A 56,983-nucleotide genomic window follows, 5' to 3' on the forward strand; every position below is an offset into this window, starting at 1 on the left:
GCGATGGCGTATTTGATACTGCGCCCCTGCCGGGCAGACTTTACGACACCGACCTTTTCCATCGCTCGTAGCGAGGCGGACACTGTGGCCATCTGCAAGTTGGTAGCCTCAGCTAGCTCGGTGACTGTATAAACGTATTGACCGGCAAAGTGAATAGAAGTTAGTAGTTTCAGTCTGGTGGGGTCCCCTAAAATTTTAAATGTCGGCGACCATTCTTGGGCCAACGTAAGATTTTCTGACAGCTGAGCCATAGATTTTCTCCTAGCCTGGTTGCCCAATTCAGTTCGAGCTATTTACTGCTTTAGGGTAAAAAGCCTTAGTTAAAACCCTGGCGGCCTTGCAATAATAGATTGCCTAAGCCGCCAGGGATTAACTATTAGTTAATGATTAAGGTATCGAGTTGGTAGCACGCTGAGCCAGCGTTAACCACTTACTCGGTGGCGGTTAGCGCTGGTTAGAGTCGTTAGCAACCAGAACCGTCAGCACCGTGCAGAGCACAGTCTGAATAATGGTGAAAGCGGTGTTCCAACCAACCTGTCCGGTCTGGAAGTTATGGGACGCCGCAAAGATTCCCATTAATATAGCGACGAGAGCAAAGCTCAGAATTACCTGCCGCGAACGTGACATTTGATTTCCTCCATGAAGGTAATATACGAAATACTATTATCTCGGGTTAAAGGACAAAAAGTTTATTGCTCCGAGAGTACGGTTCCCTTCTTCCCAATTTCAGCCTAATAGGCATATAGGTAATTATAGGTGATGAAAAGCAAGTTTTCCCAATATCGACGATTTTGTGGTAGTAAGAGTTGTCAACCTATGGGGATAGCGAAAATCTTTCGCTGATAATTCGAGATAAGTATTCCTATTTTATCCGATGGGCATCACCCGATCAGCGATTTTGTCGACTAGCAATTGTTCGTGGCTCACCGAAAGTATTCCAATATTTCTCCGCTTGGCTTCCTCGAGCAGAAAGTTCCATATCTGAGCTTGGGAAATAGGGTCAAGCATGGTGGTGATCTCGTCAGCGATAAGATACTTAAGGTCAACGCGCAAGGCTCGGGCGATACAAAAACGTTGAATTTCACCACCTGAAAGTTCGCTGGGGTAACGATTCAGCCAGCTGCGCTCAATGCCGAGCCCCTCCAGCAGGCGCTCATCAATATCGCCAGCTTCCCGCAAACTTTCACCCAGTTTTAGCCGCGGGTCAACAGATTGCTCCGGATGCTGCCAGATTAGCTGTACCGGGCGAGCCTGGCGACGCGGCAGGGGCTGGCCACCGATTAGAACGCTACCTTTTTGGGGAGTTAAAAAACCGGTTAGCAACTTGCAAATAGTGGTTTTTCCTTGGCCACTGGGGCCGAATAGGGTTACTTTTTCTCCCGGATTAACCTGCAGATTAAAGTCTTGTACTACCGGTTTGTTTTTACGGTACTCAAACCAAATATGACTAGCGACCAGGCTCATTTCCCCTCACCTCCCAGGGATTCCTCTTTATAGGCAGCAGGGTTTGCGCACCGCACCATGGCCTTACCAATCCGCAGAGAGGCAATCTCTTCGTTGCAAGCATCGATCTTCCAGGGGCAGCGGGAGCTAAAGGGACAGCCAGAATAGCTTCCAGGTAGGGGTTGGTTCCCAGGATAGGGGGCGAAACCGCGTCCCGGCAAGGACCTAAGAAGGGCGCGAGTGTAAGGATGGTAGGGGCCGCCAGTCGGCGTGCTGGTATCTTGCCACTCTTTTATCAAACCAACCTCTAGGGTGGTGCCGGCATAGAAAACCGAAGCCCGGTCTGCGTAGCGCAGCGCCAATTCCACGTCGTGAGTGATGATTAGTACCGCATTTCCCGCGTCCGCGAACTTGCGTAAATCCTGCATTACTAGCTCCGCTAACTCAGCATGTAAGCCGGGTGTGGGTTCGTCAGCTACAATCAACTGTGGTTTGGCTAGGAGAGCCGCCGCGATTAGAACTCGGCGCGCCATTCCCCCCGAAATCTCAAATGGAAACTTGTCGGCGGTATCTTGCGGTAACTGGTAGCGCTCAAAAATGCGCCGCATCGCTTCGGGATCGCATCCCTTTTCGCCCCTGACTTGGCGGCCGATCTTCATTAGGGGATCCAAGCTGTTTACGCTTTGGGGAATCAAAGCAACTTCCTTGCCCGCCAGAGCTGAAAGCGTATCAGCGCTGAGTTTTTTCCCGCGGTATTCGATATCACCGGCAACGTAGGCAGCGGGGGAGCTAATCCCTAAAATCGCTTCAGCCAGCAGGCTCTTACCCGATCCGCTGGAGCCGATGACGGCTAGAATCTCACCAGGACGAACGCGGGCGTGCAGCCGAGAAATCACATTTATGATTTCACCGTCTTTAGCGGGGAAACCGATTGATAAATCGTTTATTGCCAGTATTGGTTGTTTGCTCATTGTCCGCCCCTTAACAGGACGCGCACTGCTCGTGCAAAGGCGTCAAAGATTAAGACTACGACCAGCAAAGCTACACCGGGGAAAATTGCCGACCACCACATACCGGCGCCAATATATCCAATTGATTCGCTCAAAATAACCCCGATAGCAGGCGAGTCGGGGGGAAGGCCGAAACCTAAAAACGTAATCGCAGCTTCGTGCATAATCGCGTGGGGGAATAGCAAAATCGCGCCCACCATCGCTTGCGGAGCCAAGGCTCGCCAATAGTGGGTAGTGGCCAGCTGCCAGGGGTTTCGTCCCAAGGCTTGTGCGCTCGCGATGTAAATAGATTCTTTGACTTGTAGCACTTCCGAGCGCACTACCCGGGCTAAGGAAGGCCAGTGGGTTACGGCCACTCCAATCGCTACTCCCCAAAAACCGCGTCCTAAAGCAATCGAAATCAAAATGAGTAGAAGAAGGTGGGGAATCCCCAGCACCAGGTCGATTAGCCAGGTAATGACGGAGTCCACCCAGGAGGGGCCGATAGCCGCCAGCACCCCTAAAATCACCGCGATTAGCGCGCTGATTAAGGAAGCGATGATACCGATAAGGATGGAGGTAGACAGCCCGGCGAAGGTACGGGCGAAAATATCGCGTCCCATCCAATCGGTACCGAATAAATTCTTGAGGTTTGGCGCCAGGCCAGTGCGGGTGAAATTGGCGGTGGTGGCGGTATCTCTAAGCGCGATCCCAATACCCACTATTACTACCAAAACCGCCAAAGTTAGCACTGCTTGCCGCATAGCCACCTTGGGGTTGGCTAACCGAGGTAGGTTAGGTAGATGGAAAATGTGTTTATCCGCAGGAATGCTTTTGTTTATAGTCTTTTTATTATTAACTGATTTAGCCACGCTGACCCCGCCTTATTCGCGGATCTACCACCCCATATAGCAAGGTGGCGATGGTATTGCCAGTAAAGACTACTGCCGTGGTTATTACCGATATTCCGGCTAAGAGGGCGGTATCGGATCCTAAGCCTGCTGTAACGGTGGCTTGACCCAGACCGGGATAGCTAAATACTTGTTCTACCAGAATTGAGCCCCCGAAAACCTCGGCTAGCGAAGCAAATTGTAAGGTTATCGCGGGTAAGGAGATATTGCGTAGTCCATGACGCCGGACAGCTTGCCACTTGGATTCCCCGCGTGCCTTCGCATAGAGGAAAAAGTCTGAGTCCATGACGTCTACTAGCTTTTGACGAGTGTGCAGCGTGATATTTGCGATACTTACTACGCTTAGGGTTGCTGCTGGCAGGACTGCGTGATTTAGGGAATCCCAGATGGTCACGTCAGCCGCATCAACCCCAACGGGAGCAGCGAAACCGGAAGGAAACCAGCCCAGCCAGACCGCGAACAGCATCAATACCAGCATTCCCAGCCAAAATGTGGGTGTCGAAGCCAGCCCATAGCAGACGGTGGTGATTATGCGGTCAATGATTTTATTCCGTTTAGTTCCGGCGATTACCCCCAGGGTAAAACCGAGAACCCCAGAAAGCACCCAGGCCGTAGCCAAAAGTAAAACCGAGTTGGAAAACTTTGTCCAGATGACTTCGGAGACGGGTGCGTTATAACGCAAAGAAATACCCATATCCCCTTGCAGGAAGGCAGTGAACCAGGAGGTGTAGCGCTCCCATATCGGGATGTTCTGACCCCAGTAGGCACTTAAATTAGCGCGCTGCTCTGGGCTCATATTTTGGACGGCGACCGAACCGTAGTTAGCCTGTACCGGGTCAATAGGCGAAAGCGAGATTAGCCAGAAAACAATCAGCGATACTCCCAGCATCAAAAGTATGAGCTTGACTATCGCAACCAGCGAAAAACGCAAGAACCACGGAACTTTAGGGGAAGAATCGGCTAGGTGAGCCACCTTCTTTGGTGGCTCACCTAGCGATTCAGCGGAATGTTTTACTTCCAAGACCACTGATCCACGTTGTTAACGAGAGACCAGCCGTGACCGTGTGGGTGTGGTTTTTGATCGGCGATCTGCAAACCATCACGAACAAAATAGAGGTGATCAACGTTAGCTAACCATACCCAAGAGGCGGCACCGTCAATACCAGGACCTTCCGGACCCACTTGGGCTGCCTGGAATTCGCGGTTAGATTCCTCCCGGTCATTGGTAGTAATCGCCTTCTTCAGGTGCTCATCTACGGTTTTGTTGGAGTAGAGCGAGAAGTTGCCCCAACCCTTTGAATACAGCACGTTGTAGACCTCGCTTGGGGAGTTGGAGCCCCAACCCCAAAGAATCGGATCGGAGTAGCTAAGGCCGTAAATATCATCCCAAGGTTTTCCGACCGGGTTTACCTTTACACCGATTTCCTTCATCTGGTTAGCAAAATCAGCTGCTATCGCCTGTCGGGTTGAGTCAGAGGAGGGGTAAATCAGGTTAAACTCTGCGCGTAACCCGTCTTTGACAAGAATTCCGTCAGAGCCAGCCTTCCAGCCGTCATCTGCCAAAAGCTTCTTAGCCTTATTGACATCAGTCTTGAAAGCGGCTTTGTCGCTAGACCAGGGCATGCGATCCGATACGCCGAACGCTGGGGTTCCGTGCCCTTTGAGTACGTTCTTAACCATCTTGTCGCGGTCAACCGCGTAGTTCAGCGCTTTCCGAAGCGCCAGATTCGCGGTTACATCATTACCAGACTTGTAATCCTTCGAACTGTCATTGAAGGAGTTATCAGCAGGGCGGAAAGTGCCGCCAGCAGGACTTACAGGCAATGAAATGCCGCGAGAGTCTACAGTGGCGTAACTTGCTAACTTAAAGCCATCAACTTTTTGGCCAGCTTTTGGCGCAAAAACGTAAGCGACATCCACGTCACCCGCACGCGCCGCTGCCAGCGCGGGATCCTCATCCATAAAGGTGGCGATTAGCTTCTTCATCTTCGGTTTTTCGCCGTAATAATCCGGGTTCGCAGTAAAGATTGCCTGCTGTCCCTTATCCCACTGTTTTAGGATGTAACGTCCAGACCCGATGGGCTTGGCGCCATAGGAGGGGCCGTAGCCAGCTTCGGGTACAATACCCAGCACGGCAAGAGTGTAAAGCAAGGTGTTATTTGGCTCTTTCATCTTGATGGTGACGTTGGTGTCATCATCAGCGACGGCTTCTTTCACACCGGTTAGTTCGCAGACAGCACCGGGATCTTTAAGCATAGTGTTGATGGTGAAGGCCACATCGGAGGCTTTCAGTTTGGCACCATTGCTGAACTTAACGTCATCGCGAATCTTGAAGTGCCAAGACATTCCATCGTCGGCCATTTTGTACTCAGTGGCCAGATCGTTGACAAAGTTCATGTCTTTATCGGTATTGACCAGCGTAGACTGAATCAGCGGCTCGTGGACGTGACCACCGCAGCCCCAGCCCTTAATCGGGTCGAAGCCGGTTTCAAGCTCTGATTCTTTAGTCAGAGCGACCCGTACTTCATCTTTATTTTTTCCGGAATCACCAGAACCGGCAGAACCTGCCCCGGAGGAGCAGCCGGCAAGCAGGAGAGCCCCGGCGCCTAACACCGCCCCAATCTTCAAGGGGGTTAATTTAAGTCGTGAAAACATAGAAACCTCAAACTTTCATGAAAATAATCAATTGAGTGATTGAATTATATCAGAGATTCGAGATGTGCTGATAATTCGGCGTACCTTATGCCTATTTCACTTGCAGCGGGGTTATGTGGACGTAGGAGAGAGATTTACTGTCAACTCCATTATTACCCCCGAGCGGCTCCTCACCATCGCCGCTTTAAGTCAATCCTGCTCGCGTCCGAAAACTTTAGCTAATTACTACTGGTCGGCTGCGTTTAGGGCTTCGATGGGGCTGGCCTTGGCGGCACGCCTACCGGGTAGCACCGATGCTAAGAAACAAAAGAGTTCGGTTACCAGCACCACTAGCCCCACCCAGACCCAAGGGATCTGAAGCTCAATATTCTTTTGCGAGATTATGCCGGCAAACGGCATACATTGCATCACGAACCAGGAGAAGAGCGTAGATAGAGCCACGCCTACCACCAGAGCACCTAGCCCGATCAGGGTGCCTTCAATAATCAACATCCGTCTTATTTGGGTGCGAGTCGCGCCTACTGCCCGCAGCAACGCATTTTCCTGCGCGCGATCAACCACCGACAAGCTGAGAGTATTGGCCACCCCTACCAAGGCGACGATGGCAGAAATCCCCAGTAGGCACAGCAGGATCAACATCATCACTCGCAAAACCATGGTGACAATGGAAGAAATCATTGCGGAGCTTTCGAAGCTTGCCGATTCAATTTTCCAGAACTGGTTAGTAAAGTCTTGAATCGTCTGGATCGTGTCGCTGGCGCCCCGCGACAAATCGAACTTTGCGATTACCCCATAGGTTTGAGCTTTTACTCCGGAAGCGGTTAGCTCTTTAAAGTCTGCCTGGGAGAGTACTCCGTAGATGGCGCTGTAATCAGCGGGGAAACCGCTGGCAGTCTTAGGCATGGCTTTCGCCTTGACGGTCAGTTTCTTGCCCGTTTTGAAATTAAGATTAACTGGGTCTGATACCGGAGCTTCTACCTCTCCTACCAGCCACATTTCTCCGGGTTGTGGTTGCTGGATACTTTTCCGGGTCAAGGAATTAACGTTTTCTGGCAGGGTGACCAACACGAGCGAGAAGGGACGCAGACTTTCCTTCTCTGTGTTTTCCTGGTTCTCTGTATCCGCGGATTCTGCGTTTTCATCAGGATTCTCTGTTGAGGCAGCGCTCTCCGCATCCGCAGATCCGGCGCTTTCACCAGTATCTTCCGTCCAGGCACCGTCCCCTGCATCCTCGGGAGAGGTGCCTGTCAGCTGCTCCTCGGTGAGCGCGCTGCCCTGTGCGTTCGTAATCGTGTCCGCAACTATGCCCGGCATTTTTCCAACGTTGCTAACACCCTCAACCTGGGAAGCTTTCTTTATTTCGTTCTGGGTCAAAGGGATGCTCGGGTTGGGATATACCAGGGAATAGTCAACCGAGAAACGCCGGTTGATCTCATCATTTACGGTTTTTTGTACCGAGGCGGTACCAATCAAAATGGTAGACATCAAAGTAACCCCTAGCACCAGGGCAGTGGCGGTCGCTCCGGTGCGATGCGGATCCCTTTTCACGTTTTCACCAGCTAGTTTAGCGGTCGCATACTTGCGGGCAAACGGGCGGGTAAATAGGGCGGTAAATGCCGGCAATAGGAAACGGCAAATCATTAAGGCCGCACACATCAGGATGAGGGCGCCAGCGATGGCGGCTCCCAAAGCTATCGCCTGTTCCGTCCCGTCCTCGCTACCGCGATTATTCCAGGCCAAAACCCACATTCCGCCCCCGGCCACTGCCAGGAATGCGGTCAGAATCCAGTGGAAAATATGCCGCTTGGGTTTGCCTTTCTTATTAAGCTCCTGGGTATTGAGCGCCGCAATCGGGCGGATCTTCCCGAGTCCCAAAGTAGGACGCAAAGCACCAATAAGCGGTACTAGAATCCCCGTAGCCAAAGACAAGACCACCGGGAAAATCCCGGTTACTTCCAGGGTTTGCGACAAAGAGCCAATCATGCCGGTGCCGTAGACCAGGGCAATTGACCCCAACCACCCAATCAGAGTCCCGGTTAGCGCGGAAACTATTCCTACCAGTAGACATTCTAAGAACGCCGCCCGGCGTACCTGCGCGACGGTAGCGCCTACGCAGCGCAGCAGCGCGGTCTCTCGCCTTCTCCTAGCCAGCACCACCTGAAAAGTAACCGAAACAATCCCGATACAGACCAGCACCGCCAGGAGCGGGAAAAATAAGACGACCGCCTGTAAGGCGATTTGTTCGGCATTCCCGGCAGTGGTTTCGCTTTGTTTTTGGGTTACGGTAACTACCGCTAAATCCTGGCTGAGCAGCTGTTTATCATTTAGATATTGCCCCAGCTTTCGGGCGAGCTTCGCCGGATCCTGCTGAGTGTGCACCAATATCTGGTTAACTCCCATTTCAGTGGCTTGCGCTAGATGTTTTGCCAGGTCTGGGGAGAGGTACACGTCAGGAACCTGACCGATATACATGGAGGCATCCCGGCGTACGATCCCGCTGACCGTAACTTTTTGGGTTGTGGGTTTCGCGTCCTTGTCATCGTAGGCGGGTGGAACCTGGATTTCGATAGTGTCGCCCACGCCCACTCCAGTTTTCTCTAAATAGCTTTCTCCCAGGGCAATCTGATTTTTCCCAGTAGGTTCTTTACCTTCGCTAAGGGGAGGGCGGTAGAACTGCGGCGAAAATAGCCCCACGCCTTGAATCTGCACGGATTTGTTCCCGATGGTAGCTCCGACCCAGGTCTGATAAACCGGCTGTAATTCTAGGTCGGTCCCATTCGCCTGGCGAATCCCGGCGCGGTCGGCCAGGATTGCTGGTAGCGGGTCCTTTTTAATCTTTTCGGCATCCACGGTGCCATTTACGGGGCTCGTGAATCTTCGTCAAAACTTCCGTAGGTAATTACTACCTGGGTGTTCTTCATCATTTGGGTTTCGCCGGCACCGATGACCCAACCCATCACGGATCCAAAAGAGCTGGCGAGACAAATAAAAATACAGCAGATGATAATAGCGCAGGCAGTAGCAATATATTGCCGGGCATGGGCTTTCAGATTGGCTTTAGTTAGGAAACGCATTTAGATCACCTGGGAAAGTTGCCCGCGAGTGGGGTGAGAAAGTTCTTGAGTGATTTTGCCGTCTTTGACGATTAACACTCGGTCGGCGACGGCGGCGGCACTAGGGTCGTGGGTAACCATCACCACGGATTGCCCCAGGTCACTGGCGGCGCTGCGTAGCAGTTTCAGCACTTCCTGCGAGGAGGTCGAATCCAAGTTTCCGGTGGGCTCGTCGGCCACTAGCAGGGCAGGCTTAGTAATCAGGGCGCGCGCGACTGCCACCCGCTGCTGCTGTCCCCCGGAGAGTTCGGAGGGCTTATGGGTGAGCCGGTCTTTCAAATTTAGGATTTCAATAATCTGGTTTTCCCAGGTGGCAGAGGTTTGCTTACCTGCCAATAGCTGGGGGAGCCGGATATTTTCCAAGGCAGTCAGCGTAGGCATTAGGTTGAAAGATTGAAACACGAACCCGATGTGGTCACGCCGGAACTGGGTGAGAGTCTTATCGTTCATTTTGGCCAGGTCTTTACCTGCTACCGTCACCGTTCCTTTGGTGACGCTGTCTAGACCCGCCAAACAATGCAGGAGCGTAGATTTACCGGAGCCGGAAGGACCCACAATCGCGGTGAACTGTCCGAAATAGATTTGCAGATCGACACCGTCGAGGGCGCGCACCTCGGTTTCGCCCTGCCGATAGATTTTATAAACGTCATTCAGTTTTACTACCGGGGATCCTTGCGCGGCGCTGGAGCTACTAGGAGCAGCGCTAGTGTGCGGCTGCGGCACCGCACTGCTGGGTTTTTCGGGCAATGAGGAGGTATCCGCGCGGTGACGGAGCGGCTGCGCGGGATCCGTTTGGGGCTCAGCGATCTGGGTTTCTGGTAGTTGCGTAGCCGCTTGGGATCCTGATGGTACCGGCTGAGGGGGCTCGGGAGTGGCGAGAGGCTGCGGGGAGGCCAGAGGGGGTTGTTGCGGGCTAGCTACCGCCGGTATTGGCTGCACGCTCGGTTGCGGCTGAGCGAAAGTCGGGTTTACCGGCTGCGGAGTTTGGGAGATAGCCGGATTCGCTGCCTGGTAGCTGTTGACCTGTGGAGGTAGCGGACTTACCGCTTGGGGAACACCGGCCTGCCCGGGAAGGACGTTGCCGGACTGGCGGGCCGGGAAAGCCCTCTGCGGTGCCGGCTGAACTTGAGGTTTAACCGCTGGCATTCCCGCAGGGGGAGCTGCGGGAGCAGGCGGCGCGGCATGGCGCGGCTTTTGGTAGCGGTGGAACTCCTCGGGAGTTGCTGGCTGATCGGGCTGATTATTATTCACCGGTTTACCTTTCGTTTTCTGGCAAAAAGTTTGCTGCGATTTCACTAGAGATTTCAGAAGTTTTTTGAAGTTTCTTTGGATAAAGCAGCCGGATGGTAGTGCCGTACCTGCTGCTTAGATTTTAACTGCTGGCGTTTAAAATGCGGGATTATCTCGGTGTTTTTCACTCGGGTGAGCGTCATAAATACCAGGGCTTGCAGAGCTAACACCCCGATGATCATCCAGGTGAGAGGGGCTATTGCCGAGGTGATTATTTCCCAAATGCTTATCGGAGGCGAAAAGGTCATCGAGATGGCAGAGATAAACAGCAGGAGGGCGCATCCGGCAAGTAGTAAAAACCCAAAAGCATAAACCAGGATCATTTCCCACATCCGCGCCCTCCAAATAACTGCAGGTGGGCACCCTAGTTTTAGCAACAGATTGGTTTGCAGTTGCTGGCGGCGGTTGGAAGCCATCACCGTGGTGGCCAGGGAGAAGGCGGTAATCACTGCCACTGCGGCCGCAGTCAAGAGCAACCCGGTTTTCACGTCTTGCTGCACTAGCTGCAACAGTAAGTAATGCAGCTGCAAAGTCGCCTGAGACTCACTATCTATGCTGTTAGAGCGAGTTTCAAGGCTTAAAGAGTCGCTATAGCTGTCTGCTGCCGCCAGAAAAGCTAGGGAGAGCAGATAGGTGGCGGCCAGAGAAAGCACCGGTGCCAACGCAATCCAAATTCGGGAGGCATGCGCGCGGATCGCGCGGGCAGCCAAAAGCACTGCGGGGTAGCGACTAAAAGTTAAAGGCCAACAAATCAAGGTCAGCACTTTGGCGGGCAGCGAAAACACCAGCACCCAAAGGAAAGCCAGCATCATGATGGGCGCTAAGGCTAGTGCCGATAATCCGGCGATCACCATTCCAGCTAGCAGAATCGGTATTGCCAGCACGATTAACCAGAAAATAGCGGTGTTACGGGTGGAACCTTTAAACCAGGAGGAAATAAAAGAAATATTGAAGCGGCGGCGGGTTTCCGCGGGAATTCCCCGCTGTTGGCGCAATAGTAGAGTGATTTTCCAGATCGGGATCAGCAAGAGTACAACCAGGGACAGGAGCAGAATCCACCAAGGGGGTAGCAGGTCTTTGGCGGTGGGATTAATACCGAGAATCTGGATATTTTCAAGGAGTGGCAAAGAGAGCGCGTAAACTGCGGCACCCAGCACAAATCCGGTAAAAATATAGCTATAAATCGAATAGCAGCTAAAGAAAAAACGAGTTCTGGCGCTCGCTCCCAAGCGATACAAACTGACCAGAGCATCCCCTAAACGCTGCTCATCTAGCTCCAGACGGTTCCACCACAGCGCAATCAGCGGAAAGGTGATCAGCAGAGTGGCGAAAACAAACAATGAAATATAGATGACAGACACGGCCTCGTGCTCATAGCTACGGGTATGGCTGGGCAAGACGGCGAGGGCGCGCCCCAAAGTATCTGCCCCCTGAGGTAATATCCATAAACGCCTGACCAGAAAAGCATGAATCCCGCCGAGTACGGCTAACAGGCAGTAACAGGTGATGGCGGCCGATAGTATCGAGACCGCTTGAGCGGGACGATCCTTAAAACCTCGCCCTCGCCAGAAGATAATAATTCGTCCCAGAGTCATTTATGCGTCCTCGACCTGAAATACGGTTTCTGAGGTAGATTCGCGCCGACTGTCTTGGGCAATTAATCCATCTCGCAGGGTGATGATTCGCCGGCACCACGACGCTACCTGCGGATTAACGGTAGAAACTAAGAGAGTGGCGCGGGTGCGCGCCGCCGCCAGTGATAACGCCTGCATCGCTTCTTGCCCCGCAACCGGATCCAGCAGCGCAGTGGGTTGATCAGCAACAATCACCTGGGGGCGGGTCACTAAAGCGCGGGCGATGGCTACCCGCGCGTCCAAGGCCGGGCTGAGTGCGGCAGTTAATTGCCGGCTAATTTCTTCCAACCCCAGACGTTGCAACTCTTTCAAGGCACGCTGTTTTGCTTCTGCGCGTCCAAAACCTTGCAACAGTAGCGGTAAAGCCACATTTTCTACTACTTGCAGTTCGGGAAGCAGTTGTTCGGATTGGAAAATAAAACCGAAACGCTCCCGGCGCAGCGCCTGCAACTGACGCCGCGACATTTCTGATAAATCCCGGCCATCTAAGAACACTGCCCCCGAGGACGGACGCACAATCCCACTGAGCAAATACAGGAGGGTGGTTTTTCCGGCTTGAGTCGGCCCGGTAATCGCCACCTGCTCACCCTCGCCAATAGTTAAATCAATATCGGCTAACACCGTATGGGAGCCGTAGATCTTGGTAAGCCCCTGGGTTTGAATCAACATAACACTATCTTGACGGTTTTCTTAGCGCGAGAACAGCGGGTACAAACTACTTTTAAGGTAGAGCTGGCACTACCCTAAAGGTAGTCAGCGGGCGGTGTTCTTTACCGGGAGCGTCCTCCTAAAATATAGGTATGCAGCGAACTGATCCCTATTTTCGCGGGGTAACTTACCACCGAAGCTCCCTGGTACGTTCCAGCCTGAGGCTGGGGGTACCTTTCCTAGCGATTGAGCTATTTTCGCTGGTGGTACACGTGGGGGCAATGCTGGTGATGTTCCGGCGCTCGCGGACGGTACTTTCCCACTACACGGCGGCGGTGCGTTACCGCGCGAGCGCCATGCTGGGGCGGCAAGATGCTGCTATCTGGCATTTTTGGCAGGTTCCCGGCGGGGAAACGATTCTAGAAAGAGATGATCATAGTACTGCGGAATACATAAATTCCCGTTCCATCCCGATTTTCCTGTTTTGCTTGCTGGCAAATTTGGTTGCCTCTTTTCCGTTGCTCAATTTATTGATCCTGGCCCTTACGAATCTCCTGGGATTCAGAAACTTCAGTGACCAGCGTGCATATCTGGCATTGATTATGTTATGGCTGCTGTTTGCACTGGCCAGCGGAATTTACGCGCGGTTGGTTTTTACTATTGCCACTACCGGTCCGTTAAGTGCGGAGGAAATTGTTCAATTGCATCGCTCGCGCCGGGAAATAGTCGATGCTTTCGAGATTGAACGTCGCCGTATTGAACGGGATCTGCATGATGGTGCCCAACAATACCTAGTGGCAGCCTCCATGAAAGTGGGTGAGGCGGAACTAAACCTAGAAATGCTGGCCTCCTCGGAATCTTCGGAAGAACCTGGGGAGTGTACGGATGGGGAAGGCGCGAATAGGAACTACTCCGATGGGGGAAGCACGGAGGATTCCGGTACGCGCGCGCAGATACAACAGATTTTAGGTTTATTGCGGGAAGCGCAAGACGCCAATGACCAAGCTTTAGCGGCGCTGCGACGTACAGTTGCCGGGGTACATCCGAAAGTACTTTCCGATAAGGGGCTGGCCGAGGCAGTACGCGATGTTTGTGCTGAATCTCCTTTGAAAGTGGATGTCCGGATGCCCTTTGAGCTGCCCAAGCTGCCGCCGGGAGCTGCCGCTGCCGCCTACTACCTGGTATGTGAGTCCCTCACTAACGTGGCAAAATATGCACCCCAAGCCGAGGTTTCAGTATTGGTGGTAGCCGGTTCTTCCCTGGTAGTTTCGATTACCGATAATGGAGCCGGCGGGGCAAGTATTAACCCCGGGCATGGCTTGGCCGGTTTGCAGGCGCGCCTGGAAGCCTTCGGGGGAACTTTGCGGGTAATTTCCCCGACCGGCGGACCAACTACGGTGCGCGGGGAGATTCCGATTCTAGTATCCGCGAAGGAGACAGTATGAAAATCATCTTGGCTGATGACGCAACTTTGATCCGAGAAGGATTAGCCGGGCTGCTCGAGCGCCTAGGACATCAAGTAATCGCCCAAGCCGAGGACGCGCCCGGACTGATTGCGGCGGTGACACAGGCGGGTCAGGCTGGTCAGCTCCCGGATGTGCTGGTAACCGATGTGCGGATGCCTCCCGGCATGAGCGATGATGGCTTGCGCGCCGCGGTAAAGATTCGCGAAGAGTACCCCGACCTGGGGATTATGGTGCTTAGTCAATACGTGGCCCCGGCCTACGCGGCGCAACTTTTTAGCGCCGATCAGCTGCCCCCACCCGGACAACACGCAGCTGGTACCGGGTATCTGCTGAAAGAGCGGGTGTCGCGGGTTGCCGATTTCTTGAACGCTCTGAAAACCGTGGCCAGCGGTGGGGTAGTAGTAGATCCGGAAGTAGCAGTGAAACTGGTGCGGGAACGCGGCTCCGCCCTCGCCAGCCTCACTGCCCGGGAAAGCGAAGTCTTAGGGCTAATGGCGCAAGGTTTATCCAATGAGGAAATCGCGAAGAAACTATTCCTCTCTGGTGCCTCGGTGGCAAAACATATCGCCAATGTGTTTATGAAACTGGGACTGACTCCCGATGAACCCAACCGTCGGGTGCGCGCCGTCCTCGCTTATCTAACTGCCACCGGTTTGCAGTCCTAGTATTTCCCAGTGTCCTACCCCGGTTAACGCGATGTTAAACCATTTTTACTTAAGTAGAGTCAGTAATAGCTCGCCTAGATTAACCAGAAAGTGATAGCAAAATGGATATGGATAATCGAGTCTTTGCGCATCGCGGCTTAAATGCCTTAGCCCCTGAAAATACGATGGCCGCTTTTCGGAAAGTGGTCGAGCACGGTCTGAACTGGATTGAAACCGATGTTGATATTTTGGGGGATGGAACCGTAATCATCTGCCATGACACCACTTTGGATCGCACCACCAATAAATCCGGCGGTTACTACGGACTCACTGCCACCGATCTGGAATCGATTGATGCCGGCAGCTGGTTTAGCCCCGAATTTGCAGGCGAGAAGCTCCCCACCCTGCAGCAACTGGTGGACTTTATGAACGAGACCGGGTTAAACGCCAATATTGAAATTAAATCCAATGAAGCGGGCGCGACCATGACCCGTCAGCTAATTCGCGCGGTAATCAAAGAACTGGGACGGCTTGACGGTCCGGATGTGATTGTTTCCTGCTTTAACCACGTATTACTATCGGAGTTTCACGCCTTGGCACCGGAGATCCCGTTAGGGTGCCTATATGAAACCTGCTCGCTGCATGATGATTGGCGCTCGGTGTTAGAACTGGTGGGCGCCAGCTATATTCATCCCGAAGATACCGGATTAACCCGCGAAAAAGTGCGAGCCTTCCGGGATGCCGGATTCGGAGTCAACGTGTGGACGGTTAACTCCCCGGCGCGGGCCAATGAACTATTTAATTGGGGTGCAACCGGTATTTTCACCGATGTAGCGCATTTAATTCCCCGCCGCTAGTTAGCGTCGGCCGCTACCCACACCGGCTCGGGTTCTAGATTTACGTTGAACTTGGCTTTTACTTTTTCTTGTATCGCGCGCGCTAGCTCCACAATGTCGCGAGAAGTGGCATGATTGCGGTTGGTAAGCGCCAGAACGTGCTTGGAAGAAAGCGCAGCCCTTACCGCGCCCTCCGCTTGATTTGCAGTGGGGAGGGCGAATCCTTTTTCCAATCCCGCGTGCGAAATTAGCCAGGTGGCAGAGGTTTTTATTTGCCCCTCTACTTGGGGAGCCTCGCCGGTCACCGCGTTGCGTAACTGCAGATTAAACACCGGGAAACGCGGCGCCTGAGGAGGAAGCTGCTCGGCATCCTCGGTCGAAATAATCGGGTTAGTAAAGAAAGAACCACACGAACGAGTATCCGGATCCGTGGGGTCCAGCACCATCCCTTTGGAGCGCCGCAGCTCCAAAACGGCCTGACGCACCTCGCGCATATCGGCGCGTTCTCCCAGTTTTACCCCCAATTTGGCGGCCAACTGATCATATTCAATCGGTGCCGATAAGGAGGCGTGCGCCAACTGGAAATCCGCAGCTAGTACCACGTAACGTCCGGTATAACCCCAGGTTCGTCCGCCTCCGGCCTCCTCGTCATGCAAAGAACGTTTAATAATCGAAGTGCGATAGCCGAGCTGCAAATCCCCGACTGGTAAAATCCGGATACCATCACGAAGTCGATCGAAAACCCGCACCGTAGACAGGGTTTCGGCGACTTCATGTCCATAGGCGCCAATATTTTGTACCGGGGCTGCCCCCACCGTGCCAGGGATACCTGAGAGGGCCTCTAAACCCATCTGGTCTTCATCAATACAGGCGCATACGAACTCATCCCAGGATTGCCCGGCTGGTGCGCTCACTAGAGCGCCCCCGCAAGCGGTATCTTCACTTACGGTCACCCCACTGCGCAGGTCCTGGACAACCACCAGGTCAGATAGGTCTTCTCCACAAAGCAGATTGGAGCCTCCCCCCAGGATCAGCAGTTTCTCTCCGGAATGGTCAGCCTCCCGCACTGCTGCTACCAGCTCCGCCTCCGTGTCTACCTGGTAAAACGCTTTCGGTTTCCCCCCGGTGCCGATAGTGGTCATGTCCTTTAAAACCGGGATTTCATCGCTCTTATCACTATTTTTTGGGTTTACAGCTTTCCGATACCAAGCAGGAACCGGCCTAGTCGGTTGATGGTCAGCGTGAGGGGCAACCCACTCACAGGAGTCAGTGAAATCGGTTTTTACCATGGTTCTATTCTAGGGCTTCGCTAGCGCCCACACTCCTTCGGCGATCTCCTTATCGCAAATCAAATCGGTGACTACCCCGGCATTAAGAGCTCCCAGCAGGGATTGAGCTTTAGCTTTACCAGCAACAACGCAAAATCGACGAGGGATACGCCGCAACTGTTCCGGGCTTGGTCCGGTGGCACGTTTATTTATAGCAATGTCACTCCAGGAGCCATCAGGCCTGATTAGCACGGTACACACATCCCCGACCACTTTATCTAGCGCCAATTTATTTAGTTCACTGCGCGTGAGGTAACCGGAGGCATACACGTGGGAGGGGATTTCAGCGTGCAGCGCTCCCACGCTAAACACCGCCAAGGTGCATTTATGTTGCCAGTTTAGGACACGCTGCACCGCGCCCTCACGCCAAAGAGCCTCTTTAGTGGCGGGGTCATCGAAAAAGGCGGGTACCGGGAACTGCACGATATTGGCTTTCCACTGGTAGGCCATGCGCGCTAGGATTCCCCCTACGTGTGCGATCCCGGAGGTCTCCGTAGAGGCTGCGCCGTTTAGCTGCACCAAAGTTACGTTGTCCACGTCTTTTTGGGTAATGTGGCCAGCCATCTCGGTGGTGGTGGTCCCCCAGGCGATACCGACTATATCGCCGTCACTTACAATCTGCCCCAAGATTTGCGCAGCGGTTTTTGCCACGGTTTCCAAGATACGGTTTTGGGTAGTGTCGGGGGGTAGCTCCACGATATGCACATTGACTCCAAAGCGTTCTTGCAGCTGGCGCTCTAGGCGGGTATGCGGCATATTCGTGGTTTGCACCGAAATAGTCACGATTCCCCGTTTTCTCGCGTAGGAAAGCAGGCGGGAAACTGTGGAGCGGGAAACTCCCATCCGTCGCCTAATCGCCTCCATGGTTTGCCCTTGCACGTAGTAGGCGAGGGCGGCGCTGCGGGCCACTTCGTCGCGTTTACTGCTATATTCGCTGAGATCAGGGTCTAAGTGCTGTTGATTCTTTGACAAAAATCTCACCTCCGCGCCCAGCGGCGCACGTTTGCTCTCTACGTTGAACATTAATGCTAGAGAGCAAAAAATGAAAGAAGCCATTGGAAAAAGATGGTAGGCATCAAGGACGTTTGCCACATCTTAACCGTGACCTACAGAACTGAATAGATCCCATAAAATCCAATAACCTAGCGCAAAGGAGCGCGTATGTTAGCGACATTGAATGATCTTCTGGTACCGATGGCGGCAGCCACCCCAAGTAGCGGCGAGATCTTCGCGTCAGAATTCTTTGGCACCGCCATCTTGTTGATGTTCGGTGTTGGAACCTGCTGCACCAACAACCTTTTGAAATCCAAAGGTAAAGGCGGCGGCTGGTTAATGATCAACTTTGGGTGGGGTTTGGCAGTGTACATGGGCGTGTATGCCGCCTATAAGACCGGCGGTCACCTCAACCCGGCGGTCACCCTGATGAAAGCTGTCTGGCACGGCATGGACAGCAAGGTGACTCTGAATGGCCCCAGCGTTGCCGAGGGCGGCATTCCGGTAACCACCCTAAACGTGTGCATCTACATTGTGGCGCAGCTACTGGGTGCAATCGTCGGGGCGGTGCTCGCCTACCTGACCTACAAGAAACAGTTTGATCAGCCGATGGAGGATCCTCGTCCCAAGCTATGGTGTTTCTCCACCGCACCCGAGGTACGCTCCTACGGCTGGAACCTGGTCACCGAGATTATCGGCACCTTCGGTCTGTTGGCGTTCGTTATGGTTTCTGGTGGTACCCCCACGCAGGTAGGTCCGCTAGCGGTCGCCCTGTGTATCGTAGTTATCGGTATTGCTTTGGGTGGTCCTACCGGATACGCCATCAACCATGTTCGTGACTTGGGACCGCGTATTGCCTTCAGCTTGCTTCCGATGAAGGGCGGAAAGCCGGATGCTGACTGGGCTTACTCGTGGGTACCCTTAGTTGGCCCCACAATCGCTGCCATTATCACCCCGCTGATCGTAGTCGGTCTGGGAATGGCCGCCTAGGAAAACTGCTTAGAGAAAATAAATAGAAAGAACCCTAAAGGAAGAAAAATATGACCGAGAAAAAATATGTAATGGCCATTGACCAGGGGACTACCTCCTCGCGGGCAATTTTGTTTGACCATGGCGGACAGATTGTGTCGGTGGGACAAAAAGAACACGAACAGATTTTCCCCAAGGCCGGTTGGGTTGAGCACAATCCGATTGAGATCTGGGACAACATTCGCGAATGTGTTGCTCACGCCTTGCAGAAAGCACAGGTAAACCGGCATGAAATCGCGGCAGTAGGGATTACCAACCAACGCGAAACCGTAGTGGTGTGGGACAAGAACACTGGGGAACCGGTATATAACGCGATTGTTTGGCAGGATACTCGTACTTCCCAAATTATCCGGGAACTCGCGGGCGATGACGGCCCCTCCAAGTATCGCGATATTTGCGGACTCGATTTGTCGACATATTATTCCGGACCGGAAATTAAGTGGATCCTAGACAATGTTGAGGGCGCACGTGAGAAGGCAGAAGCCGGTGAACTGCTGTTTGGTAACACTGACTGCTGGGTACTTTGGAATATGACTGGCGGCGTGAACGGCGGGGTACACAAGACTGATGTCACCAACGCTTCGCGTACCATGTTGATGGATATTTGCACCCTGCAGTGGCGCGAAGACATTTGCAAAGACTTTGGGATTCCCCTGTCGATGCTGCCTGAAATTTGCTCCTCCTCCGAGGTTTACGGCTATGGCCGTAAGAACGGTCTGCTGATCGACACCCCAATTTCGGGTATTTTGGGCGACCAGCAGGCAGCTACCTTCGGACAGGCTTGCTTCAAGAAGGGCATGGCCAAGAATACCTATGGTACTGGCTGTTTCGTGCTGATGAATACTGGGGAAGAACCGGTGTTCTCCAACAACGGCCTGCTGACTACTGTGGCTTACAAGATCGGTGATAATAAGCCGGTTTACGCCCTGGAGGGCTCGATCGCGGTTGCTGGCTCGCTGGTGCAGTGGCTGCGTGACAACCTGGGGTTGATTAAGACCTCGGATGAGATCGAGAAGCTGGCTAGCACCGTTGACGATAATGGCGGCGTGTACTTTGTGCCCGCGTTCTCCGGTTTATTCGCGCCCTATTGGAAGGACGATGCCCGGGGTGCGATTGTCGGTCTGACTCGCTATAACAACAAGGGACACATTGCGCGCGCGGTGCAGGAAGCTACCCCCTATCAAACCCGCGAGGTCTTCGATGCCATGGTGGCGGACTCGGGCGTGGAGCTCAAAGAGCTGCGCGTTGATGGTGGCATGACCAAGGATGAAATGGTTATGCAGTTCCAAGCCGATCAGCTGGGCGTGCCGCTGGTACGGCCGCAGGTGCTGGAAACCACCGCGTTGGGTGCGGCCTATGCTGCCGGTATCGCCGTGGGATTCTGGGACGGCGAACAGGACGTGATCGATAACTGGGCAGAAGGCAAACGCTGGCAGCCGGGTGAGGATCGCGAAGAATATGACCGCAACTACCGTCTATGGAAGAAAGCGGTTACGCGCACCTTCGAGTGGGTAGACGCCGATGTAGAGAACGCCTAATCACGTTCACAAAACATAACTGATATAGCAATAAACATCCCGGGAGGGTGGACTTACTATCCAGCCTCCCGGGATATTCTTATCTATGTAGATGACGCAGAAAGATGTGGTTAAAGAACCAAAAGAACTGCTACATCACCACCAGGCGGTATCCCATGCCGCGTACGGTCACGATTCGTTCCGAACCAATCTTGCGGCGCAGATAACGCACATATACATCCACCACATTCGAACCCGGATCAAAGTCGTATCCCCACACCATATCCAGCAGCTGGGAACGGGAAAGTACCTGATCGGGATGCTCCATAAAGGCTTGTAGCATAGTGAACTCGCGGGCTGATAGTTCTACCGGCTCTCCATTAATGGTGGCGCAGCGAGTACGCAAATCCAGGTGTAGGCCACCTACATTAATCTGCACCATATTGGAGGGATCTTCATTACTGGCGTTCTTTAGCCGTAGCCGGATCCGCGCTAGCAGTTCCTCAAAGCGGAAAGGCTTAGACATATAGTCATCGGCTCCCTGCTCCAGACCGCTCACGGTGTCCTCCACCGAAGAACGTGCAGTCAGCACAATAATCGGCAGGGTGGCTCCTTGACCACGAATCTGTTCTAGCACTTCGAAGCCATCCATGTCGGGCAGGCCAATATCGAGGACAATCAGCGAGTAATCGCCCCCAAGAGCCCCGGAGATCGCGTCCGTACCCTTGTCGACTACGGTTACGTTATATCCGGCGGAAGTTAATCCTTTAGCGACGAAAGAGGAGATACCGGGTTCGTCCTCTACCACCAAGATGCTTGTCATTTTTTATTCTCCTTGTATTTCATCTTTGCAGTCATCATCTGAAATCGGCAGGCTGATATTAAAGACCGATCCCACTGAAAGAGCGGAGCGGACTTGTAAGATTCCGCCATGCGCCTGTGCAATGGCGTTCACGATTGATAATCCCAGGCCAGACCCGGCATAGGAGTGGTCAACCCGCATGAAGCGGCCGAAAACTTGTTCCTGATCCTTCGGGTCGATCCCGATTCCCTGGTCACGCACCCACAGATTGAGGCGATGGGTACCTGACACCAGAGGAACTTGCGGCTGCGTCTGCAGGCTGGGAGCGGTAACAGTTTCAGCCGCTACCTGATTACCGTGCGAATCTAAGAGGGGTTGCTGATAATCGATTCCCGCACCCAGGGCAATAACCGTTCCGGGAGTAGCGAACTTTGAAGCATTTTGGGCGAGGGCGAGCAGCGCCTGTTGCAGGCGCTGATGATCCGCGGTGGTCTTTACGATAGTGAGGTTATCGATTCGCCAGTTGAAATCACCCAGTTGGGTAGCGTTTTCAAACGCATCCATGAGTAAATCCCCGATATCTACCCGTTCGGGCCGGATGAAGTCAGGGCGGTCGCTCTTGGCAACCGTAATCAAGTCTTCGGTTAGCCGATGCATCCGGGAAAGTTCCTCTAACGCCAGCTCCCGAGTCCGGTAAGTGTCTTGGGGATCATTGGGATCCAAAAGCTCTAGGTGTCCGCGAACCACCGTTATCGGGGTGCGTAGCTCATGACCCACATCGTTTAGCAGGTCGCGCTGTTCATCAAAACTGGATTGCAGACGCGCAATCATCGAGTTCATCTGACGGGTAACATCTGCCAGGTCATCATTGCCTTCTACTGGTAGGCGCTTAGTAAGATCTTGTTCGCTGGTAATCGAAGTCATCATTTCCCGCAGCCGGGCAATCGGCGCCAACAATGACTGCGAGGTGCGAACATTGACCAGTCCTACCAGCGCTAATACTAAGAAAGAAATTCCCGCGAACAGTAGTAGCTGTGTCTGGGTAGGGGCAATATCGGCGGAATAGTTAGAAACCACCGCCAGCAGGGCGTCATCAGTACCCGCGGCGCTAATCGGTACGATTCCTACCGCATAGGTGGCCTGGTCGGTGCGCACCATAAACATTTTCGCCGAACTCAAATCTGCGTAGCTGGTTATCTGCGCCAACAGCTGTGTATCTTGATGAGCGGCAGAATCTCGCGCGTCTTTATGTGCGGTGAGCTCCCCTCCTGAAAAGCCCAGTAAACTGCCGTTATAGGGGGCGTCCGCAGCGTTTATGAACTTAACCAAAGCATCTTTGGCTGAAACTAGACCTCCGCTGGATTTACCGTTCTCAACCTCAGTAAAGTTCCGCAAATCAGCAGTGATGGCTTCGGTTTGCGCCCGCTCCGCATAGGAAATCTGAAACATCCCGCTAATTAGCAAAATAAATCCCACTACGGTCAGTGCCAACGCTGAAATGAGTACCGTGTGCACCAGCATTCGGTTACGCAAGTTAGAAATCCGCAGCTTATGGGCTTTATCTTGGGTAGTAACTGTTTTTTCTATTACCCGCCGCGGACGAGCTTGATAGGCCGCGCGCTCTGCGGGTGCTTGCGGAGCGCCTGCCTTTGGCTGCAAGCTTTGCGGTGCAGACGTTGGTGCAGTTCCGCCAGTACCTTCCAGGATTTGCGGCAAGGTCATCTCCCCAGGTATCTGCACTTCGGGGACGGGAGCAGCAGCCGGGATCGGGGAGAGAGCTGCCCGAGGACGAGCGGCGGGAGCCGGCGGTGTTACCGATGAGGAAGCAGACCCGCCGGGAAAGCTAGCGCCGGGGTAGCTAAGTTTTTCGGTCATGGCTGCTCCACTCCCTCGGGAGTGGGAGAAACCGATTCTACCGGTGGCGCTTGTTGAGTGATGGCCGGTGCTTGCGGCTGGAAACTAACCGCTGGACCTAACTCGTGAACTCCATTTAGTAGCAGGGCGCGCATCCCGATTAGAATAGCCAGAGCCAGGGCGATAACGACGATTGCTACCATTGCAAACTTGCGCATGCCGAGACCCTCCTTGCTAATCCCAGAATCTTTAAGGACGCGCTCACGTCCTTTCTAATGATTATAGGTTATAGAAAGGATACTAAGGACAACCTATTTTACTTGATTAAGAAAATCGACTATCCGACCCACGCCTTCTTCCAGGTCGTGATCACTGAGCGCGTAAGAAAGACGGAAGAAACCGGAAGGACCGAATGCCTCGCCGGGAACTACCGCTACCTCAACCTTCCGTAGCATCAAATCAGCCAACTCTGCCGAAGTTTGCGGGGTTTCACCCGCGAGTTCGCGCCCTAAAATCCGCTCTACGCTGGGGTAACAGTAAAAAGCGCCGTGGGGCATAGGAACTTCCAGGTCAGGAACCTGACGGAGTAGCTCCACCATCCGTTGGCGACGACGATCAAACACTTCGCGCATTTCCACAACTTTGTCCAAGGGGCCGCTGACTGCCGCTAGGGCAGCCCGTTGCGCAACATTTGATACGTTTCCGGTGGTGTGGGACTGGAAAGCAGCGCAGGCCTTGATTACATCCTTGGGAGCAATCATCCAGCCCACGCGCCAACCGGTCATAGCGTAGGTCTTAGCCACCCCATTCAACACCAGGGTGCGTTCAGCTAGTTCCGGTACCAGTTTCAAAATATGTTCAGCGTGTATACCGTCATAAATCAGGTGTTCATAGATTTCGTCGGTAATCACCCAGATCTGATTTTCGAGAGCCCACTGTCCAATAGCTTTTAGCTCATCCGCGTCGTAAACCGCACCCGTGGGATTGGACGGGCTGACCACCAGCAGTGCCTTGGTCTTGTCAGTCTTGGCGGCATCCAACTGTTCAACTGTGACTTTATAGTGCTGATCCGCTCCGGCCATTACCGGAACTGGGACGCCGCCCGCAATCTTGATAACCTCCGGGTAGGTAGTCCAGTAGGGGGTGGGCATGAGGACTTCGTCGCCCACCTCTACTACCGCGGAAAACGCCTCAAAAACAGCCTGTTTACCACCGTTGGTAACAATAATTTCGGTGTTGGGATCAACTTCGTAGCCGGAATCGCGCAAGGTCTTTTTGGCGATCGCCTCGCGCAGCTGGGGTAGTCCCTTTCCCAGGCTGTAGTGGTGCATTGCCGGGTCGGCGCAGGCTTCTTGCGCAGCCTTCACAATATAGTCAGGGGTAGCAAAATCGGGTTCCCCCGCGCCGAATCCGATGACCGGACGCCCTTGAGCTTTAAGTTCTTTCGCGGCGGCATCCACAGCCAAAGTCGCGGAAGGAGAAATTTGGGCTAGACGATTCGAAATTCTGTGTTCTTGCGGTTTATTCATACCCCTATTTTGCCACGCTTGTCTGTTGAATCACCAGCGAGACCAAAATGCAATAGTTATTTATAGCTAGTTCTACTTTGTAGACTGCCGTTTCACTGTGCAAAATAGGTAAAAGGATGCGTTTTTCCCCACTAAGCACCTATTTTGGTTGGACGCCATCCGCAAAACCTCATAAACTTATCTAGCACCGTATAAGGTCAGCCATTAGGCTGGAAGGGCAGTGGCGCAATTGGTAGCGCAACGGTCTCCAAAACCGTAGGTTGTGGGTTCGAATCCCGCCTGCCCTGCAAATCTGAAACCTGTGCCGGGCCCGGTACAGGACGAAATAGGGACTTCGACGGGAGTCCCAAGACAGCAAGTGAGGAAACGATCTTGGCACCTAACGAAGGCGCAGCCTCCGCAGAGGCAGACGCCAAAACGGCGAAAAGTGGTTTTTGGGGTCGCATCGTGCAGTTCGTGCGGCAGGTTATCGCGGAATTAAAGAAGGTTGTTTGGCCTACCCGCGATGAGCTCACTACGTTCTTTGTGGTCGTGATCGTATTTGTGCTGGCAATGATGGCCTTTTCGGGGGTTGTCGACGTAATTACCGCCTGGGTAGTCAGCAAAGTATTCGGCGGTTAACTTAAGGAATAACATTTGCAAGCAGGCAATAAGGAGCAGGAAGAAAATACCGTGAGCAACGATCCCGTATTCTCCTCGGAGGAAGGCGCCTCCACTGGCGCGAACCCGCAGTCCCAAGAGGACGTGCAGGGTAGCGTAGACGCAGTTGCGCCCTCAGAAACAGCAGCAGAACAGGAGGCTGTCGCCCCGGAAGCCTCCGCGGTGCAAGAAGACGCCCCTGAACTTGAGATTACCGACACCGCGCAAGACCAAGAGCTTGCGCCCTCGGCCACCGCGGAAGAGCTTTCTAAGGCCGAACAAGACAAGCTGCGCGAGGAACTAGAGTTTCTCCCCGGGTATTGGTACGTTCTGCACACCTATTCCGGCTATGAGCGGCGAGTAAAAGCCAATCTGGAACAGCGGATTGTCACCTTCAATATGGAAGACCAGATCTACCAGATTGAAGTGCCGATGGAAAAAGTCGTCCAGGTAAAATCCACCGAGCGCAAAGTGGTCGATCGGGTACGGATTCCCGGTTACGCCCTGGTACGCATGGAGGCAGTCGAGGATGCCCCCGATGCCTGGCGGGTAGTTAAGGACACTCCGGCGGTCACCGGATTCGTGGGAGATTCGCAACACCCGATGCCGCTAACCGAAGACGAAGTGGTTTCCATGTTGGCACCTACTCCGGCCTCGATTAAGGCTGCCGAGCTGCAAGACGAACGTTCCAGCAAGGCTAAGGCCGTGGAACAGCCGGTTATTGAGGTGGATTTCGAGGTCGGCGAGAACGTTACCGTCACCGATGGCCCCTTCGCTACGATGCCGGCTACTATCTCTGAGATTATGCCTGAACAGCAGAAACTTAAGGTACTGGTGGTTATTTTTGATCGGGAGACTCCGGTAGAGCTCGGATTTAACCAGGTAGCAAAGATTTAATTGCTCACAGTGAGCAGTCCTAATTGGTTGTAAGGGCGGGTGCGCCCTTAGAATGGACGATTGTGCTGGGAGTTTTTCTGCGGAAAAATTACCAGACCACCAAGAGTTTCCGGCAACCGCCGGGAAAGTAAAATCAAGAAATTATATTGAGAAGGACCCTATATGCCTGCAAAGAAGAAAAAGGTAATCGGCCTGATCAAATTACAGATCGAGGCCGGTGCTGCAAACCCGGCGCCCCCGGTGGGGCCCGCGCTTTCGCAGCACCAGGTAAATATTATGGAGTTCTGCAAGGCCTACAATGCGGCTACGCAGGATCAGCGCGGAAATGTGATTCCGGTAGAAATCAGTGTCTACGAGGATCACTCCTTTGACTTTGTTCTCAAGTCCCCGCCGGCTGCCCAGTTGATTAAGAAAGCTGCTGGGATTGCCAAGGGCTCTGGTACGCCGAACACCAATAAGGTGGCGAAGCTGACCATGGATCAGGTTAAAGAGATTGCCGAGCAGAAGAAGGACGATCTGAACGCGAACGATATCGATGCGGCAGCAAAGATTATCGCGGGAACGGCTCGTTCTATGGGAGTTGTCGTCGAGGGTTAACCCTGCGGCCACTCAAAATAAGACTATAAACCGTGGAGGGGAACGTGCGCCCTCACCACAACCTGCAAGGAGAAAAGCAGATGAAAAAGCACTCTAAGGCCTTTAAACAGGCTGCTGAAAAAGTTCATAAGGATCGTCTCTATCAACCGTTAGAGGCCTTCCGCTTGGCCAAGGAAATTGCTTCCACCAAGTTCGATTCCACCGTGGATGCGGTTTTCCGTCTCACGGTAGATCCGCGGAAATCGGATCAGATGATTCGCGGCACCGTTTCTTTGCCGAATGGCACTGGTAAGACCGTTAGGGTCCTGGTTTTTGCCAATAGCCCCAAGGACAAGGAAGCTTTAGACGCGGGAGCCGACGAGGCCGGCGGCGATGAGCTGATCGAAAAAGTTCAGGGTGGATACCTGGACTTTGATGTAGCGGTAGCTACCCCGGACATGATGGGTAAAGTAGGACGCCTAGGTCGCGTTCTGGGGCCGCGTGGTCTTATGCCTAACCCGCGTACCGGTACCGTCACTATGGACGTAGCCAAAGCGGTTAAAGAGATCAAGGGCGGCCGTATTGACTTCCGGGTCGATAAGCACGCTAATCTGCACGTGGTGCTCGGTAAGAGCTCCTTTGATGCCGAGAAGCTGGCGGAGAACTACCAGGCAGTTCTGGATGAAATTCTGCGTTTGCGTCCGGCAGCCCTAAAAGGTCTGTACATCAAGAAGATCGCGATTTCTACCTCTATGGGGCCGTCCATTCCTTTGGATAGCTCGCTGACTAAGGATCTAGCGACTGGCGATCCTCGCTAAGGATTGCCGCACCCGCCTCTGGGCGTGGTGTAAATAGCTGAAAATCTAAGGGGATCCCGCCGGTGGAAAAAATCCACCGGCGGGATCCTTTTTTGCTTTCCGGGTAAATTCAAATATTTGCTTATATAAGGGGCGCGGCCGGTAAAAGATACGACAGGGACACGCAATCCGCCAGTATCTTGCTTAGTCGGAAACATACCTATTTGCCTCTTCTTACAACTTCCTATCCTCGCCTAAGCGAGGAAATCAGGGTCCCCGGAGTGCTTTTACCGAGCCAGCCCCTGGACGCAGGGTAAGAATAATCGCTAAAAGGCACTCCGCCGGCGCCCTAGATCATAATGGCTGTGGCAATCTGATTATCGATGCTGTAGCGGCTGTCTATAATCACTACGATGCACATTTTGCGTTTGCGGGAAATGACCGTGATTTCCTGACCGCTGTAGCACCCCAGACGAAACAGGAAACTGTCCATCTCTGGGTCGTCAGTGTCTATATCTTGCACGATATAGGTTTGACCCTCGGTGGCTTCCAGAAGATTCATTCTTTCCTTTGTGTCGTAAGTTGGCTTTGTCTCGCAAGCTAGTGACCGCGGCAGCTGCCAGCTGCCAGGTGCCAAAGCCTAGCGGGATTAGCAAAATCGAGAAGGGGGTAGCAATCGAGGCCAAGATAGAGGTGTTTTCCGCGCCGTCTGGCACTTCTTGGAAACTCCAATTAAAAGTCTGCATCAGCTGTACTACCAGGTTGCATACCAAGATGATGGTGGCGGCTTTAATAATGTAGGCTTTGGCGCGCTCTAACATCGACAAGGTGGCGTGCCACAGGGAAGGCACCCGGTAGCGGGGTAGCTCCATGATGAAAAAAGTTTTCCGAAACTTGTGTCCGGTTACCATCTTCACTAGCAGCGCCCCCAGGAAGATCAGGCACAGTCCCAGGAAGTAGCTAACCCAACTCACCCAGGCAGATCCGGCGAAGAACGCTCCACAGAAGAGGGCAATCACCGGGATTTTTGCCCCGCAAGGAATAAAAGAAGCCAGCATGGCGGTGGCGCGCCGTTCGCGTTCATCACGGATAGTCCGGCAGCTCATAAAGCCGCAAAATGGCTATGCCTGCGAATTTATTGGTTAGTACCGCATCCAGGGTGTCTTGGCGAGTGTGAGCAGCAACTTTTACCGCCCGTTTTTCTACCGTGTCAACTATCGAGTCCACAAACTCGTAGCGACGCCGATCTTCCTTATCGACTGCCTGTTTATCGGTGAGATCGATATCTGCCTGTAGATAGGGGGCTTTTTGACCTTTCCCTTCCTGCGTGAAAACTTCTTGCAAGACCTGATCTAAGCCGTTGTTTTCCTTCGCAGTGGAAACGGTGGGTACCACCGGACAACCCAATTCGCCCTGAAGTTTTTGGACATCAATCTGGGTGTCTTCCTTTTCGTTGATATCGCTCTTATTAAGGGCGACTACCACCGGAACCCCTAGCTCTAGCAGCTGGGTGGTAAAGAATAGGGAGCGGCGCAGATTGGTGGCGTCAACGATATTAACGATAGCGTCCGGGTTGGCGTCATGAACGTATTTACTGGTGATAGTTTCCTCGGGAGTGAAAGGAGACATGGAGTAGGCTCCCGGCAGGTCCACGGCAATGGCTTCCCGACCGTCAGTAAGCTCATTTTTTTAGCTTAGCATCAGCTTGTCCAATGGTAACTCCACCCCAGTTGCCTACCTTGACTTTCTTTCCGGTAAGAGCATTAAACATAGTGGTCTTACCGCTATTGGGGTTGCCAGCAAAGGCAATTCTCATGACGCAATCCTCTCAAACATCCGTAGGCATTAATGGTAAAATTTACGTTTACCTAAGTAATGGCACTACTCATTGAAAGGAAAACCTTACTAGGACATAAATCCGGGCTAATGCCTATTTGGGTATTAACCCGTAAATCCGGGATGTTTGCTCCACTACTTGGTAGATGAAAGCGGGGTAGGAACCACTACTTAGTCATGAACTATTTGCTAGAGCCGAAGGCTAGCAGCAAGAATTAGACTGTTATTTTTCTAAATCTTCCAGGGAAGTATTTTGCTCGGGAATAGTCAAAGCCACGCAGGTAAGTTTGCGTTCAGCCTTATCTTTCCAGCTGGTTTCGGTAGGGGAGAGGGGGTACAAATCCCACTTCGAATCGCGGTAACTGATTCCCACAAAGTTTTTGAAGTCACGCGCACACTGTTTAAGCGCTAAATCATAGAGTTGCTTTTGCCCCGGGAAGGTTGCTCCCGTTAACTTTTTTATCCCTACTACCTGAGAGTTATGCGCTCGCGAACAATCGACCCGTTCAACTTGCCCGGCGGGCTGCGTGCCAGTTAACACTTCATCAGGCATATTAAAACAGTCGCCAACTTCCAGAGCGGAGGTCGCAATCGGTTGCGAGGAACAGCCACTTAACGCGCCTAGGGTAAGGGTAGCTAGGACGCAGGAAAAGGCGAGGCGCGCCCTCAGACGGGGGAAAGAAACCGCAGTCATTGCTTCCACGCTAACCTCTAATAGGGGAAGATCGCGTGAACCAAGAAATAACTGAGCGCTCCAATCAGACCCGCACCCGGCAAGGTTAAAATCCAGGCAATCGCGATATTTCCGGCAACTCCCCAACGCACTGCGGAAAGGCGCTTGGTAGCACCTACCCCCATAATCGCGGAGGAAACCGACTGAGTAGTAGAAATTGGAGCGTGCCAAAGGAACGCAGTGATATAGAGAATCGAGGCGGAAGTAGCTTCGGCTACAAAGCCGTGAGCTGGGGTCACGTCAATAACTTTCGAGCCCAGAGTGTGCATAATCCGTCCGCCGCCGAAATAGGTGCCTACGGAAATCGCGCCGGCAGCAGCCAGTTTTACCCATAAGGGAATCTGCATAGAACCATCAGCGTCAGTGGCGTGATAGCCGGCAGCCAGCAGCGCCATAGTAATAATCCCCATGGTCTTTTGGGCATCCTGCAGGCCGTGCCCCAGCGCCATCGCTGCCGCCGAGAAACGCTGCAGGAAGCGGAAGTTATTCATCGTGCGATGATAGGACGCTCTTTGCAGAGCAGAAAGTAAGAAGCGCATTACGAAATAGGCGGTGAAAAAGCCTAGTAACGGGGACACCACCATGGGAATCAGCACGTGACTGACGATTCCCATCCATTGCACCGTGATGGTAGCAGCCAAGCCTACTCCCGCCATACCGCCGATCAGGGCGTGGGAGGAAGATGAGGGCAGGCCAAAGTACCAGGTAATGATGTTCCAGATAATCGCCCCCACCAGGGCAGCCAGAATTATCACTAACCCGTGCTGGCGTTCTGCCATCGAGACGGAGTCGGTGAAATGGGAAATATCAATAATCCCATTACCGATCGTTTGCGCCACCCCAGTACCCAGCATCGCCCCAATCACGTTCATGACTGCTGCCATTAACAGGGCGGATTTTGGGCGCATGGAGCGGGTAGAAACACAGGTGGCGATGGCGTTGGCGGCATCGTGAAAGCCGTTGGTAAAGTCGAAGATCAACGCAATGGTGACTACCGCGATCACCAGGGCCAGGGTGGTGTCCACGGGTTATGACTCCTTGATGTAGATGGCCTCGACCGCGTTAGCTAAGGTTTCAAAGGAGTCGCAGGCGGTTTCTAAAGACTCGATCACGTCTTTAATTTTGATGACGTAAATCGGATCAGTTTCCGAGGTGAAAACCTCTGCCAGCATCTTCCGGTACTGCTTGTCGCCCTTGTTCTCCAGGCTGTTGATATGCACCGTAAAGTCTTTGAGGTCGCGCCCGCCCCGCAGTTTCGGGATGGCGGTCGCGGTTTCCTTGGCGCACTCCCGCAAGATTTTTGCCTGTTTTTCCAGCCGTCGGGGAATATCTTGAATTTCGTAGAGGACGATTAAATCCCCCGCTTCGTCAATCCCGTCCATGCAATCATCTAACGCGCCGGTTAGCAGGGAGATATCCTCCCGATCCATGGGGGTAACAAAGGTGGCGTTCAGCATACTCATGGTGCGGTGAGTAATTACGTCCGAGTCATGCTCTAAATCGTGGAGCTGGGCACGCAGCTCCTTGCGTTCCTCGAAAGAGTCAACCTGAGTAATTTTTAGCAATAGTTCGGAGGCGGCATCTACGTTTTTTGCCGCCTTAGTGAACAGGTCGAAGAAATCTTCTGTTTTCCGTTTCTTTTTGAACAGCATCGGTGCCTCCTTGGCGAAGAACTATCCGTTCCAAGGTTATCCAACTTTTGTTCGTAATCTAAAATTCCTTACTGATTTATTTTGGTGGAGAAAAAGTCCGCGCTTATCTGCGAAAATAGCGCGCTTTGCCTCCAAGGGACATAGGACTTTGGTACCGCAGCCGGGTGAGGGCGTCTGTGCTGTAAAATCCCAGTTACCGGCGGGATTGCTCCTAGAGCTTATGTGGCATTTCCGAGGACGGACTATCGCCCTAAAACTGAGTGTACGGGTACTACTTTTTCGTAGCTAGGGCGCTTGGGGTTGTAGCAGAAAGCGCTCCCTAAAAATGGCAGTCGTAGCATCAGCGGGGATCAAGAGTGGTAGAGAGGGGATAAAAACGCCGGACCGAGAAGCGCCAGTCGGCGCTGAGGCCGCTCGTAGCGGCAATTTTTGGAGCCCGGGGCTAAACGGCCCGACGCCCTTATAGTCTAGCGAAACCCGCCAACCCTTGCATCTAACGCGGTTAGGGGAGGGGGAGCGGGAACCTTGGGGGCGAACCGGGTAACTCTCTTTGCCCTGAGAGCACCGATATAGCGATAATGGGAAAGTGATTAACACTGCCCGAAAATATCGTTTGCGCCGACTAGCGGCACTGGTGATATTGGCTATATTGCTGGCAGTAATCGCCCTGGTGGCGAACCTGATCTATGGGTTTGTTAAGCAAGAAAAATCTGATGTTTTTACTCCCGAACCCACTATGCCGCCGGTCAGCGCGGAGGGTTTCGATGCCGCCAATTTAATCAGCGAGACGGAGTTTACTCGCTGGGATTCTCTGTCTGCCCGGCAAATTCAGGACTTTATTACCGATTGGGGATATGGGTGCCGCCCCGGAAAAGCAAAAGAGATGCCAGAGAATACCGGCATTTCTAAGGCGACTAGCGGCAGCGACAAACAGCAGGTAGCGGTGCCTTGTCTCAAAGATTTTCGAGGACGGTTAGCCCCTCACGATGCCGATCGCTACTGCCCGCAGGCAGTGCAGGGCGGCGAGGAACTTAATGCGGGAGAAATCATTGCCCAGGTTTCTCGCAGTTGCCAGATCAACCCGAAAGTTATTTTGGTGACTCTGCAAAAGGAACAGGGGCTGATTACCGTCTCCTCCGCGCGTCTAACCCCCACCCGCTATCAAATCGCGATGGGGTATGCCTGCCCGGATCACAAGCTTTGCGACCGGCAATTTTTCGGGTTTGGTACCCAGGTTTACTACGGGGCGCGCCAGTTGCGCCGCTACCAGGCGGATCCGCAAGAATACCTAGTGCAGGCAGGAAAACCGGTAACTTTAGGGTTCGGCCCGGATTCACGCTGTAACAGTGGAGAAATCACCGCCCAAAACTGGCCGACGGCCGCCCTCTACAACTACACCCCCTATTTGGCCTCTGAGGACGCGCTCGCGGGGCTGAGCCATGAGTGTGCGCAGGCGGGGAATCTAAATTTCTATAAGTTCTACAAAGCCTGGTTTGGCGATCCCGTTACCGGCAATGGGGAAGTGCTTACCCGCAAAGCCTTGAAGCAGCGTCAGGCGCAGCAAAAAGTAAAATCCACAAATTAGCAGTGGAATTTTATTAAATTATTCAGTATTTATGCAGGAAAATGCTACAATTGGTGCGAGCGTTTGCAAGTTGACGCTCTTGCGGGACGTTTTTGGGAGGTGTCCTGCGCTCAGGGGAGGATGCCAGGTATTTTCCCCTAACTCGGATCCCTACCGAGAGTTGTTAGGGACTTGGGGGCTCAGGCAAGATGCCTGAGCCCCCAAGTAATTCCCCTCCCACCCTTGAATGCCTCTTGTCGGTGTGTTTCCCGGTTCCGGGCTACCGCTGGCTCTCTAGGTAACGCGCGGAGGCCATATTCATCCTCTCGCCCAAAAACTCGAAAAAAGCCAGGGCCTTTTTCGAGTTTTACGCCCGCCTAGCCGGATCGGACAAATATAGCCTCCGCGCTCACTGGGGTTGCGCGCAAGGGTTGCGATTTTGAGATGCGGGGAAAAGTTTTATCCGAGTGGGTGCGGTGGGCATAAGAATTCGGAAAACGCCGCTACGTTTTCCGAATTCTTGGGCGGGAGGAAAAACTTTTCCCCGCATGTAACCGCATACACCCGTGCGTAGCAGCACCGATTAAGACTTGGAGAACTCTTGCTTTGAGTAAGTCAGGCAGTGGGGTCGGGATTTTTTAGGGCGGATAGGGGAGCATTTAGAACTAGCGCTTGCAGGTAGAGGACGAATCCGAAGCCGAACAGAGGCATTAAGATTATGGCACTCCAGAAAAGACTGGGACGCAGGTAGAGGGCAACTAGGGGCAGGATTGTGAAAAGCAGCGCGCTGAGGGTGCGCGGTAAGTGTCCGATAGCAAGCAGCGCGGCATTGCGTAAAGTTTGGGCGAATGAGGCTGAGAACTGCGAGGTATAGGCAAAAAACCAAATACCCACGGCAGCTATCACCGCCATGCCGATCAATACTCCCGCGCGCATTACCAGATGCAAAGTGGGGGAGGCTGGCAGGTACTTGACTAGTTGCAGCTGGTAGGCGCCCAATAAAAGCAAGGCAACCAATATAATGCCGCCGCCAAGAGCAGCTCGGAAGTCAGTGCCGAAGCGCCGCCAGAAAGTAAAACCGGGGCGGGCGCCCTCTTCCCTTACGATCTGGAAAAGTACGTAAAAGCCAGCGCTTAAAGCGGGGCCAATCGTTACCACCGGGATGCTGGCGATGGTAATAAAGGCGCTGAGCATCGCCACATCTGCGATTAGAGTCAGTACGGAGGCAAATGATCCGTAGTGAGAAAAAAATCGGTTCATAATAGCTATAAAGTATCGCTAACTGCTAGTGGTGGTTAAAGGCGAGGGGCTTGGCCGGTGGATTCGCCAACTAATAGTTTACCTTGCAGCAGTATCTGCGGATTTTCTAGAGGTTGTTTTTTTAGCTTGGCGAATAACAGGCGACAGGAAATATCAGCTAACTGATGGATGGGCTGTTCAACAGTAGTTAGTGCGGGACTCGTGTAGCGCGCGAACTGGATCCCGTCGAAGCCGGTTACTGAAACTTGGCGGGGAATTTCCAGCCCGGCATCTATCAGTGCCTTTTGGGCGCCTAAAGCAATCACATCACTAATGGCGGCTACGGCAGTAAAAGGTATCTGGCGCGCCAGTAGCCTGCGTGCCAGCTCATATCCGTAACCGAATGAGTAGGGATCATCGCCTTCGTTACCCCGCACGATCAAACGCTCGTCAGAGCTAATCCCGTGGGCTTTTAGGGCGGAGATAAACGCTTTTTCTCGAATAGCTCCCACCGAGCGCTCTGCCTGGTCGGGACCAAGGAAAGCAATCTGGCGGTGTCCTAGGTCGGTGAGATGCGAAACGATTTGAGAAATTCCGTGGGCGTCATCGACGCTTACAGCAGCAATAGAACTGTCCCAGCCGGGAGCAGGGGGGATGGTGCACAGCACGAAGGGAAGCGGGAAGTCATTAAAAATGGTAGTGGATTCGCGTGCTTCCCCTCCCAAGAAAAGCACCCCGGCGGCTCCCGAGTCTTGATAAGCGCCGCGTCCGATATTTACCTCGTCCTCACGGTGGGAAATCCGTAACAGTGACATTTGGTAACCGTGCGCGCGGATGGCCTGCTCAATCGGGTCGATAAGGGACAAGAAAAAAGGGTTCGACGGCCCCTTCATTACCACGGCAATGTTGTTTAAGTGTTGAGCTCGTAGGGTTTGAGCATGGCGATTGGGCTGGTAGTGCAGTTCCTTGGCAATTTTAAGGATCCGTTCCCGGGTCGCAGGGGAAATCTCGCTCTGATTATTTAGTGCGCGCGATACAGTGGTGATACCGACCTGGGCTGCGGCAGCGACGTCTCGGATAGTCACGGCGGGCGACGGATGCGACATGGAAATAAATCCTTGATTCAAACGGATATTTTAATGTTATTAACGATAGCAGGGATTGGGGTGGAAGCATTTTTCTTCCACCCCAATCCCTGAGTGAAGGTTTTAGCCTTTAACGGCGCCAGCGGCCACACCCTGAATGATGTACTTCTGCATGAAGATATAGAAGATAACAATCGGGATAATCGCCAATACCAGCATTGCCATGAGGGCACCCATGTCCCGGTTACCGTTCGAACCTAGCAGGAACTGCACCACGATCGGGATGGTGCGGTATTCACTGCCCGGCCCCAAGACCAGGTTGGGGAGCAGGAAGTCGTTCCATACCCACATGGTGTTGAGGATGGCCACGGTAATCGCGGTCGGTTTGAGCATCGGCAGTACCACCCGGAAATAGGTTTGTACCGGGTTGCAGCCATCGATAGTAGCCGCCTCCTCAATATCAATCGGAATCGATTTCACGAATCCGGCGAACATAAAGACGCTGAGTCCCGCACCGAAGCCCAGGTAGAGCACCATCATTCCCAGGGGATTACCTAGACCCAGGATGCTGGATACCTGCACCGTGGGGAACATAACCATCTGGAAGGGGATCACCATCGAGAATACAAAAATGTAGTACAAGGCGCTGGTCCACCAACTCTTTACCCGGGTGATGTAGTAGGCGGTCATCGCGCATAGCATCACGATAATCGCTACCGATCCGATAGTGATTACGAACGACCAGAGAATCGAACTAAAGAAATTCGAAAGCTGCAGACCAGTTACGTAGTTCTCAAGTCCTACGAAAGTATCTCCCCAAGGTAAGCCAAAAGGATTGTTCGACAGTTCGAACTTCGACTTGAAGGAGTTCATAAATACGAACAGAATCGGCCCAAGGAATATGCAGGTCAAGAGAATCAAGATTATGTATAAAATAACCTTGCCAATGGGGTTGACCCCGGAATCCTCGGTACCTTTAGCAGGTTTTTGCTTAGCAACAGGCTGCACGGAGGCAGCGGTAGTAGCGGTGCTCATGCTTCAATCTCCCTTGAACGAGTTGTCCGTAGCTGGAACATGGCGATAGCTACCACGACTACTACGAAGATAACTGCTTTGGCTTGTCCAACGCCTTCCATACCCACCTGGTTAAACATGGAGTTAACGATGTTTAGGGCAACCATCTCGGTTTTCCCTGAGGGTGCGCCGGCAGTTAACGCCAGGTTCTGGTCGAACATTTTGAAGGTATTCGACAAGGTTAAGAACAGGCAGATAGTGATGGAGGGCATCACCATCGGAATGGTGACGTTGCGCAGCACCTGCCAGCGGCCTGCTCCATCAATTTCTGCGGCCTCGGTGAGTTCTGGAGGAACGTTTTGCAGACCGGCAATATAGATAATCATCATGTAGCCGATTAGCTGCCAGTTAATCAGGATAATCAACCCTGCATAACCGTACTTCCAGTCAGTAACTAGGGTTGCGCCATAGTTCTGCAAAATAGCGTTGATAATAATCTGCCAGGTGTAGCCCAAGACGATGCCGCCAATTAGGTTGGGCATGAAGAAAACTGTGCGGAAAAAGTTAGTACCGCGTAGTTTGCGGGTTAGTACCCAAGCGATCGCGAACGCAAAGAGATTTACGGTAACGATGGAGACGACAACCACAAGTACGGTGAAGAGGAACGCCGAGGTAAACGTGTCTCGAGAATCAAAAACCTCTATGTAGTTGTTAATTCCGACAAAGGTTGCATCGGTGATAGTGGTGAATTCACAAAAAGATAGGAAAAAACCAACGATGAACGGTATCAGAAAGGCGATCAGAAAGGCTGCCAAGGTGGGCAGCACAAAAAGTGGAAAATAATATTTTAAATTCGACTTCATTGTCTATCCATTTCCTTTGACCGGTGGATAAAAGATTTTAGCAAAAACTGGGTTTACTGAAGATATTCTAGCTGATACCGAGTTGATTTGCGTTTACTTGCGCCATTAAAGGCGGGGAATGTATTGCTGGCAAGGGAGGTGGCAGATAAGAACCGGGCGGTTCCCATCTGCCACCTTGCCCCTTGTAGGGCATTCGCCTCTTTTATCTAACCGAGGTTATTCCTCAGTTATCTTTTCTCGGCGGCCCAGTTGTCCTGGAAGTTCTTAACTACCTTGTTCCAGTCCAGGTTGCCAATGGCGTACTGTCCTAGATCCTGGCCAAAGTCGTCCTTAAACTTCTGCGACGGGTACGTGGTGAATACCCACGGCACGGTGGTCAGCTCCTTGTTATTCATGGAAGCTGCAATTTCCTTGGCCAGCGGGTCATTCGGAATCTCATCAGCAGAGAAAGACTTGAAAGGAGCGATAAAGCCCAGGTCTTCCACTACGAACTTCTTGCCCTGGGGATCGCTGAAGAGCCAGTTGATGAAATCAATGGTGGCCTTCTGATCAGCTTCGGAGGCCTTAGCGTTAACTGCCATGAAGGCTTCGGTACCTACTGCCAGACCCTGCTTTTCTTCACCCTTGTGACCGGTGTAGATAGGCAGCATCTTAATCTTGTCTTCCTTAACTACGTTGCCTTTCTCTTCGGCAACCTGGCTCCAAGCCCAGTTACCGTTTTGCACCATAGCTGCTTTACCCTGCGCAAACTCAGCCATGGAGTCGGCTACGTTCTTGTTAGGAGTTAGCTTGCGGTCAACAGTGGAGTTATCCAAGTAGAGGTCGAAAATATTCTTGAACTCTTTATTGAACTTGAACTGCGCCTTGGCCTTGTCGGTTACTTTGTCCGCTTGGTACTCGTAGTACATGGGGATGTTAGACAGGTGGGTCTGCCAACGCCAATCTTCACCTTTAGCTAGCGAAGTGGAGGCAAACACCCCTTCAATTCCCAGGTCAGCCTTGTGCGCCTGCATATCCTCAACAACTTCTTTCAGTTTTGCGAAGTTATTGATTTCGTCCATCTTGGTGGCTTTGGCGCCAGGCATGGCGAAGTACTTGTCCATAATTTCTTCGTTGTAGACAATGCCGTAGCCTTCTACTGCCAGAGGCACTCCGTAGATCTTGCCGTCTTCGCCCTTGAGCGCCAAGTTCGGATCATTTAGATCCTTGGCAAACTTGGTGTCGGTGAGGTCGGCGGTGTATTTCTGCCAGCTCTTTAGGCCTACCGGACCGTTCACGTTGAACAGGGTAGGAGCATCAGATTTTGCAACCTCGGACTTTAGCTGCTGTTCGTAGTTTCCAGAACCTACGGTCTGGATTTTAACTTCTACGCCCTTGTCTTTGGTGTAGGCCGCAGCAATTTTCTTGAAGGCTTTTTCCTGCTCTGGTTTCCAGTTCAGCATATAAACCTTGCCCTTGCCGTCGCCAGCGCTGGAGCCTGAAGAGCAGGCGGCCAAGCCGGTCAACGCAAAAGCGCTGGCAACCAAGGTTGCCAGAATTCGAGTTTTCCTTGACATTAACGTCCCCCTTTGGACCTTCGATTAGCAAGCGCGGGTATGATTCCCGCACTTCATCGGAAACGTTTCCGATGAACGTTTCCACATTATCAGTTAGGAGCCATAAATGGAAGTGAGAACTCCAAAATTGTTATCGTCTTGTTAATTTTGGGGTTCTTTTTACTGATGGAGGAATATAAAAAGCGGCGGCGGCGCGGGTAAAATCCATCCGCGCCGCCGCCTAGCATTGTATTTTTCAGTTATTTATAAAGGCGTACTCGGTCCTTTAAAGCACCCGGACGTAGACCGGATTCCCGTAGACTCGAGCAATCTTTACCCGGTCGCCCGGTTTAGGAGCGTGGATCATATAGCCATTGCCTAGGTAAATCCCCACGTGATGGCTATAGTTCACCATATCGCCCGGCTGAGCTTGAGCTCTAGAAACCCGGGTACCGACGTTCCTTTGTGCCTGGGAAACGCGGGGCAGATTAACTCCGACCGCGTTCCTATAGACATAGGAAGTTAATCCCGAGCAATCGAAGCCCGAAGGAGTGCTGCCGCCCCATACGTAGGGAACGCCTAGGAACCGCTTGGCATATGCAATCACCGCTGCTCGGGAGCCAGTGGCATTAACCGACATTTGCGGAGCTGAGAACCTCGACTGGCTTTGAGTGCGAGCCTGTGCACGGGTAGCTTGTGACCGAGTCTGTGCTCGACTAGCTTGCCGGCGCGATGCCGACTGCGAAGACTGAGCCCGGCTACGAGCGGCTTGTGCGGCAGCCTCTCGCTTAGCTTTTTCCTCAGCTGCCTTCAAAGCAGCCTGTGCGGCAGCCTCTTCCCGAGCCTTCTTCTCCGCAGCTATTTGTTCTTGGCGCTCTTTTTCTGCTTGTTCAGTTACTCCCCGCGCCTCTGCCAGCTTCTTAACCAGTTCTTCGCGTTGTGCACTGAGCTGAGCCAATTTGCTCTCCGACTCCGCTTTCAGCTGGTCAGCTGCATCTTTTTGCACCTTTACTTCTTGCGCGGCCTGCTCTTTTTCATCCTTGGCAGTGTTAGCGCGCTCCTGGAGTACTCCGGCCACCTTGGAGATAGAGTCGAAAGTACGCATCTGGGCATCCGCCTTTGAACCAAACAGTTCAACAGACACCTTCTTCATTTCCACAGTCTGCAGACCATCGGCATTTAGGTAAGGAGTCAGAGATGACAGTGATCCTTGAGTGGTGTAAACCGTACGTGCCAGCCCTGCTAGCGCTTTCCGCGCTTGCTCCACTTTGTCTTGCGCATCCTGAGAATCCTGAGCGGTCTTTTCTGCCGCCTGTTTGGCTACTACCAGGTTTGAAATCGCGTCATTGTAGCTGGCTTCCGCGCTTTCTGCGAGGTCACGAGCCTTTTGGGTTTCAGTATTTACCTGGGCAAGTTGTGCCTCAATGGCCGCTACCGAGTTTGCTGCATTATTCTCTGCAGCTTTAGCGGCGTTTACCTTGTCATCAGCTGGCGAAGCGAACGCCGTAGGCGCAAAAATAGAAGCAGATGCTGCTAGCGCAAAACTGGCCGAGATGACCAGGACGCGCCTTCCAGCTTTCCGTCCCGCAAAATTGTGGGGGTTCATAGCTTTCCTCCTAGAGCGACTTTGGGAGTTATAAGTCGGACTAGATGCCACAATACCGCTCTTTTACATCTCTAACAACAACTTTCACATTAACAACACGTGTAACAGAGATGTGAAAAATGAGGTTTCGGTAATAAAACCCGTCTCTTCGTGGAGAAATGACGACCCACAAAGAGAAAACACGCGGAAAACATCAAAATGTGAGATGACTCACTAAAAGGTATTTTTGGTGTTTTCCGCGTGTCTAGCGAAAAGAAATCTACTCGGTAATCTGCCCATCAAAGAAGTCGGCGACTAGACCGAAATACTTCTTATTATTCTCCGCTTCCCATTCCTTCATACGTTCCCGGGAGCGGAGAATCTCCGCTTCAGCTTCTTTGCGCCCTACCCAGTGGGCGCCCTCTACCGATTTGCCAGGCTCTAAATCTTTATAAACTTCGAAGAAGTGCTGGATCTCTAGGCGATGAAACTCAGAAATATCTTCAATCTCGGTACGCCAAGAGGCACGCTGATCCCCGGCGGGAACACACAGAACCTTGTCGTCACCACCGTTTTCATCGCGCATCCGGAACATTCCCAATGGGCGGCAGCGGATGACACAGCCGGGGAAAGTGCTCTCCTCTAAGACCACTAGAGCATCCAGGGGGTCTCCGTCCTCGCCCAAAGTGCCATCAATGAAGCCGTAGTCATCCGGATAGCGGGTGGAGGTAAACAGCATCCGATCTAATCGAATACGACCAGTTCCATGGTCAACCTCGTACTTGTTGCGGTTGCCTTTCGGAATCTCGATAGTGACGTCAAATTCCATTTCCGTTTCCCCTTCCCGCCTTGGCAGGCGAAGTGTGCGACAATCGGAGCGAAATCAATAGCGCCGAAGTCATGGCGTCTGCTTTATATTTAAGAATACGTGGAAAATCTGTCAGCGAGGGGAAGAATGCGAAAATCTGTACTTTTACCGCTGATTCTTTTGCTCGCCTTGCTGTTGGGTGGGGTGGGGTACGGCGTTCTGGACGCCTATAATCTGGTTCCTGGAGTGCTTACTTTAGAAAACCGCTCCGTGAATGTTCCGGAAACTGTGCAACTCGAGGTAACTGAAACCACAGTTACAGCCCCGGCTGGGATTAACACCAGCGCGAAGGAAGTGACCCCAACTCAGGTTCAGACTCTGCTCGCAGAATTAGAAAAACAAGCTGGAGGCGGGGTTTCTTCGGCTTCCACGAATGGGCAGAGCGCAGATCCAGCCCCAGCGAGTACCGGTGCCAGAGTGGGCGCAGTGGTAATCGACACTGCCAGCGGGAAGACGATTGCCCAGGTAAACGGAGACCAGTTAATGACCCCCGCTTCCTCCAGTAAAGTGGTGGCTGCCGCTACGGCGCTACACACCCTGGGACCGCAGTACCGTTTCACTACCTCTGCGAACCTGGCAGGTAAAAAACTTTATTTAAGAGGCAACGGGGATCAGCTGCTAGCTGCGGGTGCCGGCGATCCTGCTGCCATTACCGGTCATGCGGGTCTGGGGGATTTAGCTGCCGAAACCGCGAAGAAACTAAAGGCTAAGAAACTGACTTCGGTGCAGCTCTTTTTGGATGAAACTATTTTTGGTGAGCAAGCGATGCTTCCAAACTGGGTTGCACAATCAAACACTCAATACGAAACAAAACCGGTTCCGCTGGCGATTCGCAATGGACTATCCAGCCCCGAGCTTACTTACGGGTATGTTGATGATCCTGCGCTGGCAGCCGCCCAAGAGTTTGCTGCACGACTAAAAGAACAGGGTATCGAGGTTGGTGAGGTAGAGCGGGCAACAACCCCCAAAAGCGCCGTTAAAGTTGCCCAGGTAAAAAGCGCTAACCTCCATGAAGTTACGCATGACACCCTGAAAGAATCAAACAATATGCTGGCAGAAGTGCTTTGCCGGGCATCGGCAGTGAAGGCCGGAACAGGAGCGAACTTCCCTGGGGAAATAAAAGTAGCGCGAAAAGTTTTAGGAGATTTAAAGCTAGAAGAAACCGGTTTTGAAAACCAAGACTGTTCGGGGCTATCAACCGAGAACAAAATTAAACCGGAACTGCTGGCTTCGATAATTCAAGGAGCCGTCCATGGCAAGGATCGGCATTTACGTCCGCTGATTTCCTCACTGCCAGTAGGGGCTTTAGACGGAACTTTACATGATCGCTACCTGGAAAAAACAGCAGCCGGAAGTGTACGCGCCAAAACTGGATCTTTGCAGGCAGCCCGGTCTTTGACTGGTCTGGTGACCACCAAATCTGGTAGAACCCTCAGCTTTTGCGTGATTGTCGATTCCTTTAGAGAAGGATCAGGGAATGTTGCCCTGGGTGCCATCGATAATTTTGTAGATGGACTGGCGAGTCTGTGACCGAAAAAGTGGTCGGCGCAGGAGGGCGAATAGAAAGAGCTGTTCTGGCGCAGCTAAAACAACTAGAAAAACTTCATCCCGGAGCCACTTTACTGGTGGCCTGTTCGGGTGGGGCAGATTCCCTAGCCCTTGCCGCCGCACTGGCCCGCCTGGCGCCTACGCGTACTTTTCAGCTGGTGGCCGCGACTGTGGATCATGGGTGGCGCCCCGAATCCGCTGCTCAGGCTAGGCGGGTGCAAAAAACACTCACCGAGTTAGGCTACCGGCAGGTAGCGCTACTGGAGCTTTCCCGGCAGGAAAGTGGCGGAGGTAAAGAAGGTGCCGCTCGCAAAGGACGCTACCGGGCGCTAGCAGCAGAAGCTAGCCGCTACGGGAAGCTGGGCTCCGAAGTGTTTATCGTGCTGGGGCATACCCGCGATGACCAGGCAGAAACCGTGCTGCTGGGACTGACTCGCGGTAGCGGCACCCGCGCGATTGCAGGGATGCGCAGCTGGGGAGGGGACGAAAAAAGTAGCGAACCGGGTATGTACGGTACTAAAAGCGGCAAGCAGGCGGGATATTTACGGCCGCTTCTGGAACTGCCCCGCCAAGATACGGTAGCGGCCTGCCAGGAATGGGCTCTGCCCTATATTGATGACCCTTCGAACTATCCCGATGGCCCGGTTAAGGCAGCGGACGGATCTCCGCTGCGCCGCGCTGCCTTGCGCCACCAGGGACTACCCGCCCTCGAAAAAGCCCTAGGGATGGATCCGCGACCTGCCTTGGCGCGTACTGCCGCCCTATTACAAGCAGATTTAGATGCCCTCGACACCTTAGCTGGCTCCTGGTTTGAACAGGCTAGACGGGAAGATCCTGCAGGCGTGACTCTGGAAACCAGCCAGCTGCTTTCGCAGCCAGCTGCCATTCGCAAACGGGTATGGCGCCTGGCAGCGCTGACCGCAGGTGCCCGGGCGTCAGACCTGCGCAAAGTGCAACTAGATGCCATAGATTTCTTAGCGACCGCCCGCAGAGGCACCGGCCCTATCCAGCTGCCCGGAAAAGTAAGTTGCACCCGAGTGGCAGGAAGCTACGAACTTCACTTTCGAATGCCACCTACAGGATAGACTGGGAAAATGGATGCAAATGATATGGGCGATGCGCTCCAGCGGGTACTAATCAGCGAGCAGCAAATCGCGGACAAGCTTGGGGAAATGGCTAATCAAATCGACCACGACTATCGTGGGCGAGAAATATTGCTGGTAGGGGTGCTAAAAGGTGCCACTATGGTGATGGCGGATCTATCGCGCCTCATCCACACTCCCTTAGAAATCGATTGGATGGCGGTGTCCTCCTATGGGGCTTCCACCAAATCCTCCGGGGTAGTGCGGATCCTGAAAGATCTGGACACTGACCTAGGTGGACGGGATGTGCTGATTGTAGAGGACGTGATTGATTCCGGCCTTACTTTGGATTGGCTCACCCGCAACCTGAGTTCCCGGGGTGCGGCCTCGGTAGAAATTGCGGCGCTGCTGCGTAAACCGGAGGCAGCGAAAGTTGCAGTGGACGTGAAATATGTGGGATTCGATATTCCCAATGATTTCGTGGTGGGATACGGCCTGGATTATGCGGAAAAGTACCGGAATCTGCCGTTCGTAGGCACGCTCGCTCCGCACGTTTACCAATAGCAGCCTCCTTCCCCAGTTGAGAGGACGCTGCGCCGAAAGCATAAAATATGGGTGAGGGCGACCAGAATAAGCAATTAGGAGGCAAACCGTTTAGGCTTGTCTTTATAAAATAATGCCGCCACGCGGCACCGGCTAATAGGGTATGAAACCGATAAATGGCGAATAAGAAAAAAGATAGTCAAAAATTGTGGCTCAAATGGGGAATCCCGGCGATTCTAGTAATCGCCGTCTTTTGGGCAACTTCCCTGATAATGGCACCCACCATAGTTGATACCTCCGAGGGGATCGCGCTGCTCAAAGGGAAAACCGTCGAGCGAGCGATAGTCAATGACGGTACCCAGCAGGTAAAGCTAGAGCTAACGAAAAAGTACACCCCCAAAAACTTGGGGAAAGACGCCCAGGTGATTCCGCCGAGTGGCGCTAAGGAAGTCACTTTTACTTTCGTGCAGTCTCAGGCAGAGCAGATAAACGACCTTATCCAGGATGGGGATCTTAAGAAGGGCTATAACTCGATTTTCCCCACCGGTTCTTGGTGGTCAGCGCTTTTGCAGATGATGATTCCGCTGCTGCTGTTCTTTGGTCTTATCTGGTGGGCAATGTCCCGGATGCAGGGCGGCGGAATGCTGGGATTTGGTAAATCCAAATTCAAAAAGTTTGACGCCAGTGCCCCCAAGATCACTTTCGCCAATGTTGCTGGAGCTGACGAGGCAGTAGAAGAACTACGAGAGATCCAAGAGTTCCTAGGCAACCCCTCGAAGTTCCATAACTTGGGAGCTCGGATCCCCAAGGGCGTGCTGCTATGCGGTCCCCCCGGAACCGGTAAAACGCTGCTGGCTAAAGCGGTAGCCGGGGAAGCTAAAGTTCCCTTCTTCAGCCTTTCCGGTTCGGAGTTCGTAGAAATGTTCGTGGGCGTGGGCGCCTCGCGCGTGCGCGACCTATTTGCTCAAGCAAAAGAATCTGCTCCCGCCATTGTGTTCGTTGACGAGATTGATGCGGTGGGACGTCACCGCGGCACTGGCATGGGCGGCGGCAATGATGAACGCGAACAGACCCTGAACCAGTTGCTGGTGGAAATGGATGGCTTTGACGAAAACACCAACGTGATTTTGATTGCCGCCACCAACCGTCCCGATGTACTCGATCCCGCACTGCTGCGCCCAGGACGATTTGACCGGCAAATAAACGTGGATGCGCCCGATATTAAGGGACGTAAAGCGATTTTGCAGGTGCATGCCAAAGGCAAGCCGATGACCACCGATGTGGATCTAGAACAGATCGCTAAACGCACGCCCGGATTTACCGGTGCCGACCTAGAAAATGTGCTTAACGAGGCGGCGCTGCTAACTGCCCGCTCTAATGCAGATCTGATCGATATGCGAGCAGTTGATGAAGCCATCGACCGGGTGATTGCGGGTCCCCAAAAACGTACCCGGGTGATGAATGACCATGACAAACTGGTCACTGCCTATCACGAGGGTGGACACGCGCTATGTGCCGCTGCCTTGCACTATACCGATCCGGTCACCAAAGTTACGATTTTGCCGCGCGGGCGCGCCCTGGGATACACCATGGTGATGCCGACTGAGGATCGCTACTCCCGCACCCGCAACCAGCTACTAGATGAACTGGTCTATTCCATGGGAGGACGGGTAGCTGAAGAGCTAGTTTTCCTGGATCCTTCCACCGGTGCCTCCAACGATATTGAAAAGGCCACCGCTAATGCGCGCCGCCTAGTAACCGATTTCGGAATGTCGGATAAGGTAGGGCCGGTAAAACTGGGCAAGGAAGATAGCGAACCCTTCCTAGGACGTGATGGCTTGTCCAGCAGAAACTATTCCGAGGCAGTGGCCGGCACCATCGATGAAGAAGTCCGTAACTTCATGGATAACGCCAACCGCGAGGCTTGGGAAATCCTCACCCGTAACCGAGGAATTCTTGACGATCTAGCCTGCCGGTTGATTGAAAAAGAAACCTTGCTAGAGGACGAGCTCAAGGAAATATTCGAGCCGGTGCAAAAACAGCCTGAACGGGAAGTTTGGTCCTATGGCAAAGAGGGCGCAGTTCCGGGAGCTGTAATCGGGCATCCGGTTAAGCAAACTCAAGCACCGGCCACTGCTCCGATTCCCGAACATTTGGAAGTAGAAGGTAAATAGCTGGTGAGTTATAACCAACAAGGGGTTGAGCGGGCTATTCGTGACCTGCTGGTCGCTATTGGCGAAGATCCCGAGCGGGAAGGGCTGCAGGAAACCCCGGCACGCATGGGCAGGGCCTGGAAAGAAGTAATGTCGGGGATGCACTCCGATCCGGCGGCGCCTTTGGAAAAACAGTTCAAAGTGGACGATGACGAGATGGTGATGGTGCGGGGGATTCCCTTCTATTCCCTGTGTGAGCACCACTTATTGCCGTTTTTCGGAGTGGCGCACGTAGCCTATATTCCTCGTGATGGTCGGATTACCGGACTGTCGAAACTGGCGCGAGTAGTAGAGGGATTCTCCCACCGCCTGCAGGTGCAAGAAAGACTAACTGCGCAGGTAGCGGATGCGTTAATGGAAAAACTTGATCCCCAGGGGGCGGCAGTAGTTATCGAGGGCGAGCATCTTTGTATGTCCATGCGGGGCATTAAGAAACCGGGGGCACGTACCACTACCTCGGCGCTGCGCGGTTCTATGCGTTCAGACCCGCGTTCTCGCGCGGAAGTGCTTTCTTTAATCCGCGGAAACTAGATGAGGCTAGGTGCTTTAGCGCATCGAAAAGGTAAGACAAATATGGTTTTTGCCTGCCTCCAGACCGAAAGCTCGTTTAATGACAGGTAGGCTAGAACCATGAAGATTCTGGAGATTCCTGACCTCTTGACGCCGGGACGCACCAAAGTTATGGGGATCATTAACGTCACTCCAGATTCTTTTTCCGATGGCGGAGCGTGGTTTAGCCCCGAAAAAGCGATTTCGCACGCCCTCGAATTAGAAGCGGAGGGCGCCGATCTTCTCGATATCGGGGGCGAGTCCACTAGACCGGGAGCCCAATCCCTAAGCCCGCAGGAAGAACAAGACCGAGTGTTGCCGGTGATTCGCGGCTACCTGGATAAATCTTCCAATCCGCTCCCTATTTCTTTAGATACCGTAAACGCAGAAACCGCCCAGGCGGGGATAGCGGCCGGGGTGCAAATCATTAACGACATTTCCGGGGGAACTCTGGATCCGCAGATGCTCCCGGTGGTGGCGGAAAATAATGCCTACTATATTTGCCAACATATGCGGGGCAACCCCAAAACCATGGATAGCCTGTGTGATTACGGTGGGGACGTAATCGGCGGGGTTTGTGCGGGTCTAAAGCAGCGCGTTCAGGCCTGTGAAAAGGCCGGGATTGATCTGCGGCGACTGATTTTAGACCCCGGTTTAGGGTTTGCTAAAAGCGCGCAGCAGTCCTGGGAGCTACTGGGGAATCTCGATAAGCTGGCGCAACTGGGGTATCCGTTGTTGATTGGGGCTTCCCGCAAACGCTTCTTAGAGATGGCAGTACCTGCCGCCTGGGATAGGCATCTGCCTGCAGGGGTTGAAGCGGGAGCCGCGCGGCGCGAAGCAGCCACCACGGCGGTGAGTGCGCTGTGTGGTCAGGCAGGAGTTTGGGCAGTTCGAGTACATAAGGTTGCGGCCTCGCTTAGTGCGGTCGCAGCGGGGCAACTGTGGAGGGAGGCAGCATGTCGCTAAGCCAAGAGGAAATCAGTCAGCGACTGGAATATCTTGACCATATTAGCTTGGTGGGGATTCAGGAACGCGGACTGCATGGGGTGCTCGATCATGAACGCCAAGACGGACAGCTTTTCCTGGTAGACGCGGATATTTACCTGGATCTGCGGGATGCCGGAGCCAGTGACCAGATTGCAGATACGGTGGATTACTCGCGGATATCCGGACTGATTAGCCGGATTATTACCGGCCCGCCCTGCGACCTGCTAGAAAAAGTGGCCACCCAGATCGCCGAAGAAACTTTGCAGCTCCCGAAAGTGCAGGCCGTGCGGATTTGCCTACACAAACCGCAGGCGCCCCTGGGAATAGAGAAAGAGGACGTTTCGGTAACTATTTGGCGTGGCCTAGAGAATCTGCCACCCGAGCCAGAAGTTTCCCAGATAGAAACTGCTGCTCTGGATTTAAACGAGATTCATGCGCAGGGTCCCTTAGACAGTAGTGATAGTCCGCAAGAAGAATCTGAAAATCCCCTGGAGCAGGCCCCGGATTCGCCGCGGCAAGTGGTGATTGCCATGGGTGGAAACCTTGGAGAGGTCAGCGAAACTTTCCGGAAAGTACTCACCGAGCTTTCACAGGTCAACGGAGTAGGGGTTGTGGAAGTATCTCCACTGGTGCGCACGGCAGCGGTGCTGGGAGAAGGACAGGAAGAACAACCCGATTACCTGAATGCGGTAGTAATCGTTTCGACGGTGCTTTCCCCGCTTGATTTGCTGCGTCTGCTGCAAGAGATTGAGGACGAGCATGGGCGGGAGAGAAACGAGCATTGGGGCGCGCGCACCCTCGACCTCGACATTATCGATTATCAAGGAGTTACCAGCGAGGATGAACGTCTAACTCTGCCGCACCCCCAGGCTAGTCAGCGTGCCTTTGTGCTTTTGCCTTGGTCGCTGGTGGCGCCTGCAGCCGAACTTGCGGGCGCCGGGGAAGTGGTGGTTTTAGCCGACTATGCCCCGGATCGCGATGGCGTAAAAGAGATATATCCCGATTGGGTGGGCAGCAGCCATTCACACGCCGAGATCGGCAAGGGATCGATACCTTTGCCTCGTTGGTCAGCAGTTTCGCGTCCACCAGCAGTTCCGCGAGTTTTAGACGATGCCCGCGAGTTGCATCCCAGCGGACAAATTCCGCAAGTTGAGGAAAATACTGCGGAGACCACTGGCCAGCAGGAGGACGTGGAGGCGGAAATTCCGCCACTTCCGGTTCCGCCTGCCTATGCGCCAACTGCGGTGTCACCTCCGCCTGCCAGTTCCCAGCCGCTACCCAGCATGGGCAAGGAGAGCCCCCAAGAGGCAGTGGTTTTGGATGAGGGATTACCGGCAGAGGTTAACGAAGAGGTTCTAGAGGAACCGCCTGCAGAAGTGGCACCCGCTAATACCAGCCTCTGGCAGCGGATTAAAGCATTTTTCACCGGTAAAAAAACTGACCGGGAAACCCCGATGGAAACTTTGTTACCCGCAGCTGCGGCAGAAGATGAGGTATCTTTGCCGAGCCCGGAATGGCAATCTGTTCCAGCCAAAGAAAACGAAGCCCCCGAAACTGCGTCTGAGCCAGAAGAAACAGTTACTGAGGCTCCAGAAGAAATAGTCACCGCGGAGTCAGAAGCAGTAGTTACCGCGGAGCAAGAGGTCGAGACTATCGAATATGGCAGTGGACGTCACGCTGGACGCCTAGTCACCGGACCGATTCCGGCCCTGGAAGAATCTCCGTTGCCACAGTCTTTAGAGATTACCGCGCAGCACCTAGAGGTGGCCGCTGATTCCTCTAGTAGCGACAGTGAAGCAGAGCCTATGGTGGAGCGGCGTTCCATTCTGCGTCCTACCACTACGGGAGCAGTCCCTGTGGTAAAGAAGGCACCTGACACTACCGATCAGCCCACCGCGGCCTTCGATCCGTTGCAGGACTCCGAGTAACAGCATGCGACCGCTACGAAAATTTACTTTGCTAGTGCTGGCGCTAGTTGCGCTGGTTGGCGGCTATTTTCTCAGCGACTTGGCGGTGAAAATGGGGGGCAGTCCCCTCCAATTCAGTCCCATACTGACTTTGCTGGTGTTTTGCGGAGCCATTGTTTTGGGGATTTTCGGGCAGGCAGTTAAACGCCTGCGGGATGGAAAACCCTCCTGGATACAGCTAGCTAAAGCCCCAATGGTGGCGCTGGTTGCCCAAGCCGCAGCCGTGTGGTCATCGCTGTTTATTGGATATTTACTTTCCCAGTTAATCCTGGTTTACCAGCTACGTCATACCGAAATGGCCGGTTCCTTTGCCGCTAGTACTATTGCTTTAGCCCTAGCTAACCTGCTGCTATTGGTGATTGCTTTGCTGGTGGAATCTTGGTGCATCATTGACGATGGCGAGGACGGTCCTGCAGGAGGAAAAACAGCTCCCGGGGGTGCCAATCCGGCTTCTGCCTAAAAGGCTGGGGTAACCTAAGGACATGAGTCCAGACCAACTCCGACGCCGCTCCGATAATACGCGTCCCTCACAAACAACTTTTTGGGTACGCCGGCTAGTGGCATTGTTAGTTTTGGCGGTATTGATCTCCCTGGTAGTGCTGATTGTTCGTTTTGCCTGGTCATGGATGCAGGCGGCAGATGATAGTCAGCAGCGTGCTAAAGCGCAGCAAACCAAAGAACAGCTGGTAACCCAGCCAACCGCCTGCAAAATGTCCAATATTGCCTACAAGTTAGAGCCGGAAAAGGCCGAAAATCAGGTGGGGGCAGGAGTTAATTTCAAGGTAGTTTTGCGTAACACCAAGGGTAATCAACCCTGCACCATGAACGGCGCGATAGACAAGGTGGGCGTGAAAGTGATTACTGGCGAAGACACGGTTTGGGAATCTTGGAAATGCCAGGGGAAGGTTGACACCCAGCCCTTACTGCTGGGAACCGGTATGGAGTACAACACTACCCTCACCTGGAATGGGAAAGTCGTCAGTAACTGTAAGGTTGGCGACATGGCGCAGGCCGGAACCTATCAGGCGATTCCGGTCCTAAATGGTAAAGAAATCACCGACGGTAAAGAAGTCTTTACTCTTAAGTAGCCTCCCCTTCGGGCAGTGCGATCATAACTGCTTCAGCCAGGTTAGTTACCGGATGTAGAGTCATCCCTTTAGGGGCAGTAACTTCGTCGGCTCCCAGGCGAGGAATCAGGGCGTGACGAAAACCTAGCCGCGCGGCCTCAGATAAGCGTCGCCCGCAACCCACGGTGGCGCGGATCTCTCCGGTCAGGGACACTTCCCCAATAGCCACCATTTTTTCTAGGGGAGGACGCGACTGGGCGGCACTGGCGATCGCTAACGCCACCGCCAGGTCAACTGCCGGTTCGCTGGTTTTGGCTCCCCCCACAGTGGACACATAAACGTCACACTGGGAAAGGGCGAGGCGCAAACGGGCTTGCAGCACCGCTAGGGTCATCGCCACCCGTGAATAATCCAGTCCCGAGGTGGTGCGCCTGGCTGATCCTCCCGATACCAGCGGAGACACTAAGGCTTGTATCTCGGTAGGCATCGGGCGCCGTCCCTCTAGGGTCACGGTTACGCAAGTACCGGGCACCCGGGAGGAAGTTTGCGAAAGGAATAGCCCCGATGGATCCGCTAACCCGATAATTCCTCGCTCTACCAGTTCAAAGCAGCCAACTTCATCGGTAGCTCCGTAGCGGTTCTTGATTGCCCGCAGCAGCCGCAGGCGGGTGTGACGATCCCCTTCGAATTGGGTGACCACGTCTACTAGGTGTTCTAGGACGCGCGGGCCGGCAATCCCGCCGGATTTAGTGACGTGTCCTACCAGCAGAACCGGGATTCCGCGGCTTTTGGCGACCTCGATTAAAGCCGAGCAGACTGCGCGTACCTGGGTGACATTTCCGGCTTGCCCACTGACCTGCGCGGAAGCAATAGTTTGTACCGAATCCGCAATCACTAGCGAGGGGGAGCATTGGTCAATATGGCCTAGGACGTTTTCCAATTCGGTTTCTGCAGCCAGCAACAAATTATCTGCCAGGGCGCCAATCCGCTCTGCCCGCAGGCGCACTTGGGCGGCTGATTCCTCACCGGTCACATACAGTACCGACTTGTTTTTCCATTTAGAAGCAACTTTTCCGGCAACGTCTAATAGCAGGGTGGATTTTCCCACCCCCGGTTCGCCCGCCAGTAAAACCACTGATCCGGCCACCAAGCCACCGCCGAGTACCCGGTCAAGTTCCCCAATCCCGGTAGGGATAAATCTGGCGTCAGCAATATCAACTTCACTGATGGGTAGGGCTTTATGGCTGGGAGTTTTGCCCGCGATCTTGTTGCGGGAGGTCGGGGGCTCGTCTGCAGGGACGGTTTCCTCTAAAGTTCCCCAAGCTTTGCAGTTGCGGCATTGCCCCAGCCACTTGCTGGATTGCCACCCGCACTCGGAACATTGATAGCTTGTCTTTACCTTGGCCATGCCTTAACTCTAGCGCGGCATGCCTGTGAAGCATTCGGGCGCGGTAGGCTGGAAGCAGAACGCGTAATTATCTACACCTGGGGACAATAGGAGGACACAGATGGCGAAACGGGATACTGGCGCATCTGGAGTGCTGGTTATCGGTTTAGGGCGTTTCGGCTCAGCGGTGGCCGCCTCTTTAGAGAGCCTAGAACGCGAGGTTTTGGCGGTAGAAAAATCCCCGCGGATTGTCACCCAATGGCAGTCGCGCTTACCGGTGGTGCAAGCCGACGCTACCAGCGCTGAAGCTCTACAACAGCTGGGGGCTACCGATTTTCAGGCAGCCGTAGTCGGGGTAGGAACCGCCCTAGAGGCATCGGTGCTGATTACCGCGAACCTGGTGGATTTGGGAATCGGGTCGATCTGGGCAAAAGCCACTTCCCTAGAGCATGGGTCTATCTTAAAGCGAATCGGCGCTCACCACGTGGTTTACCCCGAATATGATGCCGGGGTGCGCACCGCTCACCTGGTGGGCGGCAAGATGCTGGACTATATCGAGATGGATCGTAAGGGCTTCTCGGTAGTGAAAATGCGTCCGCCCAAAGCTTGCCACGGCTTCACTTTGGCAGAACTGGATACTCGCTCCCGGTATGGGGTCACGGTAATCGGGGTGCTCTCTCCTGGCGAACCTTTTGAATATGCCTCTCCGCAAACGCGTGTGGACGCGAACGACATCATTATTGTTTCCGGCGATGCTGAACTTTTGGAGCAATTTGCCCAAATGCCCTAACCTGCATTTTTGGTTGGGCTTAAGGGATTTAAAAATTTTTGAGGACGCGACGCGGCTCATCCCGCCGGGACGCTCTATCCCCGGTAACGTCAGTTTCTAACGCCCAAACTATCCGATGATGGGGCGTTCTTCGGGCATTCTGATTACTCTACGGCGCTCGCGCAGGGCGAGCGCCGCCGCCACTGTCATGGTGCCAGTCCTGCCTGCGAACATCAACAGTACCAGTGAATATTTCCCGATAATTGGCAAATCTGGGGTGATTCCGGTCGATAATCCCACGGTGGCAAAAGCAGAGATCACTTCGAATCCGAGAACGTCCATCGAATAGTCGGTTACAGACAGCAAGAAGAAGATAGCGGTCACGACCATAATGGCACCCAGGCCAGTGACAGCCACCGATAAGCGCACTACCGAGGGGGGAATCCGCCGATGGAAGGCCTCTACGTCCCGATCCCCGCGCGCCTCGGCCATAATCGCCAGAATCATGACTGCCAGGGTAGAGACTTTGATGCCCCCGGCGGTAGAGGCGGATCCCCCACCGATAAACATCAGCACGTCCAACAGGAACCAGGATCCTCTGGTCATTTGGCCTACGTCAATAGTGCTGATCCCGGAGGAACGCGAGTTGACTCCGAAGAGAATCGAGGTTTGTAGAGATTCCGAGGTGCTCATAGAAGCGAAGGTTCCGCGGTTATTCCATTCCGAGCAGGCGATTACTACCGCGGTAAATACCCAAACAGCCAGGTAGGTAGTAATGGTCAGTTTCGAGTGCAAACTGAGTTTGTGAGGCGAGCGCCAGTTCTCTTTCACATCTAGCACCACGGGGAACCCTAGGGCGCCTAGGAAAGTTCCCAGGATCACCGGGGTGATCATCCACCAATCGCCCAGGTGGGCATCTACGCCCTCCGGCAGATTGATTAGCCCCGCGTTGTTGAAGATAGAGATGGACTGGAATAGGGCGTGCCAGATCGCGGAGCCCACAGATTCGTTCAAAGTTAAGAACCGGGGCAAAAGGGCAATGAAAATAATAGCTTCACAGGTAAAGGAGGTGACGATAACCGTGCGTATCAGGGCGCCCACTTTACCCAAAGAGGCAGTTTTTTCGATTGCGGCCAGCATTCTTTGGGTTAGTCCGATGTGGCGCGATACTGCCAGCGCCAAGATCGATGCCAGAGTCATTACCCCTAGGCCGCCAATATGGATGCCCAGCATAATCACGATTTGGCCAAAAAATGACCAGTAGGAGGCGGTGTTGACTACGGTCAACCCGGTTACACAAACCGCCGAGGTGGCGGTAAATAGCGCGTCTACCAGAGGGGCAGGTTTGCCGGTAGTGGTGGAGATGGGTAAGCACAGCAGCAAAGTCATTACGAAGATGATGCCAGCGAAAACCATCACCACCAGCCGAGCAGGGGAGTTGCGGGCAATACGGTCTATGGATTCTCGCAGCTTTGCGCGTTTAGAAACGTTCTTTTTACTTGCCATCACCCCTCCCTTGCTGAAAGAGAAAATATTTCCTGCCTAGATACTAACCCGCTACCAGTAAAATCGGTTAGGACTAGCGCAAGTTCCTCCCTCTCGCCCGAGTAGCAATCCCCAGTAGCGCCCTCATCAAGTAAAGAAAGAGTAAAAGTAGGGGGAACTTTTTATGGAAATTTGGGTTAGATGGTGGTTTTCCAATAACTTTCCTGTGGCAGTTGTGAAAAGTGGGTTATATGGGGTAGTTTTAGACATGGATATGCGAAAGTCTAGATTTTATCCAGGCTTTCCGCCTAAGCTATTAGTAATAGTCCCTAACCGGCATGGATCAACTCAGGACGGAACATTATGGCACAGCAGCAAGCTCCGCGCTTCGTAACAGTGGCAGAAGTCGCGGATCTGATGCGCGTGTCAAAAATGACGGTTTACCGCATGATTCACGCGGGCGATATTCCCGCAGTTCGGGTGGGTAAATCATTTAGAGTTCCCGCTGCTGCTGTTGATCAGATGATGGGGCAAGGTTTTGGTAACTGGGAGCAGAGCTCCGGGGTGGCCAATAGTTAACCTCCGCCTAAGTTGTTGTATAGTAGGGCGAGAAAAATACCTCAGGTTATAAGGGCGCCGCGCGCGCACTAAGAAACAAAAGGAGGGCCTAATGGGCTCGGTAGTTAAGAAGCGCCGTAAGCGTATGTCCAAGAAGAAGCACCGTAAACTGTTGCGTAAAACTCGTCACCAGCGCCGTAACAAGAAGTAACGGGCAAATATTTTAAATGGATCCAGGATTTCCCTGGATCCATTTTTATTTTCCGCTATCCTACAGAAGCTGTCCGCAACTGCTCTTTCTAAGCGCTGCGGCGCTGGGGGACCTCCTGGCTAGCGCGAATAATCTCGCGGCGTTCTTCCGCACTAAGTCCGCCCCAAACCCCATAGGGCTCCTGGGCGGCCAGTGCATATTCCCGGCACTGGGTGATCACCGGACACTGAGCACAGATAGCTTTCGCGGCATCATCGCGTCGCTTGCGAGTACCCCCGCGTTCGCCCTCGGGATGGAAAAACTGTTCGGTATCCAGATCCCGGCAAGCTCCTTGGTATTGCCACTCCCATAAATCTGCCAGTGGCGCGGGAAGTCGCGAGAAGTTACTCATCAGTGCTCCTTTGTGTCCCTCTAAGTTATGGTCAGTATGAAGGGGTTAGCTTACAGTTTTCTGAAAAGAACGGTATTTTTTAGTGAAATCTAGCTAAATAAAAGTTTAATTCGCAGCTCAGGAGGGCAAGTAAAAGTAATTAGCGTTCAGCGAATTAGTAGTGAGAATAAAGTTTCTGCCTCTTCCTGGCAATGCTGATGCTTTCAGGAAGCTGGTGCCACCGATAAACAAACACCGGATTTAAGGTAAGACAGGTCACATCCAGCAGTGAATTTGCTGGAAAACGTGCCAATAGGTGAATAAAAGTGGCGACAAGCTGGTGGTTCGGGCTAATCTTAAAAAGGTGATTATCGAACACCTGGAAGCCCTAGAAGGGCTCACTTATGACGACGTTCTCTTACTCCCCGAAACTACCGATGTGGTTCCCTCCGCGGTCGATACCTCCAGCAGGCTAACTAAACGAATAACCCTGCATACCCCAGTAATATCTGCCGCGATGGACACGGTCACCGAAGCCAATATGGCGATCGCAATGGCGCGGCAAGGCGGTATCGGAATCGTGCATCGCAATCTACCGATTGCGGAGCAGGCCGCACAGGTGCGACAGGTTAAACGCTCTGAATCCGGGATGATTACCGATCCGGTTACTATCGGACCGGATG

At 53.3% G+C, this 56,983-nt stretch carries 58 protein-coding genes and 1 tRNA gene (2 of these 59 cut by a window edge); 24 read left to right on the top strand and 35 right to left on the bottom strand.

Annotated elements, in window-relative coordinates:
* From KO216_RS00435 to KO216_RS00490, 12 genes are all read right to left on the bottom strand, one after another.
* Positions 1 to 251, bottom strand: partial view of an ArsR/SmtB family transcription factor gene (locus KO216_RS00435; RefSeq protein WP_215522309.1) — the 5' portion only. The gene continues 55 nt to the left of window position 1, outside the view; only the first 251 of its 306 coding nucleotides appear in the window; the start codon lies at positions 249 to 251; its stop codon lies beyond the left edge, outside the window.
* Between the two features lie 193 nt (positions 252 to 444).
* On the bottom strand, positions 445 to 627 hold the full coding sequence (locus tag KO216_RS00440; RefSeq protein WP_215522310.1) for a hypothetical protein: 183 nt from the start codon (positions 625 to 627) through the stop codon (positions 445 to 447).
* A 240-nt stretch (positions 628 to 867) separates the two neighbouring features.
* On the bottom strand, positions 868 to 1,464 hold the full coding sequence (locus KO216_RS00445) for an ABC transporter ATP-binding protein (protein WP_215522311.1): 597 nt from the start codon (positions 1,462 to 1,464) through the stop codon (positions 868 to 870).
* Entirely contained in the window at positions 1,461 to 2,414 is a 954-nt protein-coding gene (locus KO216_RS00450; RefSeq protein WP_215522312.1) for an ATP-binding cassette domain-containing protein, read from the bottom strand. Before KO216_RS00450 ends, KO216_RS00445 begins: the two co-directional genes overlap by 4 nt.
* A complete protein-coding gene (locus KO216_RS00455) occupies positions 2,411 to 3,196 on the bottom strand; it encodes an ABC transporter permease (protein WP_215522313.1) in 786 nt (261 codons plus the stop codon). Before KO216_RS00455 ends, KO216_RS00450 begins: the two co-directional genes overlap by 4 nt.
* A gap of 100 nt (positions 3,197 to 3,296) precedes the next feature.
* Positions 3,297 to 4,370 (bottom strand): ABC transporter permease, encoded by a 1,074-nt coding sequence (locus KO216_RS00460; protein WP_215522314.1) that lies wholly within the window; start codon positions 4,368 to 4,370, stop codon positions 3,297 to 3,299.
* Complete coding sequence (locus tag KO216_RS00465; protein ID WP_215522315.1) at positions 4,355 to 5,998, bottom strand: ABC transporter substrate-binding protein; 1,644 nt, start codon at positions 5,996 to 5,998, stop codon at positions 4,355 to 4,357. Before KO216_RS00465 ends, KO216_RS00460 begins: the two co-directional genes overlap by 16 nt.
* A gap of 225 nt (positions 5,999 to 6,223) precedes the next feature.
* Positions 6,224 to 8,848: an FtsX-like permease family protein gene (locus KO216_RS00470; protein ID WP_215522316.1), complete on the bottom strand. Its 2,625-nt coding sequence runs from the start codon at positions 8,846 to 8,848 to the stop codon at positions 6,224 to 6,226.
* An 8-nt stretch (positions 8,849 to 8,856) separates the two neighbouring features.
* Positions 8,857 to 9,072 carry a hypothetical protein gene (locus KO216_RS00475; protein WP_215522317.1) on the bottom strand — a complete coding sequence of 72 codons (216 nt, stop codon included), beginning with the start codon at positions 9,070 to 9,072 and terminating at the stop codon, positions 8,857 to 8,859.
* Positions 9,073 to 9,834, bottom strand: coding sequence for an ABC transporter ATP-binding protein (locus KO216_RS00480; protein WP_374047515.1), 762 nt, complete (start codon positions 9,832 to 9,834; stop codon positions 9,073 to 9,075). It abuts the gene before it with no gap.
* 581 nt (positions 9,835 to 10,415) lie between these two features.
* Entirely contained in the window at positions 10,416 to 11,996 is a 1,581-nt protein-coding gene (locus tag KO216_RS00485) for a hypothetical protein (RefSeq protein WP_215522318.1), read from the bottom strand.
* Complete coding sequence (locus tag KO216_RS00490; protein ID WP_215522319.1) at positions 11,997 to 12,704, bottom strand: ABC transporter ATP-binding protein; 708 nt, start codon at positions 12,702 to 12,704, stop codon at positions 11,997 to 11,999. It lies immediately after the preceding gene.
* A gap of 131 nt (positions 12,705 to 12,835) precedes the next feature.
* On the opposite strand from KO216_RS00490, the gene KO216_RS00495 reads away from it, so the two are divergent.
* The 3 genes from KO216_RS00495 to KO216_RS00505 all read left to right on the top strand — a co-directional run bounded on the left by KO216_RS00495 (position 12,836) and on the right by KO216_RS00505 (position 15,650).
* Positions 12,836 to 14,128: a sensor histidine kinase gene (locus tag KO216_RS00495; RefSeq protein ID WP_251451696.1), complete on the top strand. Its 1,293-nt coding sequence runs from the start codon at positions 12,836 to 12,838 to the stop codon at positions 14,126 to 14,128.
* The gene (locus tag KO216_RS00500; protein ID WP_215522320.1) at positions 14,125 to 14,814 is read left to right on the top strand and encodes a response regulator transcription factor; all 690 of its coding nucleotides are present in this window, start codon (positions 14,125 to 14,127) and stop codon (positions 14,812 to 14,814) included. Before KO216_RS00495 ends, KO216_RS00500 begins: the two co-directional genes overlap by 4 nt.
* A gap of 101 nt (positions 14,815 to 14,915) precedes the next feature.
* A complete protein-coding gene (locus KO216_RS00505) occupies positions 14,916 to 15,650 on the top strand; it encodes a glycerophosphoryl diester phosphodiesterase (RefSeq protein WP_374047490.1) in 735 nt (244 codons plus the stop codon).
* On the opposite strand, the gene KO216_RS00510 is transcribed toward KO216_RS00505, so the two are convergent.
* Positions 15,647 to 16,918, bottom strand: a complete 1,272-nt coding sequence (locus KO216_RS00510; protein ID WP_215522322.1) for a UDP-N-acetylmuramate dehydrogenase — start codon at positions 16,916 to 16,918, stop codon at positions 15,647 to 15,649. The two genes, KO216_RS00505 and KO216_RS00510, sit on opposite strands and share 4 nt — an antisense overlap.
* Positions 16,919 to 16,927: 9 nt before the next feature.
* Complete coding sequence (locus tag KO216_RS00515; protein WP_251451699.1) at positions 16,928 to 17,929, bottom strand: sugar-binding transcriptional regulator; 1,002 nt, start codon at positions 17,927 to 17,929, stop codon at positions 16,928 to 16,930.
* Positions 17,930 to 18,118: 189 nt separating this feature from the next.
* Here KO216_RS00515 and KO216_RS00520 point away from each other — a divergent pair, with 189 nt between their 5' ends.
* Together KO216_RS00520 and glpK are read left to right on the top strand one after the other, a co-directional pair.
* Positions 18,119 to 18,940: an MIP/aquaporin family protein gene (locus KO216_RS00520; protein WP_215522323.1), complete on the top strand. Its 822-nt coding sequence runs from the start codon at positions 18,119 to 18,121 to the stop codon at positions 18,938 to 18,940.
* A gap of 50 nt (positions 18,941 to 18,990) precedes the next feature.
* Entirely contained in the window at positions 18,991 to 20,517 is a 1,527-nt protein-coding gene (gene glpK, locus KO216_RS00525) for a glycerol kinase GlpK (protein ID WP_215522324.1), read from the top strand.
* Between the two features lie 130 nt (positions 20,518 to 20,647).
* Here the strand turns inward: glpK and KO216_RS00530 are convergent, their stop codons facing one another.
* From KO216_RS00530 to KO216_RS00545, 4 genes are all read right to left on the bottom strand, one after another.
* A complete protein-coding gene (locus tag KO216_RS00530; protein ID WP_215522325.1) occupies positions 20,648 to 21,319 on the bottom strand; it encodes a response regulator transcription factor in 672 nt (223 codons plus the stop codon).
* A 3-nt stretch (positions 21,320 to 21,322) separates the two neighbouring features.
* A complete protein-coding gene (locus KO216_RS00535) occupies positions 21,323 to 23,173 on the bottom strand; it encodes a sensor histidine kinase (RefSeq protein WP_215522326.1) in 1,851 nt (616 codons plus the stop codon).
* Complete coding sequence (locus KO216_RS00540) at positions 23,170 to 23,370, bottom strand: hypothetical protein (protein ID WP_215522327.1); 201 nt, start codon at positions 23,368 to 23,370, stop codon at positions 23,170 to 23,172. Before KO216_RS00540 ends, KO216_RS00535 begins: the two co-directional genes overlap by 4 nt.
* Before the next feature lie 93 nt (positions 23,371 to 23,463).
* Positions 23,464 to 24,681 carry a pyridoxal phosphate-dependent aminotransferase gene (locus KO216_RS00545; protein ID WP_215522328.1) on the bottom strand — a complete coding sequence of 406 codons (1,218 nt, stop codon included), beginning with the start codon at positions 24,679 to 24,681 and terminating at the stop codon, positions 23,464 to 23,466.
* Positions 24,682 to 24,895: 214 nt separating this feature from the next.
* On the opposite strand from KO216_RS00545, the gene KO216_RS00550 reads away from it, so the two are divergent.
* From KO216_RS00550 to rplA, 5 genes are all read left to right on the top strand, one after another.
* Positions 24,896 to 24,968 (top strand) — tRNA-Trp (locus tag KO216_RS00550).
* Positions 24,969 to 25,053: 85 nt separating this feature from the next.
* Positions 25,054 to 25,302 (top strand): preprotein translocase subunit SecE, encoded by a 249-nt coding sequence (gene secE / locus KO216_RS00555; RefSeq protein ID WP_215522329.1) that lies wholly within the window; start codon positions 25,054 to 25,056, stop codon positions 25,300 to 25,302.
* Between the two features lie 51 nt (positions 25,303 to 25,353).
* Positions 25,354 to 26,217, top strand: coding sequence for a transcription termination/antitermination protein NusG (gene nusG / locus KO216_RS00560; protein ID WP_251451701.1), 864 nt, complete (start codon positions 25,354 to 25,356; stop codon positions 26,215 to 26,217).
* A gap of 162 nt (positions 26,218 to 26,379) precedes the next feature.
* The gene (rplK, locus tag KO216_RS00565; protein WP_071129227.1) at positions 26,380 to 26,814 is read left to right on the top strand and encodes a 50S ribosomal protein L11; all 435 of its coding nucleotides are present in this window, start codon (positions 26,380 to 26,382) and stop codon (positions 26,812 to 26,814) included.
* 80 nt (positions 26,815 to 26,894) lie between these two features.
* Positions 26,895 to 27,611 (top strand): 50S ribosomal protein L1, encoded by a 717-nt coding sequence (gene rplA / locus KO216_RS00570; protein WP_215522330.1) that lies wholly within the window; start codon positions 26,895 to 26,897, stop codon positions 27,609 to 27,611.
* A 328-nt stretch (positions 27,612 to 27,939) separates the two neighbouring features.
* Here rplA and KO216_RS00575 read toward each other — a convergent pair whose 3' ends face one another.
* From KO216_RS00575 to KO216_RS00605, 7 genes are all read right to left on the bottom strand, one after another.
* A complete protein-coding gene (locus KO216_RS00575; protein ID WP_309547316.1) occupies positions 27,940 to 28,152 on the bottom strand; it encodes a ferrous iron transport protein A in 213 nt (70 codons plus the stop codon).
* Entirely contained in the window at positions 28,094 to 28,696 is a 603-nt protein-coding gene (locus KO216_RS00580; protein ID WP_215522332.1) for a hypothetical protein, read from the bottom strand. Before KO216_RS00580 ends, KO216_RS00575 begins: the two co-directional genes overlap by 59 nt.
* On the bottom strand, positions 28,674 to 29,243 hold the full coding sequence (locus KO216_RS00585; protein WP_215522333.1) for a FeoB small GTPase domain-containing protein: 570 nt from the start codon (positions 29,241 to 29,243) through the stop codon (positions 28,674 to 28,676). Before KO216_RS00585 ends, KO216_RS00580 begins: the two co-directional genes overlap by 23 nt.
* Positions 29,244 to 29,271: 28 nt before the next feature.
* On the bottom strand, positions 29,272 to 29,406 hold the full coding sequence (locus KO216_RS00590; protein WP_215522334.1) for a FeoB small GTPase domain-containing protein: 135 nt from the start codon (positions 29,404 to 29,406) through the stop codon (positions 29,272 to 29,274).
* A 243-nt stretch (positions 29,407 to 29,649) separates the two neighbouring features.
* The gene (locus KO216_RS00595; RefSeq protein WP_251452056.1) at positions 29,650 to 30,120 is read right to left on the bottom strand and encodes a septum formation family protein; all 471 of its coding nucleotides are present in this window, start codon (positions 30,118 to 30,120) and stop codon (positions 29,650 to 29,652) included.
* Positions 30,121 to 30,137: 17 nt separating this feature from the next.
* Complete coding sequence (locus KO216_RS00600; protein ID WP_215522336.1) at positions 30,138 to 31,184, bottom strand: inorganic phosphate transporter; 1,047 nt, start codon at positions 31,182 to 31,184, stop codon at positions 30,138 to 30,140.
* 3 nt (positions 31,185 to 31,187) lie between these two features.
* Entirely contained in the window at positions 31,188 to 31,811 is a 624-nt protein-coding gene (locus KO216_RS00605) for a DUF47 domain-containing protein (RefSeq protein WP_215522337.1), read from the bottom strand.
* Between the two features lie 586 nt (positions 31,812 to 32,397).
* On the opposite strand from KO216_RS00605, the gene KO216_RS00610 reads away from it, so the two are divergent.
* Positions 32,398 to 33,396, top strand: coding sequence for a hypothetical protein (locus KO216_RS00610; RefSeq protein ID WP_215522338.1), 999 nt, complete (start codon positions 32,398 to 32,400; stop codon positions 33,394 to 33,396).
* Positions 33,397 to 33,990: 594 nt separating this feature from the next.
* On the opposite strand, the gene KO216_RS00615 is transcribed toward KO216_RS00610, so the two are convergent.
* The 7 genes from KO216_RS00615 to KO216_RS00645 all read right to left on the bottom strand — a co-directional run bounded on the left by KO216_RS00615 (position 33,991) and on the right by KO216_RS00645 (position 41,525).
* The gene (locus KO216_RS00615; RefSeq protein ID WP_215522339.1) at positions 33,991 to 34,635 is read right to left on the bottom strand and encodes a MusI family membrane protein; all 645 of its coding nucleotides are present in this window, start codon (positions 34,633 to 34,635) and stop codon (positions 33,991 to 33,993) included.
* Between the two features lie 35 nt (positions 34,636 to 34,670).
* Positions 34,671 to 35,720, bottom strand: a complete 1,050-nt coding sequence (locus KO216_RS00620) for a LacI family DNA-binding transcriptional regulator (RefSeq protein ID WP_309547317.1) — start codon at positions 35,718 to 35,720, stop codon at positions 34,671 to 34,673.
* A gap of 102 nt (positions 35,721 to 35,822) precedes the next feature.
* Positions 35,823 to 36,734: a carbohydrate ABC transporter permease gene (locus KO216_RS00625; protein WP_215522341.1), complete on the bottom strand. Its 912-nt coding sequence runs from the start codon at positions 36,732 to 36,734 to the stop codon at positions 35,823 to 35,825.
* A complete protein-coding gene (locus KO216_RS00630) occupies positions 36,731 to 37,576 on the bottom strand; it encodes a carbohydrate ABC transporter permease (RefSeq protein WP_215522342.1) in 846 nt (281 codons plus the stop codon). The genes KO216_RS00625 and KO216_RS00630 overlap by 4 nt, the downstream gene beginning before the upstream one ends.
* A gap of 227 nt (positions 37,577 to 37,803) precedes the next feature.
* Entirely contained in the window at positions 37,804 to 39,132 is a 1,329-nt protein-coding gene (locus KO216_RS00635) for an ABC transporter substrate-binding protein (protein ID WP_215522343.1), read from the bottom strand.
* 265 nt (positions 39,133 to 39,397) lie between these two features.
* Positions 39,398 to 40,717 (bottom strand): C40 family peptidase, encoded by a 1,320-nt coding sequence (locus KO216_RS00640; RefSeq protein ID WP_215522344.1) that lies wholly within the window; start codon positions 40,715 to 40,717, stop codon positions 39,398 to 39,400.
* Positions 40,718 to 40,976: 259 nt separating this feature from the next.
* Positions 40,977 to 41,525, bottom strand: coding sequence for an inorganic diphosphatase (locus KO216_RS00645; protein WP_215522345.1), 549 nt, complete (start codon positions 41,523 to 41,525; stop codon positions 40,977 to 40,979).
* Between the two features lie 126 nt (positions 41,526 to 41,651).
* On the opposite strand from KO216_RS00645, the gene dacB reads away from it, so the two are divergent.
* The 9 genes from dacB (at position 41,652) to KO216_RS00690 (ending at position 51,541) form a co-directional block, all read left to right on the top strand.
* A complete protein-coding gene (gene dacB / locus KO216_RS00650; RefSeq protein WP_215522346.1) occupies positions 41,652 to 43,094 on the top strand; it encodes a D-alanyl-D-alanine carboxypeptidase/D-alanyl-D-alanine endopeptidase in 1,443 nt (480 codons plus the stop codon).
* On the top strand, positions 43,091 to 44,197 hold the full coding sequence (gene tilS, locus KO216_RS00655) for a tRNA lysidine(34) synthetase TilS (protein WP_215522347.1): 1,107 nt from the start codon (positions 43,091 to 43,093) through the stop codon (positions 44,195 to 44,197). Before dacB ends, tilS begins: the two co-directional genes overlap by 4 nt.
* Positions 44,198 to 44,206: 9 nt before the next feature.
* Complete coding sequence (gene hpt / locus KO216_RS00660) at positions 44,207 to 44,758, top strand: hypoxanthine phosphoribosyltransferase (protein WP_215522348.1); 552 nt, start codon at positions 44,207 to 44,209, stop codon at positions 44,756 to 44,758.
* Positions 44,759 to 44,913: 155 nt separating this feature from the next.
* Positions 44,914 to 46,911, top strand: coding sequence for an ATP-dependent zinc metalloprotease FtsH (gene ftsH, locus KO216_RS00665; RefSeq protein ID WP_215522349.1), 1,998 nt, complete (start codon positions 44,914 to 44,916; stop codon positions 46,909 to 46,911).
* 3 nt (positions 46,912 to 46,914) lie between these two features.
* On the top strand, positions 46,915 to 47,481 hold the full coding sequence (gene folE / locus KO216_RS00670; RefSeq protein WP_215522350.1) for a GTP cyclohydrolase I FolE: 567 nt from the start codon (positions 46,915 to 46,917) through the stop codon (positions 47,479 to 47,481).
* A gap of 99 nt (positions 47,482 to 47,580) precedes the next feature.
* On the top strand, positions 47,581 to 48,465 hold the full coding sequence (gene folP, locus KO216_RS00675) for a dihydropteroate synthase (protein WP_215522351.1): 885 nt from the start codon (positions 47,581 to 47,583) through the stop codon (positions 48,463 to 48,465).
* A complete protein-coding gene (gene folK, locus KO216_RS00680) occupies positions 48,456 to 50,414 on the top strand; it encodes a 2-amino-4-hydroxy-6-hydroxymethyldihydropteridine diphosphokinase (RefSeq protein WP_215522352.1) in 1,959 nt (652 codons plus the stop codon). Before folP ends, folK begins: the two co-directional genes overlap by 10 nt.
* Positions 50,415 to 50,418: 4 nt before the next feature.
* Positions 50,419 to 50,913: a DUF3180 family protein gene (locus KO216_RS00685; protein ID WP_215522353.1), complete on the top strand. Its 495-nt coding sequence runs from the start codon at positions 50,419 to 50,421 to the stop codon at positions 50,911 to 50,913.
* Between the two features lie 22 nt (positions 50,914 to 50,935).
* Positions 50,936 to 51,541, top strand: coding sequence for a hypothetical protein (locus KO216_RS00690; RefSeq protein WP_215522354.1), 606 nt, complete (start codon positions 50,936 to 50,938; stop codon positions 51,539 to 51,541).
* Here the strand turns inward: KO216_RS00690 and radA are convergent.
* Positions 51,534 to 52,928, bottom strand: coding sequence for a DNA repair protein RadA (gene radA, locus KO216_RS00695; protein ID WP_215522355.1), 1,395 nt, complete (start codon positions 52,926 to 52,928; stop codon positions 51,534 to 51,536). The two genes, KO216_RS00690 and radA, sit on opposite strands and share 8 nt — an antisense overlap.
* Before the next feature lie 100 nt (positions 52,929 to 53,028).
* Between radA and KO216_RS00700 the strand changes: the two genes are divergently transcribed.
* Positions 53,029 to 53,697, top strand: coding sequence for a potassium channel family protein (locus KO216_RS00700; RefSeq protein WP_215522356.1), 669 nt, complete (start codon positions 53,029 to 53,031; stop codon positions 53,695 to 53,697).
* A gap of 108 nt (positions 53,698 to 53,805) precedes the next feature.
* Here KO216_RS00700 and KO216_RS00705 read toward each other — a convergent pair whose 3' ends face one another.
* Positions 53,806 to 55,182, bottom strand: a complete 1,377-nt coding sequence (locus KO216_RS00705; RefSeq protein WP_215522357.1) for a TrkH family potassium uptake protein — start codon at positions 55,180 to 55,182, stop codon at positions 53,806 to 53,808.
* A gap of 342 nt (positions 55,183 to 55,524) precedes the next feature.
* Between KO216_RS00705 and KO216_RS00710 the strand changes: the two genes are divergently transcribed.
* Positions 55,525 to 55,740 (top strand): helix-turn-helix domain-containing protein, encoded by a 216-nt coding sequence (locus KO216_RS00710; protein WP_122819878.1) that lies wholly within the window; start codon positions 55,525 to 55,527, stop codon positions 55,738 to 55,740.
* Positions 55,741 to 55,831: 91 nt separating this feature from the next.
* The gene (locus KO216_RS00715) at positions 55,832 to 55,930 is read left to right on the top strand and encodes a 30S ribosomal protein bS22 (RefSeq protein WP_019174583.1); all 99 of its coding nucleotides are present in this window, start codon (positions 55,832 to 55,834) and stop codon (positions 55,928 to 55,930) included.
* 88 nt (positions 55,931 to 56,018) lie between these two features.
* On the opposite strand, the gene KO216_RS00720 is transcribed toward KO216_RS00715, so the two are convergent.
* Positions 56,019 to 56,321, bottom strand: a complete 303-nt coding sequence (locus tag KO216_RS00720) for a WhiB family transcriptional regulator (RefSeq protein WP_215522358.1) — start codon at positions 56,319 to 56,321, stop codon at positions 56,019 to 56,021.
* A 343-nt stretch (positions 56,322 to 56,664) separates the two neighbouring features.
* Between KO216_RS00720 and guaB the strand changes: the two genes are divergently transcribed.
* Positions 56,665 to 56,983: the 5' end (the start) of an IMP dehydrogenase gene (guaB, locus tag KO216_RS00725; protein ID WP_374047516.1), read on the top strand. The gene runs 1,190 nt beyond the window's last position; the window shows 319 of its 1,509 coding nt (coding positions 1-319); it begins with the start codon at positions 56,665 to 56,667; its stop codon lies beyond the right edge, outside the window.

The sequence above is a fragment of the Varibaculum prostatecancerukia genome (assembly GCF_943169825.2).
Lineage (GTDB): Bacteria > Actinomycetota > Actinomycetes > Actinomycetales > Actinomycetaceae > Varibaculum > Varibaculum prostatecancerukia.

Coding starts and splice junctions, on each gene's coding strand:
- KO216_RS00450 (WP_215522312.1), bottom strand. CDS start 2,414: ATGAGCAAACAACCAATACTGGCAATAAACGATTTATCAATCGGTTTC.
- KO216_RS00705 (WP_215522357.1), bottom strand. CDS start 55,182: ATGGCAAGTAAAAAGAACGTTTCTAAACGCGCAAAGCTGCGAGAATCC.
- KO216_RS00720 (WP_215522358.1), bottom strand. CDS start 56,321: ATGAGTAACTTCTCGCGACTTCCCGCGCCACTGGCAGATTTATGGGAG.
- KO216_RS00645 (WP_215522345.1), bottom strand. CDS start 41,525: ATGGAATTTGACGTCACTATCGAGATTCCGAAAGGCAACCGCAACAAG.
- KO216_RS00495 (WP_251451696.1), top strand. CDS start 12,836: ATGCAGCGAACTGATCCCTATTTTCGCGGGGTAACTTACCACCGAAGC.
- KO216_RS00580 (WP_215522332.1), bottom strand. CDS start 28,696: ATGAGCTGCCGGACTATCCGTGATGAACGCGAACGGCGCGCCACCGCC.
- dacB (WP_215522346.1), top strand. CDS start 41,652: ATGCGAAAATCTGTACTTTTACCGCTGATTCTTTTGCTCGCCTTGCTG.
- KO216_RS00475 (WP_215522317.1), bottom strand. CDS start 9,072: ATGCGTTTCCTAACTAAAGCCAATCTGAAAGCCCATGCCCGGCAATAT.
- KO216_RS00465 (WP_215522315.1), bottom strand. CDS start 5,998: ATGTTTTCACGACTTAAATTAACCCCCTTGAAGATTGGGGCGGTGTTA.
- KO216_RS00630 (WP_215522342.1), bottom strand. CDS start 37,576: ATGAAGTCGAATTTAAAATATTATTTTCCACTTTTTGTGCTGCCCACC.
- rplA (WP_215522330.1), top strand. CDS start 26,895: ATGAAAAAGCACTCTAAGGCCTTTAAACAGGCTGCTGAAAAAGTTCAT.
- folK (WP_215522352.1), top strand. CDS start 48,456: ATGTCGCTAAGCCAAGAGGAAATCAGTCAGCGACTGGAATATCTTGAC.
- KO216_RS00545 (WP_215522328.1), bottom strand. CDS start 24,681: ATGAATAAACCGCAAGAACACAGAATTTCGAATCGTCTAGCCCAAATT.
- ftsH (WP_215522349.1), top strand. CDS start 44,914: ATGGCGAATAAGAAAAAAGATAGTCAAAAATTGTGGCTCAAATGGGGA.
- KO216_RS00535 (WP_215522326.1), bottom strand. CDS start 23,173: ATGACCGAAAAACTTAGCTACCCCGGCGCTAGCTTTCCCGGCGGGTCT.
- KO216_RS00685 (WP_215522353.1), top strand. CDS start 50,419: ATGCGACCGCTACGAAAATTTACTTTGCTAGTGCTGGCGCTAGTTGCG.
- KO216_RS00605 (WP_215522337.1), bottom strand. CDS start 31,811: ATGCTGTTCAAAAAGAAACGGAAAACAGAAGATTTCTTCGACCTGTTC.
- KO216_RS00590 (WP_215522334.1), bottom strand. CDS start 29,406: ATGAGAATTGCCTTTGCTGGCAACCCCAATAGCGGTAAGACCACTATG.
- KO216_RS00635 (WP_215522343.1), bottom strand. CDS start 39,132: ATGTCAAGGAAAACTCGAATTCTGGCAACCTTGGTTGCCAGCGCTTTT.
- KO216_RS00440 (WP_215522310.1), bottom strand. CDS start 627: ATGTCACGTTCGCGGCAGGTAATTCTGAGCTTTGCTCTCGTCGCTATA.
- folP (WP_215522351.1), top strand. CDS start 47,581: ATGAAGATTCTGGAGATTCCTGACCTCTTGACGCCGGGACGCACCAAA.
- KO216_RS00690 (WP_215522354.1), top strand. CDS start 50,936: ATGAGTCCAGACCAACTCCGACGCCGCTCCGATAATACGCGTCCCTCA.
- KO216_RS00505 (WP_374047490.1), top strand. CDS start 14,916: ATGGATATGGATAATCGAGTCTTTGCGCATCGCGGCTTAAATGCCTTA.
- KO216_RS00615 (WP_215522339.1), bottom strand. CDS start 34,635: ATGAACCGATTTTTTTCTCACTACGGATCATTTGCCTCCGTACTGACT.
- KO216_RS00540 (WP_215522327.1), bottom strand. CDS start 23,370: ATGCGCAAGTTTGCAATGGTAGCAATCGTCGTTATCGCCCTGGCTCTG.
- KO216_RS00710 (WP_122819878.1), top strand. CDS start 55,525: ATGGCACAGCAGCAAGCTCCGCGCTTCGTAACAGTGGCAGAAGTCGCG.
- radA (WP_215522355.1), bottom strand. CDS start 52,928: ATGGCCAAGGTAAAGACAAGCTATCAATGTTCCGAGTGCGGGTGGCAA.
- KO216_RS00620 (WP_309547317.1), bottom strand. CDS start 35,720: ATGTCGCATCCGTCGCCCGCCGTGACTATCCGAGACGTCGCTGCCGCA.
- hpt (WP_215522348.1), top strand. CDS start 44,207: ATGGATGCAAATGATATGGGCGATGCGCTCCAGCGGGTACTAATCAGC.
- KO216_RS00485 (WP_215522318.1), bottom strand. CDS start 11,996: ATGACTCTGGGACGAATTATTATCTTCTGGCGAGGGCGAGGTTTTAAG.
- KO216_RS00445 (WP_215522311.1), bottom strand. CDS start 1,464: ATGAGCCTGGTCGCTAGTCATATTTGGTTTGAGTACCGTAAAAACAAA.
- KO216_RS00490 (WP_215522319.1), bottom strand. CDS start 12,704: ATGTTGATTCAAACCCAGGGGCTTACCAAGATCTACGGCTCCCATACG.
- KO216_RS00510 (WP_215522322.1), bottom strand. CDS start 16,918: ATGGTAAAAACCGATTTCACTGACTCCTGTGAGTGGGTTGCCCCTCAC.
- KO216_RS00575 (WP_309547316.1), bottom strand. CDS start 28,152: ATGAATCTTCTGGAAGCCACCGAGGGTCAAACCTATATCGTGCAAGAT.
- KO216_RS00500 (WP_215522320.1), top strand. CDS start 14,125: ATGAAAATCATCTTGGCTGATGACGCAACTTTGATCCGAGAAGGATTA.
- KO216_RS00530 (WP_215522325.1), bottom strand. CDS start 21,319: ATGACAAGCATCTTGGTGGTAGAGGACGAACCCGGTATCTCCTCTTTC.
- KO216_RS00640 (WP_215522344.1), bottom strand. CDS start 40,717: ATGAACCCCCACAATTTTGCGGGACGGAAAGCTGGAAGGCGCGTCCTG.
- KO216_RS00700 (WP_215522356.1), top strand. CDS start 53,029: ATGGCGAAACGGGATACTGGCGCATCTGGAGTGCTGGTTATCGGTTTA.
- glpK (WP_215522324.1), top strand. CDS start 18,991: ATGACCGAGAAAAAATATGTAATGGCCATTGACCAGGGGACTACCTCC.
- KO216_RS00595 (WP_251452056.1), bottom strand. CDS start 30,120: ATGACTGCGGTTTCTTTCCCCCGTCTGAGGGCGCGCCTCGCCTTTTCC.
- rplK (WP_071129227.1), top strand. CDS start 26,380: ATGCCTGCAAAGAAGAAAAAGGTAATCGGCCTGATCAAATTACAGATC.
- KO216_RS00455 (WP_215522313.1), bottom strand. CDS start 3,196: ATGCGGCAAGCAGTGCTAACTTTGGCGGTTTTGGTAGTAATAGTGGGT.
- KO216_RS00520 (WP_215522323.1), top strand. CDS start 18,119: ATGTTAGCGACATTGAATGATCTTCTGGTACCGATGGCGGCAGCCACC.
- KO216_RS00715 (WP_019174583.1), top strand. CDS start 55,832: ATGGGCTCGGTAGTTAAGAAGCGCCGTAAGCGTATGTCCAAGAAGAAG.
- KO216_RS00625 (WP_215522341.1), bottom strand. CDS start 36,734: ATGAGCACCGCTACTACCGCTGCCTCCGTGCAGCCTGTTGCTAAGCAA.